At 45.1% G+C, this 57,671-nt stretch carries 46 protein-coding genes, 1 tRNA gene, 6 pseudogenes and 2 CRISPR repeat arrays; of the genes and pseudogenes, 23 read left to right on the top strand and 30 right to left on the bottom strand.

Features of this window, described 5'->3' with window-relative positions; translation table 11 throughout:
* Window positions 1-805: 805 nt before the first annotated feature.
* Window positions 806-1,476, top strand: a pseudogene (locus XZ46_RS32035) (IS1 family transposase); the annotation flags it as partial.
* Window positions 1,477-2,174: 698 nt separating this feature from the next.
* On the opposite strand, the gene XZ46_RS32045 reads toward XZ46_RS32035, so the two are convergent.
* From XZ46_RS32045 to XZ46_RS08135, 3 genes and pseudogenes are all read right to left on the bottom strand, one after another.
* Window positions 2,175-3,049, bottom strand: a protein-coding gene (locus tag XZ46_RS32045; RefSeq protein ID WP_108614981.1) for an IS630-like element ISAtsp1 family transposase whose coding sequence is annotated in 2 segments (ribosomal slippage) — window positions 2,175-2,722 and window positions 2,722-3,049 — 876 coding nt in all. Because the reading frame shifts where the segments join, the coding sequence is not laid out codon by codon here.
* Window positions 3,050-3,114: 65 nt separating this feature from the next.
* Window positions 3,115-3,648 (bottom strand): annotated as a pseudogene (locus XZ46_RS08130) (IS630 transposase-related protein); the annotation flags it as partial.
* Window positions 3,649-4,996: 1,348 nt separating this feature from the next.
* Complete coding sequence (locus XZ46_RS08135; protein ID WP_008053270.1) at window positions 4,997-5,380, bottom strand: hypothetical protein; 384 nt, start codon at window positions 5,378-5,380, stop codon at window positions 4,997-4,999.
* Between the two features lie 31 nt (window positions 5,381-5,411).
* On the opposite strand from XZ46_RS08135, the gene XZ46_RS34080 reads away from it, so the two are divergent.
* Entirely contained in the window at window positions 5,412-5,582 is a 171-nt protein-coding gene (locus tag XZ46_RS34080) for a hypothetical protein (protein WP_157234464.1), read from the top strand.
* 1,853 nt (window positions 5,583-7,435) lie between these two features.
* Here XZ46_RS34080 and XZ46_RS08140 read toward each other — a convergent pair.
* The gene (locus XZ46_RS08140) at window positions 7,436-9,085 is read right to left on the bottom strand and encodes an IS1634-like element ISAtsp2 family transposase (protein WP_048895005.1); all 1,650 of its coding nucleotides are present in this window, start codon (window positions 9,083-9,085) and stop codon (window positions 7,436-7,438) included.
* A gap of 998 nt (window positions 9,086-10,083) precedes the next feature.
* Between XZ46_RS08140 and XZ46_RS37315 the strand changes: the two genes are divergently transcribed.
* From XZ46_RS37315 to cynS, 6 genes are all read left to right on the top strand, one after another.
* A complete protein-coding gene (locus tag XZ46_RS37315; protein WP_251077539.1) occupies window positions 10,084-11,052 on the top strand; it encodes an ABC transporter substrate-binding protein in 969 nt (322 codons plus the stop codon).
* Window positions 11,013-11,693 carry an ABC transporter substrate-binding protein gene (locus XZ46_RS37320; protein WP_251077541.1) on the top strand — a complete coding sequence of 227 codons (681 nt, stop codon included), beginning with the start codon at window positions 11,013-11,015 and terminating at the stop codon, window positions 11,691-11,693. Before XZ46_RS37315 ends, XZ46_RS37320 begins: the two co-directional genes overlap by 40 nt.
* A 144-nt stretch (window positions 11,694-11,837) precedes the next feature.
* Complete coding sequence (ntrB, locus tag XZ46_RS08150; protein WP_006620530.1) at window positions 11,838-12,653, top strand: nitrate ABC transporter permease; 816 nt, start codon at window positions 11,838-11,840, stop codon at window positions 12,651-12,653.
* On the top strand, window positions 12,653-13,522 hold the full coding sequence (locus XZ46_RS08155; protein WP_006616530.1) for an ABC transporter ATP-binding protein: 870 nt from the start codon (window positions 12,653-12,655) through the stop codon (window positions 13,520-13,522). The genes ntrB and XZ46_RS08155 overlap by 1 nt, the downstream gene beginning before the upstream one ends.
* Before the next feature lie 10 nt (window positions 13,523-13,532).
* Window positions 13,533-13,964 (top strand): nuclear transport factor 2 family protein, encoded by a 432-nt coding sequence (locus XZ46_RS08160; protein WP_006620528.1) that lies wholly within the window; start codon window positions 13,533-13,535, stop codon window positions 13,962-13,964.
* Window positions 13,965-14,295: 331 nt separating this feature from the next.
* Window positions 14,296-14,736: a cyanase gene (gene cynS / locus XZ46_RS08170; RefSeq protein ID WP_006620526.1), complete on the top strand. Its 441-nt coding sequence runs from the start codon at window positions 14,296-14,298 to the stop codon at window positions 14,734-14,736.
* Between the two features lie 78 nt (window positions 14,737-14,814).
* Here cynS and XZ46_RS32055 read toward each other — a convergent pair.
* The 8 genes and pseudogenes from XZ46_RS32055 to XZ46_RS08210 all read right to left on the bottom strand — a co-directional run bounded on the left by XZ46_RS32055 (window position 14,815) and on the right by XZ46_RS08210 (window position 22,517).
* A pseudogene (locus XZ46_RS32055) lies at window positions 14,815-15,877 on the bottom strand (ISKra4 family transposase).
* Window positions 15,878-16,090: 213 nt separating this feature from the next.
* A pseudogene (locus tag XZ46_RS36395) lies at window positions 16,091-16,297 on the bottom strand (IS1 family transposase); the annotation flags it as partial.
* Window positions 16,298-17,407: 1,110 nt separating this feature from the next.
* Window positions 17,408-17,481, bottom strand: a tRNA-Met gene (locus XZ46_RS08185).
* A 44-nt stretch (window positions 17,482-17,525) separates the two neighbouring features.
* Window positions 17,526-18,479 carry an asparaginase gene (locus XZ46_RS08190; RefSeq protein ID WP_006669933.1) on the bottom strand — a complete coding sequence of 318 codons (954 nt, stop codon included), beginning with the start codon at window positions 18,477-18,479 and terminating at the stop codon, window positions 17,526-17,528.
* A 22-nt stretch (window positions 18,480-18,501) separates the two neighbouring features.
* The gene (locus XZ46_RS08195) at window positions 18,502-19,002 is read right to left on the bottom strand and encodes a CGLD27 family protein (protein WP_006620520.1); all 501 of its coding nucleotides are present in this window, start codon (window positions 19,000-19,002) and stop codon (window positions 18,502-18,504) included.
* 22 nt (window positions 19,003-19,024) lie between these two features.
* Window positions 19,025-19,465 (bottom strand): ribosome silencing factor, encoded by a 441-nt coding sequence (gene rsfS, locus XZ46_RS08200; protein ID WP_006620519.1) that lies wholly within the window; start codon window positions 19,463-19,465, stop codon window positions 19,025-19,027.
* Between the two features lie 77 nt (window positions 19,466-19,542).
* Entirely contained in the window at window positions 19,543-20,781 is a 1,239-nt protein-coding gene (locus XZ46_RS08205; RefSeq protein ID WP_006669932.1) for a glycosyltransferase family 4 protein, read from the bottom strand.
* A gap of 44 nt (window positions 20,782-20,825) precedes the next feature.
* Window positions 20,826-22,517, bottom strand: coding sequence for a DUF3352 domain-containing protein (locus XZ46_RS08210; protein ID WP_008049568.1), 1,692 nt, complete (start codon window positions 22,515-22,517; stop codon window positions 20,826-20,828).
* A 79-nt stretch (window positions 22,518-22,596) separates the two neighbouring features.
* Here XZ46_RS08210 and thyD point away from each other — a divergent pair, with 79 nt between their 5' ends.
* The 4 genes from thyD (at window position 22,597) to XZ46_RS08230 (ending at window position 25,665) form a co-directional block, all read left to right on the top strand.
* A complete protein-coding gene (gene thyD, locus XZ46_RS08215) occupies window positions 22,597-23,517 on the top strand; it encodes a thylakoid membrane protein ThyD (RefSeq protein ID WP_008049569.1) in 921 nt (306 codons plus the stop codon).
* Complete coding sequence (locus XZ46_RS08220) at window positions 23,517-24,872, top strand: GTP-binding protein (protein WP_006620515.1); 1,356 nt, start codon at window positions 23,517-23,519, stop codon at window positions 24,870-24,872. The genes thyD and XZ46_RS08220 overlap by 1 nt, the downstream gene beginning before the upstream one ends.
* A 1-nt stretch (window position 24,873) precedes the next feature.
* Window positions 24,874-25,176: a hypothetical protein gene (locus XZ46_RS08225; protein ID WP_006620514.1), complete on the top strand. Its 303-nt coding sequence runs from the start codon at window positions 24,874-24,876 to the stop codon at window positions 25,174-25,176.
* 219 nt (window positions 25,177-25,395) lie between these two features.
* The gene (locus XZ46_RS08230) at window positions 25,396-25,665 is read left to right on the top strand and encodes a hypothetical protein (protein ID WP_006620513.1); all 270 of its coding nucleotides are present in this window, start codon (window positions 25,396-25,398) and stop codon (window positions 25,663-25,665) included.
* A gap of 9 nt (window positions 25,666-25,674) precedes the next feature.
* Here the strand turns inward: XZ46_RS08230 and XZ46_RS08235 are convergent, their stop codons facing one another.
* Entirely contained in the window at window positions 25,675-26,634 is a 960-nt protein-coding gene (locus XZ46_RS08235; protein ID WP_006620512.1) for an MDR/zinc-dependent alcohol dehydrogenase-like family protein, read from the bottom strand.
* Window positions 26,635-26,777: 143 nt separating this feature from the next.
* Here XZ46_RS08235 and XZ46_RS08240 point away from each other — a divergent pair, with 143 nt between their 5' ends.
* Window positions 26,778-27,884, top strand: a complete 1,107-nt coding sequence (locus tag XZ46_RS08240; RefSeq protein ID WP_228116511.1) for a sensor histidine kinase — start codon at window positions 26,778-26,780, stop codon at window positions 27,882-27,884.
* A gap of 34 nt (window positions 27,885-27,918) precedes the next feature.
* Here the strand turns inward: XZ46_RS08240 and XZ46_RS08245 are convergent, their stop codons facing one another.
* Complete coding sequence (locus XZ46_RS08245) at window positions 27,919-28,578, bottom strand: SDR family oxidoreductase (protein ID WP_008049575.1); 660 nt, start codon at window positions 28,576-28,578, stop codon at window positions 27,919-27,921.
* Between the two features lie 170 nt (window positions 28,579-28,748).
* Between XZ46_RS08245 and msrA the strand changes: the two genes are divergently transcribed.
* A complete protein-coding gene (gene msrA, locus XZ46_RS08250; protein ID WP_006620508.1) occupies window positions 28,749-29,180 on the top strand; it encodes a peptide-methionine (S)-S-oxide reductase MsrA in 432 nt (143 codons plus the stop codon).
* Between the two features lie 50 nt (window positions 29,181-29,230).
* Here the strand turns inward: msrA and XZ46_RS08255 are convergent, their stop codons facing one another.
* The 5 genes and pseudogenes from XZ46_RS08255 to XZ46_RS08275 all read right to left on the bottom strand — a co-directional run.
* The gene (locus XZ46_RS08255) at window positions 29,231-29,740 is read right to left on the bottom strand and encodes a hypothetical protein (protein WP_006669927.1); all 510 of its coding nucleotides are present in this window, start codon (window positions 29,738-29,740) and stop codon (window positions 29,231-29,233) included.
* A 396-nt stretch (window positions 29,741-30,136) separates the two neighbouring features.
* The gene (locus XZ46_RS08260) at window positions 30,137-30,934 is read right to left on the bottom strand and encodes a CAAD domain-containing protein (RefSeq protein WP_008049578.1); all 798 of its coding nucleotides are present in this window, start codon (window positions 30,932-30,934) and stop codon (window positions 30,137-30,139) included.
* A 21-nt stretch (window positions 30,935-30,955) separates the two neighbouring features.
* Window positions 30,956-32,398, bottom strand: coding sequence for a glutamate--tRNA ligase (gltX, locus tag XZ46_RS08265; RefSeq protein ID WP_008049579.1), 1,443 nt, complete (start codon window positions 32,396-32,398; stop codon window positions 30,956-30,958).
* A gap of 273 nt (window positions 32,399-32,671) precedes the next feature.
* Window positions 32,672-33,091, bottom strand: coding sequence for a DUF4359 domain-containing protein (locus tag XZ46_RS08270; protein ID WP_006620503.1), 420 nt, complete (start codon window positions 33,089-33,091; stop codon window positions 32,672-32,674).
* A gap of 255 nt (window positions 33,092-33,346) precedes the next feature.
* A pseudogene (locus tag XZ46_RS08275) lies at window positions 33,347-33,895 on the bottom strand (HNH endonuclease); the annotation flags it as partial.
* A gap of 610 nt (window positions 33,896-34,505) precedes the next feature.
* Here XZ46_RS08275 and XZ46_RS08285 point away from each other — a divergent pair.
* The 3 genes from XZ46_RS08285 to XZ46_RS08295 all read left to right on the top strand — a co-directional run bounded on the left by XZ46_RS08285 (window position 34,506) and on the right by XZ46_RS08295 (window position 37,300).
* A complete protein-coding gene (locus XZ46_RS08285; RefSeq protein ID WP_008049582.1) occupies window positions 34,506-35,756 on the top strand; it encodes a hypothetical protein in 1,251 nt (416 codons plus the stop codon).
* 80 nt (window positions 35,757-35,836) lie between these two features.
* Complete coding sequence (locus tag XZ46_RS08290; RefSeq protein WP_008049583.1) at window positions 35,837-36,613, top strand: hypothetical protein; 777 nt, start codon at window positions 35,837-35,839, stop codon at window positions 36,611-36,613.
* A gap of 60 nt (window positions 36,614-36,673) precedes the next feature.
* Entirely contained in the window at window positions 36,674-37,300 is a 627-nt protein-coding gene (locus XZ46_RS08295; RefSeq protein ID WP_006620499.1) for a pentapeptide repeat-containing protein, read from the top strand.
* Between the two features lie 267 nt (window positions 37,301-37,567).
* A CRISPR array of direct repeats spans window positions 37,568-38,474; the repeat unit is 35 nt; unit sequence GTTTCCATACGTTTAACTTTCAAAGAAGTTTAAAG.
* Window positions 38,475-38,677: 203 nt separating this feature from the next.
* Here XZ46_RS08295 and cas1 read toward each other — a convergent pair.
* On the bottom strand, window positions 38,678-40,669 hold the full coding sequence (gene cas1, locus XZ46_RS08300; protein ID WP_228116512.1) for a CRISPR-associated endonuclease Cas1: 1,992 nt from the start codon (window positions 40,667-40,669) through the stop codon (window positions 38,678-38,680).
* Between the two features lie 197 nt (window positions 40,670-40,866).
* Between cas1 and XZ46_RS08305 the strand changes: the two genes are divergently transcribed.
* The 3 genes from XZ46_RS08305 (at window position 40,867) to XZ46_RS08315 (ending at window position 42,958) form a co-directional block, all read left to right on the top strand.
* Complete coding sequence (locus XZ46_RS08305; RefSeq protein ID WP_008049586.1) at window positions 40,867-41,763, top strand: CRISPR-associated endonuclease Cas1; 897 nt, start codon at window positions 40,867-40,869, stop codon at window positions 41,761-41,763.
* A complete protein-coding gene (gene cas2, locus XZ46_RS08310) occupies window positions 41,760-42,074 on the top strand; it encodes a CRISPR-associated endonuclease Cas2 (protein WP_008049587.1) in 315 nt (104 codons plus the stop codon). The genes XZ46_RS08305 and cas2 overlap by 4 nt, the downstream gene beginning before the upstream one ends.
* 656 nt (window positions 42,075-42,730) lie before the next feature.
* Window positions 42,731-42,958, top strand: a complete 228-nt coding sequence (locus XZ46_RS08315) for a hypothetical protein (protein WP_006669917.1) — start codon at window positions 42,731-42,733, stop codon at window positions 42,956-42,958.
* A gap of 140 nt (window positions 42,959-43,098) precedes the next feature.
* A CRISPR array of direct repeats spans window positions 43,099-43,432; the repeat unit is 36 nt; unit sequence AGTTTCCATACGTTTAACTTTCAAAGAAGTTTAAAG.
* Window positions 43,433-43,625: 193 nt separating this feature from the next.
* On the opposite strand, the gene XZ46_RS08320 is transcribed toward XZ46_RS08315, so the two are convergent.
* The 10 genes and pseudogenes from XZ46_RS08320 to XZ46_RS08360 all read right to left on the bottom strand — a co-directional run.
* Window positions 43,626-45,455 (bottom strand): hypothetical protein, encoded by a 1,830-nt coding sequence (locus XZ46_RS08320; RefSeq protein ID WP_228116513.1) that lies wholly within the window; start codon window positions 45,453-45,455, stop codon window positions 43,626-43,628.
* 79 nt (window positions 45,456-45,534) lie between these two features.
* Window positions 45,535-45,669 (bottom strand): hypothetical protein, encoded by a 135-nt coding sequence (locus tag XZ46_RS37490; protein ID WP_006620493.1) that lies wholly within the window; start codon window positions 45,667-45,669, stop codon window positions 45,535-45,537.
* 35 nt (window positions 45,670-45,704) lie between these two features.
* Entirely contained in the window at window positions 45,705-46,349 is a 645-nt protein-coding gene (locus tag XZ46_RS08325; protein ID WP_006620492.1) for a hypothetical protein, read from the bottom strand.
* A 61-nt stretch (window positions 46,350-46,410) separates the two neighbouring features.
* Window positions 46,411-48,375: an RAMP superfamily CRISPR-associated protein gene (locus XZ46_RS08330; protein ID WP_008049602.1), complete on the bottom strand. Its 1,965-nt coding sequence runs from the start codon at window positions 48,373-48,375 to the stop codon at window positions 46,411-46,413.
* Between the two features lie 4 nt (window positions 48,376-48,379).
* Window positions 48,380-48,775, bottom strand: coding sequence for a hypothetical protein (locus XZ46_RS08335; protein WP_008049610.1), 396 nt, complete (start codon window positions 48,773-48,775; stop codon window positions 48,380-48,382).
* Window positions 48,776-48,790: 15 nt separating this feature from the next.
* Complete coding sequence (gene cmr4 / locus XZ46_RS08340) at window positions 48,791-49,579, bottom strand: type III-B CRISPR module RAMP protein Cmr4 (protein WP_008049612.1); 789 nt, start codon at window positions 49,577-49,579, stop codon at window positions 48,791-48,793.
* Window positions 49,580-49,688: 109 nt separating this feature from the next.
* Entirely contained in the window at window positions 49,689-49,913 is a 225-nt protein-coding gene (locus XZ46_RS08345; RefSeq protein WP_006617690.1) for an RAMP superfamily CRISPR-associated protein, read from the bottom strand.
* Window positions 49,910-51,073: a type III-B CRISPR module-associated Cmr3 family protein gene (locus XZ46_RS08350; protein WP_008049613.1), complete on the bottom strand. Its 1,164-nt coding sequence runs from the start codon at window positions 51,071-51,073 to the stop codon at window positions 49,910-49,912. Before XZ46_RS08350 ends, XZ46_RS08345 begins: the two co-directional genes overlap by 4 nt.
* A complete protein-coding gene (locus tag XZ46_RS08355; RefSeq protein WP_008049614.1) occupies window positions 51,074-54,403 on the bottom strand; it encodes a type III-B CRISPR-associated protein Cas10/Cmr2 in 3,330 nt (1,109 codons plus the stop codon).
* An 82-nt stretch (window positions 54,404-54,485) separates the two neighbouring features.
* A pseudogene (locus XZ46_RS08360) lies at window positions 54,486-55,059 on the bottom strand (IS1 family transposase); the annotation flags it as partial.
* A 10-nt stretch (window positions 55,060-55,069) separates the two neighbouring features.
* Here XZ46_RS08360 and XZ46_RS08365 point away from each other — a divergent pair.
* The 3 genes from XZ46_RS08365 to XZ46_RS32060 all read left to right on the top strand — a co-directional run bounded on the left by XZ46_RS08365 (window position 55,070) and on the right by XZ46_RS32060 (window position 57,508).
* Entirely contained in the window at window positions 55,070-55,411 is a 342-nt protein-coding gene (locus tag XZ46_RS08365; protein WP_423789578.1) for a relaxase/mobilization nuclease domain-containing protein, read from the top strand.
* 180 nt (window positions 55,412-55,591) lie between these two features.
* Window positions 55,592-56,469 (top strand): IS630 family transposase gene (locus XZ46_RS08370; RefSeq protein ID WP_157883432.1). Its coding sequence is split into 2 segments (ribosomal slippage): window positions 55,592-56,374 and window positions 56,377-56,469, totalling 876 coding nucleotides; the frame shifts between segments, so codons are not numbered across the junction.
* Window positions 56,470-56,631: 162 nt separating this feature from the next.
* Window positions 56,632-57,508, top strand: a protein-coding gene (locus tag XZ46_RS32060; protein ID WP_157883433.1) for an IS630-like element ISAtsp1 family transposase whose coding sequence is annotated in 2 segments (ribosomal slippage) — window positions 56,632-56,961 and window positions 56,963-57,508 — 876 coding nt in all. Because the reading frame shifts where the segments join, the coding sequence is not laid out codon by codon here.
* Window positions 57,509-57,671 lie beyond the last annotated feature (163 nt).

The following is a 57,671-nucleotide window of genomic DNA, read 5'->3' on the forward strand; positions in this document are numbered from 1 at the left end:
TAAGAGTATAATGGCGAGGACGAGTTTAAAGACTACGTGGTGCATATAGCTCTGAACATCGAAGTAGAAAGCAGGTCTCTTGATTCTGCTCCTTTGACAAATAGGGTATCCACACCAGGAGCCGTGTGATGGGAAACTATCAAGCACGGTTCTGAATGGGAGAGGGTGAAGGTGACTTCACTCTCGACCCCTAACCTTAGAGGGTGAAGGATGTGACCAGAAGCTAAAGCCCAATTGTCATGGTTGGGATATGCCCACAGGTCACGGTGGGGATATAGATACTGCGGTCAGTAAGAGTATAATGGCGAGGACGAGTTTAAAGACTACGTGGTGCATATAGCTCTGAACATCGAAGTAGAAAGCAGGTCTCTTGATTCTGCTCCTTTGACAAATAGGGTATCCACACCAGGAGCCGTGTGATGGGAAACTATCAAGCACGGTTCTGAATGGGAGAGGGTGAAGGTGACTTCACTCTCGACCCCTAACCCTTTAAGGGGAAAGGATGTGATTGAAAGCTAATGCCTAACTGTAATAGTTAGGATATGCCCACTAGTCACGGTGTGGATATAGAGACTGCGACAACTAAGAGTGTTTATGACGAGAGCGAGTTAATGACTACGTGGTTGTATATAGCTCCGAAAGTTGAGGTCATAAAGCAGGGGGTTGTAGCCCTGTTCCCAATGACAAAAGGGGTATCCACATCAGGAGCCGTATGAGATGAAAGTCTCAAGTACGGTTTGGAATTGGAGTTGGGGAAGGCGACTTCCCTTTCGACCATAACAAAACCGACTCGGGTTCAATTTCCATACCTGCCTGCCCAACTTGTACATCTACCCACACCGTCAAAAATGGACGGATTCACAACGGCAAACAACGGTTCAAGTGTCGTGATTATGGACGACAGTTTGTTGAACACCCCCACCAAAAAGGTGATTGACCAAGAAACACGGTCTCTGATTGACCGTTTGCGGATGGAGAGAATTCCCCTTGCCGGAATAGCACGGGCCGTCCAAGTGTCTGAGCCCTGGCTGCCAAACTACGTCAATCAGAAATATGCCTCTGTGCCCCGCCAAGTCCAGGTGAGGCGCAAAAAACGGGAGGTTAACGATTCAATGTGATGAATTGTGGTCATTTGTCAACCATAAAGGAAACAAACAGTGGATTTGGTTAGCTCTCGACGTAAAAACCCGTGAGATTGTCGGTGTTGACATTGGTGCACGGGATGAAGCCGCAGCCCGCCAATTGTGGGAGTCATTGCCCCCAGTGTATCGCCAATGTGCGGTGGCTTATACAGATTTCTGGGGAGCCTATGAGGCTGTTCTACCGAGTAAACGTCATCAAGGGGTTGGGAAGGATACAGGTTTGACCAGCTACATCGAAAGGTTTAACAATACCTTGAGACAACCAGTGTCTCGCTTAGTACCCAAGACCTTGTCCTTTTCCAAGTGTTTGCAGAATCACATTGGTGGCATTTGGTATGTTATGGTCGAAAGGGAAGTCGCCTCCCCCAACTCCAATTCCAAACCGTGCTTGATACTTTCACATCACACGGCTCCTGATGTGGACACCCTATTGTCAGTAGGAACAGGGCTACAACCCCCTGCTTTGTGACTTCAACTTTGGGAGCTATATACAACACGTAGTCTTTAAACTCGCTCACGTCATAAGCACTCTTACATCATCGCAGTCTCTATATCCACACCGTGACTAGTGGGCATATCCCAACCATTACAGTTAGGCATTGGCTTTCAGTCACATCCTTTCCCCTTATAGGGTTAGGGGTCGAGAGTGAAGTCACCTTCACCCTCTCCCATTCAGAACCGTGCTTGATAGTTTCCCATCACACGGCTCCTGGTGTGGATACCCTATTTGTCAAAGGAGCAGAATCAAGAGACCTGCTTTCTACTTCGATGTTCAGAGCTATATGCACCACGTAGTCTTTAAACTCGTCCTCGCCATTATACTCTTACTGACCGCAGTATCTATATCCCCACCGTGACCTGTGGGCATATCCCCACCATGACAATTGGGCTTTAGCTTCTGGTCACATCCTTCACCCTCTAAGCATGCGCTTACATTTTTCACTACTGCCTTGTGAATAGCATTACTCACTGGTTTATAGGCAGAGCATTAGAGGGGTTACAACGTTCCGATTATAGCATTAGTCAAGGTGGTTAGGACGCAGCTTTGAGAACGGAATCCATGGCATCATGGAGAGAATCAAACTGCTCAATGCAGTGGCGAATACGGGCTTTCAGCCACGACCAACATTTCTCTATCTTCTTGAGGTCTGGCGAATAAGGTGGTAGATAGAGTAAACGGCATTGAGCTGCCTCCACCAGTTCAGCAATCCGCCCCCCTTTATGAAACGTTGCATTGTCCAATACTAGAGTCTGACCTGGCTTCAATGTTGGAATTAAGATGAACTCCAACCACAACTCAAACACTGTCCGATTACAACAACCCTCAAAGCTAAAGGGAGCTAAGAGTTGTTGATGACACCATGCGGCTATCATACTTACCCTGCCCTGCCTCTTCCCTGATTTGAGTGCATGGAAGCGTTTTCCTTCCTCGCAGTAACCATAAGGGTAATCCGAGTCCTGACTATTCATGCCGGCTTCATCGAGGTAGACCACTTCTTCCGGCTCCATCTGTTCAATCTGAGCCATAAACTCCTCTCGCTGTTGCTCATCACGTTCTTGGTAGCCGTAAGTTTTTTTCTGGTGAAGCCAATTTTCTTCAAGGCTCTGGATATGGTGCGAGGAGAGATGTCGTCATCCCAAAGTTCAGCCATTTGAGCTGCTGTTTTGTCGCCATGCTCTTGGGCAAAAGCCTTGAATTTTTGCCAGTCGGTAATTTTGTGGTTATTGCCAGGTCGGTGATGAGGTTTAGGGAGGAAGTCTCCGGTCTGTGCTTTTCTTTGCAGCCAGAGATTAATGGTGTTCCTGCTGACATGGAAAACTTGACTGGCTTCTGTTTTGGGCATACCGTCTAGTTCAATGGCATCAATAACTTTTTGTCTGAGGTCGTAACTATAGGGGGCTGGCATTTTGGGTCTTCTTAGTCATCTCGTCCTCTCCATTATACGTCCTAAGTGTTCTGTCTTGTGCTATAGCTCACCCTGTCCTGCCTCTTCCCTGATTTGAGGGCATGGAAGCGTTTTCCTTCCTCGCAGTAACCATAAGGGTAATCCGAGTCCTGACTATTCATGCCGGCTTCATCGAGGTAGACCACTTCTTGTGGCTCCATCTGTTCAATCTGAGCCATAAACTCCTCTCGCTGTTGCTTCCAACGTTCTTGGTAGCCGTAAGTTTTTTTTCTGGTGAAGCCAATTTTCTTCAAGGCTCTGGATATGGTGCGAGGAGAGATGTCGTCATCCCAAAGTTCAGCCATTTGAGCGGAGGTTTTGTGGCCATGCTCTTGGGCAAAAGCCTTGAATTTTTGCCAGTCGGTAATTTTGTGGTTATTGCCAGGTGGGTGATTAGGTTTAGGGAGGAAGTCTCCGGTCTGTGCTTTTCTTTGCAGCCAGAGATTAATGGTGTTCCGGCTGACATGGAAAACTGGACTGGCTTCTGTTTTGGGCATACCGTCTAGTTCAATTGCATCAATAACTTTTTGTCTGAGGTCGTAACTATAGGGGGCTGGCATTTTTGGTCTTCTTAGTCATCTCGTCCTCTCCATTATACGTCCTAACTTTCCTGTCTTGTGCTATATATGGGCATTCCATCGTTAGATTTGTCCTCTCCGCCGGGGTACTTTTAAAGGTCTGTGTAGGTAGTCGCACGAACCCCCTACTTTTCCCCTTGCCCTTTTGAGCGCAGCGTGTCAACCTATTTCGCTGCTAGTGTATTACGATGGTTCAAGTCGGACATTCGGTCTTGCTAATCATAGATGGTTGGCAGTGGTCGCGTCTTGGTAGTAGGTTCTACCTCACGCCTTCCGTTCCCCGCTTCAATCCTGGAGTTATGATTTCCAAAACTGGGGGTGGCTATCGCCGTTACTCTCTACTCCCTGATTTCTCAGTTCGTTTATGACCTTGAGTTCCCTGCCTTGCTTAGTTCCCTAAGCGTCGGGACATATAACCAGTTATGAGGATGGTCAGGAGAGGTCTCCTTATATCCAGATTCGGAGCTGGAATCCTCACCGGGTAGTTATTTCGGGCATTTCAGCCCTATTTCATACCCGAACGTCTCGCACCATGCGCTTACACTTTTCACTACTCTACGAGATGTGCTCGCAGAGAGCCTAATAGGGGTTTAAACGTTCCGTCTATATGGGCATTCCATCTTTAGATTTGTCCTATCCACCGGGGTACTTATAAAGGTCTGTACAGGTAACTGTAAAATATCCCTGTTGTTCCCCATGCCCTTTTGAGCGCAGCGTATCAACATATTTCGCTGCCTAGTGATAACGATGGTTCAAGCCAGACATTCGGTTTCCCTAATCTCCTGGATGGTTGGCAGTGGTCGCGTCTAGTAGTATGTTCTACATCACGCCTTCCGTTCCCCGCTTCAATCCTGGGTTTGTGATTCCCAAAACTGGGGGTGGCTATCGCCTTTACTCTTTCCCATAATCGCCCCAAGTGGATTTTACTCCTCCTAAGTTCACCTGGACGGTAAATTTGGCGATTTCTTAAAATGGGATTGACCTTGAGTTTCCTGCCTTGCTCGTTTTAAGCCCGAGTGTCGGAACATATAGACAGTTAAGGGGTAAACTGGGTTGATTCAGTCTATCTCCCTCTAGGAGGTTATTTCAGGCATTGCAGCCTTATTTCACTCCTAAACGTCTCGCACTTTATCCATCACTACAACGCATCATTACCTCTTTAGCACTACCCACCCCGGAGCGGCTCCCCCACCAGTTGCTTTCACTGAACACTAGTAAGCCACTGCCGCCTAGGACCGAGCGGTATTTGGAGCCCGCGCCCGCGATCACCTTTCCTGAACACTAGTAACTTTCGTTTTGGCGCGCGGCGATTACGAGAGGAGCGCCACCACTAAACTTCACTGAACACTAGTAAGCCACTGCGCCCAATAACCTGGCATCCCCATAAGTCAACCCCTCTTGTGCGAAGCACCCAGTAACTAGGCATCCCAACCAAGGCACGCCAAGGACTATCCGCGCCGGCGATCGCACGAGAATCTAAAAAACAGAAAACCTTGCCTCCCCACAAATCAACCGCCTCTAAAAACCAGCCAACCGCACCTCCCCACAAGTTAGCCCAAACCAGCCAACTGTCCGCGCCGGCGATCGCCCTACCTCTCAACTCACCCCGACTAAGGAGCATTCCAAAACCCGCCACCCGAAAAGCGATCGCCTCAAGCTCCCCCCATTGGCGGCGGCGGAACCCACCCACCCACGGTATTAAGGGCTTGGTCACAAAGTTAAATTCGTTCCGCTACGCTCCACTCATGGATTTTACCGCTGCGCCCTTAATCCCTCCCCCAGCGCCGCCAAACCCCCCGCCACCCGAAAAGCGATCGCCCTACCTCCCTACCAGATTAGAAAAACAGTCAACCGTCCGGAAAAGCGATCGCCTAACCTCCCCGGTAATCTCTAAACTGCAAATACTTTCACTTTAGGAAAATCTCCCCGGTGTCTCTAAACTGGTTATGGTCGAAAGAGAAGTCACCTTCCCCAACTCCAATTCCAAACCGTGCTTGATACTTTCACATCACACGGCTCCTGATGTGGACACCCTATTGTCAGTAGGAACAGGGCTACAACCCCCTGCTTTGTGACTTCAACTTTGGGAGCTATATACAACACGTAGTCTTTAAACTCGCTCACGTCATAAGCACTCTTACATCATCGCAGTCTCTATATCCACACCGTGACTAGTGGGCATATCCCAACCATTACAGTTAGGCATTGGCTTTCAGTCACATCCTTTCCCCTTATAGGGTTAGGGGTCGAGAGTGAAGTCACCTTCACCCTCTCCCATTCAGAACCGTGCTTGATAGTTTCCCATCACACGGCTCCTGGTGTGGATACCCTATTTGTCAAAGGAGCAGAATCAAGAGACCTGCTTTCTACTTCGATGTTCAGAGCTATATGCACCACGTAGTCTTTAAACTCGTCCTCGCCATTATACTCTTACTGACCGCAGTATCTATATCCCCACCGTGACCTGTGGGCATATCCCAACCATGACAATTGGGCTTTAGCTTCTGGTCACATCCTTCACCCTCTAAGCATGCGCTTACATTTTTCACTACTGCCTTGTGAATAGCATTACTCACTGGTTTATAGGCAGAGCATTAGAGGGGTTACAACGTTCCGATTATATGGGCATTCCATCGTTAGATTTGTCCTCTCCGCCGGGGTACTTTTAAAGGTCTGTATAGGTAGTCGCACGAACCCCCTACTTTTCCCCTTGCCCTTTTGAGCGCAGCGTGTCAACCTATTTCGCTGCTAGTGTATTACGATGGTTCAAGTCGGACATTCGGTCTTCCTAATCATAGATGGTTGGCAGTGGTCGCGTCTTGGTAGTAGGTTCTACCTCACGCCTTCCGTTCCCCGCTTCAATCCTGGAGTTATGATTTCCAAAACTGGGGGTGGCTATCGCCGTTACTCTCTACTCCCTGATTTCTCAGTTCGTTTATGACCTTGAGTTCCCTGCCTTGCTTAGTTCCCTAAGCGTCGGGACATATAACCAGTTATGAGGATGGTCAGGAGAGGTCTCCTTATATCCAGATTCGGAGCTGGAATCCTCACCGGGTAGTTATTTCGGGCATTTCAGCCCTATTTCATACCCGAACGTCTCGCACCATGCGCTTACATTTTTCACTACTGCCTTGTGAATAGCATTACTCACTGGTTTATAGGCAGAGCATTAGAGGGGTTACAACGTTCCGATTATATGGGCATTCCATCGTTAGATTTGTCCTCTCCGCCGGGGTACTTTTAAAGGTCTGTGTAGGTAGTCGCACGAACCCCCTACTTTTCCCCTTGCCCTTTTGAGCGCAGCGTGTCAACCTATTTCGCTGCTAGTGTATTACGATAGTTCAAGTCGGACATTCGGTCTTCCTAATCATAGATGGTTGGCAGTGGTCGCGTCTTGGTAGTAGGTTCTACCTCACGCCTTCCGTTCCCCGCTTCAATCCTGGAGTTATGATTTCCAAAACTGGGGGTGGCTATCGCCGTTACTCTCTACTCCCTGATTTCTCAGTTCGTTTATGACCTTGAGTTCCCTGCCTTGCTTAGTTCCCTAAGCGTCGGGACATATAACCAGTTATGAGGATGGTCAGGAGAGGTCTCCTTATATCCAGATTCGGAGCTGGAATCCTCACCGGGTAGTTATTTCGGGCATTTCAGCCCTATTTCATACCCGAACGTCTCGCACCATGCGCTTACACTTTTCACTACTCTACGAGATGTACTCGCAGAGAGCCTAATAGGAGTTTAAACCTACATTCCGCAGGTTGATAGGTAATTAACCGGATGCGTAGTAATAGCGCTCAACGGGTGGACCGAAGAGGTGAATAATCAATCGCCGTTCATCATTGAGATTGCTAATCTGCCTTTGCCCATCGAGATTAACCCAGTGGATTCCTTGAAACTTCTGCATAATCCAGCGAAAGGTCGGTTTAGCGGTGGGTTGTTGGCGTTGGTCGCGCACCGTTTGCTTCTGAGCATCTAGCGCCTGTCGCAGTTGGCGTTCGGCGAGGGTATACACCATAAGGGTTAGGGCCATGATGAGAGCTAAGGCCTCGACCCGCTGCGGCTTTTTGACAAAGACGCTACTGGCCAAGAAGAGGGGGTCTTTGAGGAAGCGAAAGCCTCTCTCGACGGTCTGTTGCCCTTTATATTCGCTCAAGCAGGTCTGAGCCGGCCAGAGGGATTGCTCCAGTTGATTGGTGGCTAGAATAAAGCGACTACGCTGACGGCTAAAGCGGTCTTCCGCCGTGGCGGTCTGCTGTAACGTGGCCTGGAGCCGATAGCCCTGAACTGGGGTGGGTTCGGCGGATTTGGCGGGACGACCGGGGGGTCGCTTGGCCCGCACCGTCTCCAGGGAGACCTGAGTGAGCTGATGCACCTCGAGTCCATCTTGAAACTGCATCAAGGCCTCGAGGGCATCGGGTTTGCAAGCAAAGACCCGCTGGGTCAGCTTTTTCAATTGGCGGTTGAGGCGGTGTTCGAGCTTCTCTAATTCGGGTTGCCAGAGGTCGGCATTGGCTTTGCGGGTTTGGCTTTCGACGAGGCGCCAGCGCTGGCGCACTCCGGCATAGGTCTGCTCAATCTCCCACATCCGGTAATCCTTGGAGTTGCAGGGGACTTCAGTCAGTCGGGTGACATCGCTGTGCACCAGCTCTTGAGCCGCTTTTAGGGTCAGCGGCACCCGTGATAGCCACCCCGTGGTCTCCATCTGCTGCAGATTGGCTGCTGTGTAAAAGGCGGCATCCATCACAACGATACCGTCGCTAGTCCATTGGTCACCAAACGCCTTGAGCACCTCTGCAAACTGCTGAGTGTCCTGTTCATTGCCACTGGCCAACTGCAACCATAGCGGCACGCCACCGTCGGCGGCACAGACTAGAGTCATCAAAAACTGTTTCAAATCTGGACGATGGTCTCGGGAATAGCCTCGACACAGCCGAATTGGGCTGGGTTCTGCTGATGTCTCACCGGGGGGAGCTGACTCAAGTCCTACCTCGGATTTCCCCTTCGAGCACCGCTGATACTTCCCTTCTACTGAGATCGAGGTGGCATCGAGATGACGCTGTTGAATATCAATTCCAAATCGTTCCACAGCCTGGAGCGCCACCTGGAGAAAAAATGATGTCGTCCCTTCTGCGTAGAGTTCATCCAACACTCGACCTAAGCGGTCGTCATTCAAGTGACGAGCCTCTACCCCTTCCCCGAGCAGATGAGACACCGCTTTACTCTCAAAAAACTCGCTGAATAAATACAACGGTGCACTGAGAAAGCCTAGGGCGTTCAAAATCATGGCTTTAACCACTTGTCCGGCACTCACATGCTCCAAGCTATGAGGTTCAATCCGCTTATCCGTCAACTCGACCAGGCCAAGTTCGTCAATCACTCCAGCCACTAAACCCAGATGGTCTAAATTTTTAATCTGCATCGCCAGAGCCTACCGCTCGAAGGAACCCTTTCTAGCCTAGACTAGCACCATATCTTTTATTCCCTGTCAACCTGCGGAATGTAGGTTTAAACGTTCCATTTATATGGGCATTCCATCTTTAGATTTGTCCTATCCACCGGGGTTACTTATAAAGGTCTGTGCAGGTAATACTAAAAACTTCCTGCTTTTCCCCTTGCTCTTTTGAGCGCAGCGTGACAACCTATTTCGCTGCCTACTTATGACGATGGTTCAAGCCAGACATTCGGTTTCCCTAATCTCCTGGATGGTTGGCAGTGGTCTCGTTTTTGGTGTTAGGTTAAACCTCAGAGCCTTCCGTTCCCCGCTTCAATCCCGGGTTTGTGATTCCCAAAACTGGGGGTGGCTATCGCCGTTACTCTCAACGCAATTGTTAAGGAATCATTAATATTTCCAGTTGGGCGTTTTGACCTTGAGTTCCCTGCCTTGTTTTGTATATTTCTATACCAAACGTTGGGACATATAAACAGTTATGGGATGGTCAGGGTACGAGTCCCTTATATTTCACCAAGGGGTGAAAGTCCTACTAGGAGGTTATTTCATGCATTGCAGCCTTATTTGACTCCTAAACGTCTCGCACCAAGAGGTTGCACTTTATGGAAACAGAATGGCCGCGGTTATCCTAAATAAGGGGATTGCCTAACCTGTTATCCGCAAAAAAAAAGCGAGCGAGCTAACAAACGCCCGCCCGCAAGCCACTACAGCGCCCAAACAGAGAGCGGCCAGCCCCGCCCGAACTGGCCAGCCGGCAACGAGCCAACAAACACTGGACAACTAACAACAAACCAGCACCCGCACCGCCGAACAGCCAACGCACCAGCGCCAATTTTATATTGGTTAAATAAAATGGTTGAGCGCAAAAAAGGGAAAAAACTTCAGGTAAAAGTATCTATTGATACAGTTCATGTCGGAGAAAAACAGTTTAATGCACATGGTCAGTTTATCTACTCACATGTATAATCATGAAATTCGCAAAGACGGTCTTATCTCAGCGAGATGAATGGAAAGGAGTAGAAAACCTTTGTATTAAATGTGGTAAATTTCATCCAAGTCAATCTCATTGGGAATTCATGGAAACCATGCCCAGTGATCCTTTGCACATGATCAATGACTTGACCAAGATGGGAGTATATAAACCCCAAACATTTGGTATTGCCGATGCTCTGAGTACCGCCGAACTAAGAAAAGAGTTATTTTTGAAAATGGCGGGTAAAGGTAATCCCAAGCGTGAAAAATTGGTCTTGGAATTAGCAAAACAAGCGGGAGGTTTGGATAATGCCTTTTCTGCCGCCTTTGGAGCAAAATCTGGGCAGTTTTTTGGGGATGCCATCCGTAATGGGGAAGTAAGTCGCCGTAAGTTTTTACAAAATATTGCCATCGGTGCAGCCCTTGTTACCCTGGTAAATGCTTGTGGGGATACGGTAATTGATCCTGATGATCCTCCCCCAGATGTATCGGATTTGGAAAAAACAGATTTACGAGTGGGCTTTATTCCCATTACCTGTGCAACTCCCATTATTATGTCTCAGCCTTTGGGCTTTTATCAAAAACATGGTCTAAATACTCAGAACGTCAGAATGCCAAGCTGGGGAGCGATAAGAGATTCCGCCATTGCGGGGGAATTGGATGCTTATCATATGTTAGCCCCCATGCCCATCGCCATGACTTTAGGATTAGGCTCGGCTACCTTTGGAGTGAAACTGGCTAGTATTGAAAATATTAATGGTCAAGCCATTACCATAGCCGACAAGCATCGGGGTAATGTCAATAAGCCAGAAGATTTTAGAGGCTTTGTTTTGGGTGTACCTTTCCCTTATTCAATGCACAATTTACTGCTCAGATATTATCTTATCTCGCCACTGGTGGTATTAATCCCGATACTGATGTTACCATTCGCTCTGTACCTCCCCCAGATAGTATTGCCCAGCTAATTGCTGGAGATATTGATGGTTTCTTGATGCCTGATCCTTTTAACCAAAGAGCCGTTTTTGAAGGGGCAGGGTTTATTTATAAACTTACCAAAGATCTTTGGGATGGTCATCCCTGTTGTGCTTTTGCAGCCAGTGATACTTGGATAAACGATAATCCTAATACTTTCCGAGCTTTGAATAAAGCAATTATTCAGGCAACGGATTACGCTAGTGAGTCAGGAAATAGGGAGGAAATTGCCGAGGCTATTTCTGGTAGATCTTTCCTTAATCAACCTGTGGAGGTGGTTAAAGCCGTATTAACGGGTAATTTTGAAGATGGTTTGGGTAATAGTTTTAATGTACCCGATCGCATCGATTTTGACCCCTATCCTTGGCAGAGTTTTGCTAACTGGATTACGTCTCAGTTAGTCCGTTGGGATATTTCAGGAAATGGTAGGGCAGCCCAATTGATCGCTGATGGTAGTTATGACGAAATCGGGCAGGATGTGTTTTTAACGGATTTAGCGAGGGAATTGGCTCAGGAATTAGGACAGACTCCCCCTGATGATATTTATCGCACGGAAACCCTGGCTTTGGATGAATTTAACCCTCAAGATCCAGAAGGCTATATACAGGCTCAAATTGATGAGTTTGGCTTCTAGGAGTTTATCCTCCCTAGCCCCTTAATAAGGGGGTAATGAATAGTTACTTATCAATTCCACAATTTTTTGTGGATAGGGGGGTAAAACTAATGCAGAGTTTGCCTTGTTGTTTTGGCAAGAAAGAGAACACTAATTGCAGTCAAGATGAATATTACTCAAGACAATAAATTTAAACAATTCTTAGAAAATGAAAACATAAAAGCGCTGGGGATATTCCTTATTTCCCTCGGCATTTTTCTCTCATCGTGGGAAATAGGGGCAAATCTGGAACTATTTTCCCAAGGAGTACCTACCGCTTCTCTGACTATTAAGGAGTTGTGGTGGTGGTTGACTAATCCTTTTTTCAATAATGGCCCTAATGATATGGGTATTGGTTGGAATTTATTGATTAGTTTGCGACGGGTGGCAATCGGTTATATTATGGCTTCGGTGATTGCCGTACCCTTGGGCATTTTAATCGGTATTTCTAAAATTGCTGCGAAAGCGTTTAACCCCTATGTACAGTTACTCAAACCAGTTTCTCCTTTGGCTTGGTTGCCTTTGGGTTTATATTTATTCCGAGATTCCGAAAAAACAGGTATTTTTATTATCTTAATCAGTAGTATTTGGCCTACCCTTGTCAATACAGCTTTTGGGGTTAGTAATGTTAACTCCGATTATCTTGATGTGGCGAGAACTTTGGGTGCTTCCCGTTGGCGCACTATTTTTAAGGTAATTATTCCGGCGGCACTACCTAATATTATTTCGGGATTAAGAATCAGTATGGGTATTTCTTGGTTGGTAATCGTGGCGGCAGAAATGCTTTTGGGCACAGGGTTAGGTTACTTCATCTGGAATGAATGGAATAACCTATATTTACCTAATATTATCGTTGCCATTATCATCATCGGTTTGGTGGGTTTAATACTTGACCAAATTTTTATCTTCCTTGAAAATCTTGTTTCTTTCGGTAAAAAATAATGACTGTATCTAATCAACCAGAATATTTAACTTATCTTGAAGCCCCAGATACTGTTCAGGTATGTTTAAGGGGAGTATCAAAGGTATTTTCTACTAAGCATGGCTTATTTGGCAGTAAGAAAAAAACTTTTGTCGCCCTTGAAAATATCAATCTCAATATTGAATACAATAATTTTGTCAGTATCATTGGCCCTTCGGGTTGTGGTAAATCTACTTTATTGAGTATTATCGCTGGTTTAACCTCGGCAACCACAGGCTCGGTAATGATGAACAAAGAACCCATCACAGGGCCGGGGCCTGATCGTGGTATGGTGTTCCAAAATTATGCCCTCATGCCTTGGATGACGGTGGAGGAAAATATCCGCTTTGCCCTGGAGACGGTTTACCCGAAAATGTCTCCTACCAATTTAAAAAGAATTGTAAAAGAGCATTTACAAATGGTGAACCTGGAAGGGGCGGCAAAAAAACATCCCCATGAGTTATCAGGGGGTATGAGGCAAAGGGTAGGGATAGCCAGAGCTTTGGCTATTAATCCTGATATTTTGCTGATGGATGAGCCTTTTGGGGCGCTAGATGCTCTAACTCGTGGTTTTTTGCAGGAAGAAATCGAGCGAATTTGGGAAGAACATCGCAAAACTGTAATCATGATTACTCACAGTATTGATGAGGCTTTGTTACTGTCTGATAAGATTATTATGATGACCAAAGGTCCGGCGGCCGGTATTGCTCAGGTGTTGGATGTGCCTTTTCCTCGTCCTCGCAATCGTCTTGAGGTGGAAGAACATCCCGCCTATCATGATTTGAAGGTGGCGATGGAGGAACATTTATACCGAGAAACTCGCGCCGTGGAAGAAGCGAGGGTGGCTTAGGAAGGTGATTATGGTAACTGAATCTAAACCCCCTTTTCCTCCTTTTACCCTAGAGACGGCGACTCAAAAGGTCAAGATGGCTGAGGATGCTTGGAATATCAGAGATCCTGAAAAGGTTGTTTTAGCTTATACGGTTGATTCTCAATGGCGCAATCGTGATGAGTTTTTGTCTGGTAGGAAGGAGATTAAGGCTTTTTTGTATCGTAAATGGGCAACGGAGTTGGATTATCGTTTGCGTAAGGAGCTATGGGCTTTTACGGGCGATCGCATTGCGGTGCGGTTTGAGTATGAGTGGCATGATTCATCTAACCAGTGGTATCGTGCCTATGGTAATGAGATGTGGGAATTTGCGGAAAATGGTTTGATGCAATATCGATTTGCGAGTATCAATGATCTGGCTATTGCTGAATCGGATCGTAAGTTCCTTTGGGAAAGGGATTAGATCCTTGTCTGTTCCCCGCAAATTTGGGGCTAGATCCCCCCCCAACCCTCTTAATAAGGGGGGAGTCTCAACAAAACAATTAATTTATTTATGGTAGTCCTTTTGAATTGTAAGATCAGATCTCCCCTTACCTCCCTTAACAAGGGGGCAATGAAGGCTAATGGTTTACAAGTTTGGATAATCAGTTATATCAAAAGTCGGGGTTTTTGCCCCCTAAATCTCCTAATTCTGGGGGTTTCCACTATTGCTATTTATCTGGACTCAATATTACAAGTTATTTAGGACTACCATGTTTACCAATCAAAAAATCAACAAATAAGGAGAATTTTAAATGACTGCACCTATTACTGAAAAATTATTGGCTGCTAAGAAAGCAAGAGGCGTTAGTTTTACTGAGTTGGAGCAACTTTTAGGACGGGATGAGGTTTGGATTGCGTCAGTGATTTATCGTCAGGCGAGTGCGGATGAGGCTGAAGCCAAAAAGTTGGTGGAGGCTTTGGGTTTACCTGCGGAGTTAGCGGATGAGTTGACTGTGCCTCCTCTCAAGGGTTCTTTAGATCCTGTTATTCCTTCTGATCCTCTGATTTATCGTTTTTATGAAATCATGCAGGTGTATGGGATGCCTATAAAAGAGGTAATCCATGAAAAGTTTGGGGATGGTATCATGAGTGCGATCGATTTTACCCTCGATGTGGAAAAGGTTGAAGATCCTAAGGGCGATCGTGTCCAGGTGATTATGTGTGGTAAGTTCTTACCTTATAAGAAGTGGTAGCACTAATTAAATAGATGGGTGCATCTCAATTAGGAGATGAGTATAATTACTCAGGGCAAAAATCTACTCTTACCCTGATTAAGCAGCTAACGCGCCATTTAGGTAGGCACAGGGATGCCTCAACACCTTCGGCACATTCTCCCTTCGCCATTGTGCCCCCGGCAACTTCACCCTCATCCCAATTTGTTTCACCAACGACTCCACCCGACCCCAACCAATCGATTGCCCCGCTTCCTGCCCAGCCTGGTAGTCTATAATCCTAGTCTGGTGATGCTTTAAGTAATTGATAAACCCCGTCGCTCCCCGACATGGCTCTGGGCGTAGATACTCAATTGCCTTCTGGGTCTCTCCTCGCCATAGCAGTGCTCGCATCTGCGACTGTTGAGCCGGTGTTCCTTGCACCTTGTTGGCATTTTCCATTATTAGATACCAATCGAGCACTTCCATCCGTTGCTGTGATGTCCCCATCTCACTGACAATGTTCCACACCCCCTCATGACCATCTCCAAGACAGGTAAACTGCTCCCCTAGGGGTTGGGCATTCACCCCACTCCAGTAGTCCTTGATTATCTTTAAAGAACGCTACACCCCCTTGCTCATGAACATTTAACCCTTTGTATTCTCTCCACTCACAGGGTTGACTCTCCTCAGTGGGCAGGCGAACCATTCCTCCATCTAGGCTCAGTTCCGTGTGGGGGGTCAGTTATCTCCACCTCACACCAGTCCTCTCGCTGTACAAGGCGTTGGAGCGTACTGTGGGAGATGCTCATCCCGGTCAGTATCGTGATATCCTCTTCGGCTCGTTGGTAAGCGTTATTAGCACTAACGAGCAAGCAACACTTCTCAAAGTATGGACTCCAACGAGTCCCTGGCTTCACTTGCAGTTGTTGACCTTGAGCGGTAGTGAGGGTGAGTTTACCGAGGATACTGGTCAGGGTGAGTTGTTTTCCGCTGTGGCGGTCTGTTGCCTGGTCGATAAAAAAACTCCTAGTTGAGGCAAGACGTGTTCTTGAGTAAGAGCACGAACACTCTTCTCAATGGCTTCAAGGGCGGTGAGTTCAGCAGGGTTAGCTTCGCTGTAGAGAATGGCCGCAATCGCGTCAAGGTGTTGCTGGAGTTGAGCTGGTTTCTGAGAATCCATGAGTAGAGGGAGGGTGAGTGGTGCTTCGCTCATTATGTAGGGCTGTGGGTGAAGGTTGCACTAAGTACAATTACTCATTTCTTAACTGAGATGCACCCAACGTGAGACTATTTGAGTAGGGGTCGAGAGAGATGTCGCCATCTCCCCCTCCCATACAAAACCGTGCTTGCGAGTTTCCCAGCACACGGCTCCTAATTTGACGGTACTGGTCACTTAAGGTGGCAAGTCTCGAAAGCTCCTCAGAGAAAGCCTTGGGCCAACACTCACCGCTCGTGAGGCGAAACCGAGCGCCATGGCAGGAGTCTCCCAACTCGACCATCGCGGTCTAACCCAATTATGGATTAAACGCTGTACCGAGAGTGCTCGCTCGAGTCCTGATGGCGTTTTGGCGTAGAGATTTTGTCGGCGTCGAAAGGCACTATAGCATTAGTCAAGGTGGTTAGGACGCAGTTTGATTCTCTCCATGATGCCATGGATTCTGTTCTCAAGGCTGCGTCCTAACCGTATTGACTAGTGCTATAGAAGATAAAAAGCAATCACCCCATCTCCCAATCAACAGAGATGATATTGATGATGATGGTTGGCGTAAGCCCTAACACCTAACAGCCTAACAGCCTAACAGCTAACCACATACCCCAATAACTTAATCACCCCCTATGGTTTCTGACTGTAGGGGGTGTCTATGTATTTTTTGCTAACAGTCTAACTGCAACAGTCTCATTAAATGTCAATTTTTTCATTAGGTCAAGTGCCAACAGTCTAACTGCAACAGTCTAATTACGGGTTTATATGAATGCTTACCCTATCATGTCCAGATAATACCCAGAACTACTTTACCCCTAACAGATAGCTTTACCTACAACCTACGACTAAGATTTTTGGGTAAGGTGATTATGTTGGTATCGGTTTCCGCACGGGGTGATTGCCAACAAAGATTGGAGACTTGCTGATAATTATGTGGGTATCGAGTCCCATCCCGGTAATTGTCACCAGTTGAAAAGTTGTTTGGGGGTATCGGGTTGGAGCCGGTAGATGATAGCCCATAGTTTCCCCTCACCGGAGATTATGAATCAGACCCATAGATAACCGGATAGGCGATCGCCACCATACTTTCATAATCTGATACTGAAAGGCGGTCTGATATCTTTGTACGTTGATTCCCTAGCGGGTTCCCCCCTACGGCTACCTACGGCTATCGTGTTGGCTTTGAAACATACCCTCCCCCCATAACCGGAACAAGCACTATTGGGGAAGTGACCGCCGTGATAGCAGTCAATGGTGACGAACGAACCGATAGGCTTGCCCTTGACGGGTATCACAAGGGAACCACCCTATCAGCGTCCGGTTATGGGAGTGATATGGGTATTTGACAGATTGATTAAGTTGTGCTTGTTGACTGAGTAATCATCCTATTGAGAGAATTATTTTCCTGTGTTAGGACTAGCTTATGAGTAATATCTGAGTAATTAGGTAGGATAACCATTATAGGCAACTCCCGCCACAGTAGATATATCAACGTTTTCGGTTTAATAGCGGGGAGCGGATTTGAACCACTGACCTTCGGGTTATGAGCCCGACGAGCTACCAGACTGCTCTACCCCGCGCTGTATGAATACAGTATAAACCAACAGCGGAGAAATTGCAACCCCTAAATCATAATTAATTCTCCGCTAACCTCTAAGCGCTTAAAATTATTGAGACTCATGAACTTATCAGCGAGGTTTTCAGCCATTGTGGGAGTAATCCAACCCATCTGAGTGAGTAGATGAATAGCGATCGCATATTTAGCACGATTCGCCCCATCCATAACCTTAATCGCCAATCCCATACCTTCACCGACCCGACCCACGCACTGGACTCCCTCAGCCCCAGACTTACTGATGAGTTCCCCTTGTGTTAATCGCATCAATTCGGTATCAAAATGTCCCTCACAGGCGACAAACTCGGGGTGATGGGTCATAGATCGGACAATGCGTTCCATGTCCAAATTATCACCGGAAGCCAACTGAGCATATAAAGTCGCGATCTGAGACAATTCCATCTGATAAGTTGGGGCTCCGCAATCATCCCTAGCGCCGACAAACTCATCTCCGGGAATACCCAAAAGTTCTCCCAGCTTGGAGATAATCAATTGTTGCACGGGGTGTTTACGCTGTAGATAGGTCTCCAAAGGCCAGTGACGTTGACGACAGACGGCCAGCATTCCGGCGTGTTTCCCAGAACAACCATGTTCAAGGGGGCTACGTTTACCTTGAGGAATAGGGCATTGTAGATGAGAAGGGTCAATATCACAGCGCCACAGAATATTAAAGGCTTGTCTAGCCTGTTCAATCTGTCCGTGATGGGAACTACAAACGATCGCCAAATCACGGTCAGTCAAATCATAACGTTCTAAAGTGCCAGTGGTAGTAATTGCCAAAGCCTGAAAGGGCTTCAAAGCCGACCGAACAAAAGTAGAAGTGTCTGGACTACCAGCCAGAAACAGAAGTTTACCCCGGTTATCACAAACGGCGGCTTGAATGCGATGGACGGCTTCTGTAATCCCCTCGCGCAACAATTTAACTTCCAATTCCGCTGTGTGTGTACGTTTTCCCCTTGTCATATTTTCCGAATCAATAATAATTTTAAATGCCGATCCAAATCATCCCTCCCATAGCCACAACCAACCCTAAACCATAGCAGGTTTGTTGAAGTCGGTATAGGAGGGGTTGCACCTGATGGGTAATAATTAACCGGTCTTGGGTGATAAATTCAGGAGTTTTTACCCAAGTTTGACCGTCATACCATCCCGACTCCTCATAAAAAACCGTTGGACTAATTAAACGCGATCGGATATACCACCATCCCAAATACAACCGCAGCAAAACCAAGGCCAGAAACAGAGTGGAACCTGCGCCCGCACTCAAAATAAAATGGACAGGACTCCGTTGGGGGGCAAAACTAGCAGCCGCGACGGGGGCAAAAATTACACTGGACCATAGCCACACAGTTGCTAACTTGCCCAGATATTTCGGCCATGGTAATGTTACCCAACTAAAAAACCAAGATTCTTGGAGTTCCTGATATTCATTGATGGGAAGTTGTTCTGGGGGGACGGGGCAGACTGAAACAGAAACCTTTCTCATAAGTATTTTTAGGGCTTAGGGTTTAAGTCAGTGCAGACCAGCTAATTTTTTCAGCATGACCCCAGAAGGCTTCTAAATTATAGAACTCTCGTTCCTCTGGTAGCAAAATATGGATCATGACATCACCATAGTCTACCACTATCCAAGAACCTTCGCTTTGACCATCAATTCGCAGCGGTTGTCGCTGGTTTTCCTCTTCTACTTTCTGGATAATGGCTTGATGAATGGCCCTAACCTGAGTATTTGAGAACCCGGTGACAATCAGAAAGTAGTCTGCTAAGTAGGAAACTTCAGTAACTTTCAGCAGTGTAATGTTGTCGGCTTTGCGATCATCAGCAGCGATCGCCGCCGCGATCGCTGTAGCTAGGGTGGGGTCATCAACCCGACCCGTAAGGGTAGTAGACCCATCTGGTGCATATTGACTATGGCTATTATTAAACATTAAGCGATAAAATTCCCCCATTAGTGACAGGTTGGACGGATGCGATCATTCTAACAACTCGAATGAAGATCCGGTGTGCAGGTATCCGGTGTTAGCTGTTAACGAGAGTTGCTGACCTCGGTAAATAGGGCTTCATATTTACTCAAAGCTAAATCAAAGCTAAATTCTTCCTCGGCGAACTTACGGCCCTGCTTACCCAAGGCCTCGACTAAGTGGCGATCGCCATATAATTTCAAGACCGCATCAGCCATAGCCTGGGGATCTTCCGGGGGAACCACCACCCCGCCGCCGCTTTTGATGACAGCCACCTTAGCCGTCCCAGTATCTGGAACCGATGCCACGATCGCCCTACCACTAGCCAAAATCACGGGAATTTTTGAAGGTAGATTAAACGCCGTGACATCTCGTTTTTGCACCACCAAACCCACATCAGCCGCCGCCAACATTTCCGGCAATTTTTCCCGGGGTTCAAAGGGTCGTAATAACACATTATCTGCCTGATGAACCTTACATAACTCTTGGAGATTTGCCAAAGCCTTAGACTCCCCTACAATCACAAAAGCAATGTCACTAATATGCTGAAGTTTAGCGGCTGCTTTAATCACAGTATCCATCCCTTGAGTTAGGGCAATATTGCCAGAATAAAGCACCACGAATTTATCGGTTAATCCGTGGGCTTGCCTAAAGGGGTTGTTTTCTTTAGGCAAAGGATGAATAAACTTGGTATCCACCCAATTAGGAATATAGGCAATTTTATCGGCGGGGACACCTTGCCGTAATAAATTATCCCTAAATCCCTCAGCGATTACACTAACTCGACTCACATTTTTATAACTTAATTCTTCGACTTTGCGGGCGGTCTTCAACACGAAGCTATCCCCCTCAACCAACTTAACCCGCATGGCTGCTTCCGAGACCATATCCTGAAGATTTAACACGACCGGGCAGCGTCTAATGTTCGCATATACAGCCACAGGCAAAGATACAAGTAACGGGGGAATTGTGGCAAAAATCACGTCAGGTTTCCAGCCTTTAAATGCTTGTACAATACTGGTAGTAATAAAACTCCCATCTAACATCAACCTAGCTTTTAAGCCTGGTTTAGGTCCTTTAATCCAAATAAAACTCCGCTGAATTTCTACGCCATTTCTCTGTTCAGTCAGATAAAATTTACCCTGATATTCTGGATAAACGCGACGTTCTGGATAATTAGGCATTCCGGTAACTACCCGCACTTGATGACCCCGTTTAACTAAACCTTCAGCCAGTTCAGTCATTAAGGGAGCAATACCAATGGGTTCAGGATAGTAGTTGTAGGAATAAATTAGGATCCGCATAATTTTCAGCTCATTTTGAGGAAATAAATTCAACTATCTTCATCTCAGTATCTTCTAGGTTTTAGGGTCAGAAGTACCTCAATAGCGATATGATCATCGGTTGGTTGAGTGGTACTGATACCAACTCCTTGGACTGAGTTAAGTAGGCTAATGGTTCTCCTTGGTAGGGCGACAGCAGGCGCAGCTAGAAGGTAGCTTGTCGCCCAGGACAGTAGGTTTTCCATATCTAAGTAAACATAACTGTGTAATGGTTCTGGTAAAGATTTGGTAATTTTCTGAAATCGGGTTGTTTCTGTTAGGGATGGATTAGGAACCTGAGTCATGGCTTCAACGACAGGACCACCAAAGGCGACAAATAGGAGATTAGGGGTTAGCCATCCATGTCCGAACAGAGTTCCTTGTTGGGGGTCATTCCATTCGGTTACTTCGATCCCTTCAATGGTTCGCTGTTCGACGTTAACGGGGGGATTACTTTGGGCGATAATCTCATCAAGTTGGTCTAAGGTGTTTTGGGCGATCGCCTGATTACTGGTTTCTAAGACCAATGCGCCGCCTAATCCCAGGGGGGCGAGAATCCCTTTTTCGGAGGCGATCGCCGCCAGGGCGAATTCTCCATCCATCCAACCAAATACTTCCTCATCTGCATCAAGTTCAATAGCGGCCAATCCATACCTTATCTGTTTTACCATGTCTTGAATACTGGGATCAATTTGGCTTTGGTCAACCAATTTTAACCACAGTGCATTAATTCCCTGACTATTCACCATAGCAACAGTTTCTGAGGGAAATCTGGAAAGAATTTGACCTACTTGGGGGGAGGAGTTAACGGGGGTTGGCGATCGCCTCTGCTGCATTATCCCTCTAATCCTAAATCCTGTTGGTTCTACCCCTAAACTCACCATGGCAGATTTAATTGGGGCTAATTTAGATACCCGACTCCAAGATTCCCAAGACGAGTCGGAAAACTCGGATAATTTGTCTAAAAATAGGTTATAGTCTGCCACAAAAATAGTGATTAAGGGCATGGGAACCATGTGGGATTCGGTAGGAAATGGTGCTGCGGACAAGGGATAACTAATATCAGTTGTGGCTTGATTGGCGGTTTCGGCTGCGTTTATACCTTTCCACAATTGGGCTAAGTTAGGTTCTCCAAAACTCGTGTCGATCGCTTTTTGGATGGGTTCGGGACTAGCTGCTACTAACAGGCGATCGCCCACTCTAGCTATATGGTATATTTTACCACTATCCTCCCCATATTCATAAATAGTAATACCCCGGTATTGTGGCGGTTTTCCTGACACACTGACTTCCGCATTTAGCCGACTCATAAACTGGTTAGCCCGCCAATTATTTTTAATAGCTAATATCATGAGTATATCAGCATCTTCCGACTTTTCTGAGGGCAACACACTCACTAAAATTCCCCCTAGCCAAGGTTTAATATCTCGGTCAAAATTTAGGGAAGTTCCGGCTAAACTCTGTTGTTTAATACTTGACAAAAACTGATTTATATGATACCTACTCTGCTGATTACCAAATTGTCTTAAATAATAGAGTGCCGATGGATTAGGGGTAACAAAAACCGCCATGAGTGCATTTTCAGGAACCAATCGAACGCTGTCTTCTGGGCTATAAACCCTTACTCGCAGGGTTCGCAGATAAAGCAACGCCGCCACCGTCCCCGTAAAGGCGATCGCCACAGTAGCCATAATCAGTTTAGACTTTTTTAAGGTCATGTTCAAAGTTGATAGTTGACAGTTGACAGTTGACACTTGGCAGTTAAAAATTATTAATTATTAATTATTAGTTGAGTTCATGAAAGTAGCAATTACAGGAGCCACCGGATTTGTGGGTTCACATCTGGTCCAACAACTCCACTCCCTAGGTTATCAAATTATCGTGCTTACCCGTAACCCGGACAGAGGGCGGCGGGTGTTTCCCGTAGCCAACTACCCCCAACTAGAGATTGTGGGCTATACTCCCACCGAGTCAGGTTCATGGGAAGATGCGATCGCAGGCTGTGATGGTGTAGTCAACCTAGCCGGAGCCCCCATAGCCGATGAACGTTGGACAGAAGCCCGGAAACAGGAACTATACCAAAGTCGAGTTATCCAAACCGAAAAACTTGTCTTGGCTTGCACCAAAGCCACCCCTAAACCTCAAGTTTTAGTCAGTACCTCCGCCATAGGCTACTACGGAACCAGTGAAACAGCCACCTTTGACGAAAGCAGCCCCCCAGGAAACGATTTCCTAGCCAACCTCTGTCAGCAGTGGGAAGCAGCCGCCGCCCCGGTGAAAAACAGTGATATCCGTTTAGTGATCCTACGATTTGGTATTGTACTCGGTATGGGAGGTGCTTTGGGCAAAATGCTCACCCCCTTTAAACTATTTGCCGGGGGACCCCTGGGCAGCGGTAAACAGTGGTTTTCCTGGATTCATATTAGCGATTTAGTTAATCTAATTCGCTTCAGCTTAGAAAATCCCCAAGTTGAGGGGGTTCTTAATGCTACCGCCCCTAACCCGATCCGCATGAACGAACTATGCCAACAAATGGGTCAAATTATGAATCGTCCTTCCTGGTTGCCTGTGCCTAGTTTTGCTCTGGAAATGCTATTAGGAGATGCTGCTATCGTAGTATTAGAAGGCCAACAGGTGTTACCATTACGCCCCCAATCCTACAATTTTCCATATCAATATTCTACGGTGAAACCAGCCCTAGAGGAGATTCTCGCCTAATGTCTCGATCTGACCCATCCACCGCCCATTTCCAACGTGCGCGCAGCAGTTTACAGCAGGCGTTAAAGCGTTATGGTCAAATGCGCCGCCAACCAGACCCACGGGGTAGCCAACTACAAGCTACAGTACAGGAACAGCTTGATACTCTGGCTGCTAATTTGGAAAAACTAGACCAGGGGTTAATTCGGATCGCCGCTTTTGGTTTGGTTAGTCGTGGAAAGTCGGCGGTTTTGAATGCTTTGTTGGGTCAGCGAGTCCTACAAACTGGACCAACTCACGGGGTCACGCAATGGCCGCGGTCTGTGCGCTGGACGGTGAGACCGGAAGAAATACGGGAAGTAGAACCCATTGATGTGGAGTTAATCGATACCCCTGGACTTGATGAAGTCGCGGGCCAGATTCGGGGTGAAATGGCGCGGGAGGTTAGCCGTCAGGCGGATTTGATTCTGTTTGTGGTGTCCGGGGATTTGACCCGCACGGAGTATGAGGCGATCGCAGAGTTAAAACGTACCCAAAAACCTTTGATTATCGTATTTAACAAGATTGACCTTTACCCAGAATCTGAACAGGAGGCGATTTATCGGAATTTGGAAAAGTTGGCCGTGAGGGGTTCGGCTATGGTTCCCTCCTCTATAGAAATTGTCCGGGTCGCTGCTGAACCTACCCCCCTACAGGTGCGGGTAGAATGGCCAAATGGCCGCACTACTCAGGAATGGGAGTCGCCACCGCCTCAAATTCAAGAGTTACAGCGGGCGATCGCTACTATTGTTTATCGGGAAGGGCGATCGCTTTTGGCTTTAAATGCTTTGGTTCAAGCCCGGGAAGCTGACCGGGCGATCGCACGCCAGACTGTTCGTTTACACCGTGCCGAAGCCGAAGATTTAATCTGGAAGTTTACCCAATATAAAGCCATAGCCGTCGCTATCAATCCCGTCGCCTTTTTAGATGTCGCGGGCGCTTTTTTCGCCGATTTGCTGTTAATTCGCGCCTTGGCTAAGTTGTATGGGTTGCCTATTACCAGTTATGAGGCGGGGAAATTATGGCGGCAAATTTTGGCCAGCTCTGGGGCGATTTTATTGGGTGAAATCGGTAGTGGTTTACTCCTAGGAATCGGCAAAACTGGCGCGGTAGGAGTGGCTAATTTTCCCGGCTATGCAGGAGCCGCTATTACTCAAGCTGCGATCGCTGGTTATGGTACTTATGTTGTCGGTCGCGCCGCCCAGGTTTACTTAGAACAGGGTTGCACTTGGGGGGAATATGGTATTGATACCGTCATTCAAGAGATTATTAATCAGTGCGATCGCGAGACGGTAATTTATCGTTTACGACAAGAATTTGATGATTTTATTGGATAGCATGAATATTCTACACTTACAGCCCGAAACTATTGCCACCATTCAACAAATGTCTGAACCGGAAATTAAAGAACTTGAGGCGTTTGTGCAATTCCTCGCCTGGAAAAAATGCCGAGAATCAACAGAACCCTCTTCCCCCCCTGAATATAGCGCCTTAGTGCCTTCGGTTCCGGGGAATATTACCTTAGCTTCAGAATCTCCCCCTACTCTCACTCAAGAAAATTGGCATAAGGCTTTAGAAATGATCACCCAAGAACGTCTCAGTCAACTGCGAACACTACACCATCGCTTGAATTCTCCCTAGAAACCTAGACAATCACTGCGGGCTATGATATAATTCCATGATATGCTATCATATAAACTTCCCATCATACTCCCATGATAGGCTTAGTCAGCTTCGCCTATAAGGGAGTACCAGTGGTTGATTTGAGTTGAGCTAATAACTACTCAAAGCGCGAAACTCTCAGCACTGGTAAACTCACCCTAATTCATTCACAGATTCTTATAGCAGAAGGTATTGACCGTGTTGAGATTTTTACAGTTTCTCATTCAGGCTATTGAACCTTTTTTAGTTCCTATATGCTTTGTCGTCGCTTGGGGGTTGATGTTCCTCACGATTTGGAATGTCGGAGCAGCGATCGCCCAGACCATCAAAAGAGCTAAAATCATGCATCAAATCCCCTGTGCTAACTGTAGCTTTTTTACCGGAGATTATCGCCTTAAATGTCCCGTCCAACCAACTATAGCCCTTTCCGAAAAAGCGATCGACTGTCCCGACTACGAATCCAAATAACGTAGAAGATCAAGACCCTGCTACATCAACCAAAACTTTTAAAGTTCCCCGCTTTTGAGCATGGTTAAAGGCAGCGATCGCATCATCTAAGGAATATTTAGCCTGAATCAAAGGTTCCACATCAACCCGAAATTCTGCCAAGAGTTGCAAAGCCGGAACGAAAGGACCGCAGCGGGAACCTAGCAAAGTAATCTCATCTACCACCAGAGAAGATACATCAATAGTCAAATTTCCCGTATATGTGCTTTTTAAGACCAGAATACCACGCGATCGCAAACTCCGACGGGCGATCGTAAATCCTTCAGGATTGCCAGTACATTCTACCGCCAAATCAAAACTCCTGTCAACTACAGCATCAGCAAATCCCGTTTTAATACCCCTATTTTCTAATAATTGTAACTTGTCGCGATGACGACCTACAGCCAACAAATCACAACCCGTTAAAGCCAAAGTTTGAGCGATTAGTTGTCCTAGTTTGCCATCTCCGACCACTAAAACCCGCCATTCCGGGTGAATAGATAGCTGTTGCTGAATTTCCAGCGCCGCCGCAATGGGTTCCGTGAAAGTCGCCGCGTCCGTAGAAACACTATGGGGAACTAAATGCAAATTTTGCACTGGAAGCGTGAGATAATCAGCGAATGCACCATTACGGTTAACTATACCTAGAACAGTGCGATTTTCGCAGTGGGTGGGTTGTTGAGTCAGGCAAAATCTACATTTCCCACAGGCGGCGTTAATTTCTCCCACCACCCGCCGTCCCAGAAGATTAGGGGGACCTTGTTCCACCACACCGACAAATTCATGGCCCGGAATGCCTTGGTAGGGATAATATCCCCTAAGTAATTCCAGGTCAGTGTTGCAAATCCCGGCTCGCAGGACTCGCACTAATGCCTCTCCTGGACTCGGTGTAGGCGTGGGTATGTCGGTGCGGAGTTCCAGTTGCTGATGTTCCAGCCAAACTGCTTTCATGGTTCTACCTAATCAGTAACGTTTGCTATATTTTAGTCAATCTTTAAATTTACCGACAACCGGGAATTTGTCACCTAGAATAGAAGCACAGTAAATTTTTACTAAAGGGCACCACTCAGGTGGTGAGTTGGTGGGTAGCACTGATGCCGAAAAAGCTCACACAAAATATATTATCAAGGTCTGGTCTGACAATTACTACTCTTGGTCTGATGACAGTTATTTCTTTATTATATGGCTCTGTTTATTTTTTATCGAGTCATAATCTGCTGCCTTTTGTGATTAGCTTTATTTCCGTGTTAGGAGCTGCTGGAATAGCTTGGCATAGTTACCAAAAACAACAAAAGTGGCATCAAGAGAAACAGGATTTAGAGAATCATATTCAAGACCTGCGCGATTCTTGGCATTTACAACAAACTCAGCTAGAAAAAAGTTTGCAGAATTTAACCCAAAAATTCAATAATCTTGAACTGGAAAATATCCGCCTTAACAATACTAATCTCCGCAAAGATGAATTTCTGAGGCAAACATCCCATGAACTGCGAACACCTCTCAATGGCATTATCTGTTCTCTGCAACTGTTACTGGATGAGTTATATGATAACAGTGACGAAGAAACCGAACTGCTGCAACAAGCCTATCAGTCTTCTCTGCATTTAATTAACCTCATTAATCAGGTTTTGGATTTGGCAAAAATTGAAGCGGGGAAAGTCTCAATTGAGTTAAAGCCTATTGATTTGCACGCATCTCTAACCGCTGCTATTTATTTGCAGTTCGGCAATTTTCGCAAGAAAAATCTACAGCTTTACCGACAAGATTTTTTTCAAGGAATTAAAATTAAAGCCGACCCCAACAAATTAAAACAAGTTTTGATTAATGTGATTGGTAATGCCATTAAATTTACAGACCGTGGTAATATTACGATTATTACTCAACTGCGACAGGTGAAATCTAATCCCAGCGACTCCCCAATCACTATGGCAGTTATCACTGTTCAAGATACCGGAATTGGTATTGAGCCGAAAAATCAACACCGACTTTTTGAGGCATTTCAAGTAGAAAATGAGTCTAACACTAATCCTCAAGGAAGTACGGGACTCGGTTTAATGATATCTAAAAATTTGGTGGAAATGATGGGGGGTAGCATTTATTTAAACAGTCCCGGAAGAAACCAAGGAACTACCGTAGAAATTCTGCTACCCCTAGCTGATCAAGAATCGGAAATTGATGATAGTAATATTAAGTATGATTAGCCATTAATATTACCTGATTAAACTACCCTACAGATTACCAGGGAAGTACCTCACCATTAGCGTGCCAAAATGTGCCAGTATTATCTAAGTTGAGTTGAGCAATTCTGGCTAATAGTCCCTGTACTGACTCGGTGGGAGTAATCCCTGTAAAGTTAGTCATGCGGGTTCTGACTAAGCCTGGGTGTAAAATACCTACAGAAATTCCTCGGGGTTTTAAGTCATGGGAGAGAGATTTTCCCGCCATACTTACGGCTACTTTAGACATTCGATAACCATAGGAACTCCCAGAGGTATTGTCACCAATAGAACCCATGCGACTGGTGATTATAGCAATTTTTGAGCCAGACTGGAGGTGAGGGAGTAAAGCCTGAGTGACTCTCAAGGGTCCCAAGGCGTTGACTTCAAACTGTTGGCGGATACTATCAAAATCCAGGTTTTCCAGGGTGTTACGCTTTAAAATACCCGCGTTGTTAATCAGTACATCAATAGTGGTACCTTTTAAATTGGAGGCTAACTTACTGACGGCTTCTGGGGAGGTGAGATCACACCCCGACTCGACTCGCACCCCTAATTGTTCTAATTCGGCGCTAGAATGGCGACAGACTGCAATCACAGTTTCTTGGCGATCGCATAATTGACGACAAAATTCTAAGCCAATTCCTCCGGTAGCACCCGTAACTAAATAAGTTGTCATTAGGATTCAAATTATTAAACTCTCTTATCTTGTTGTAGCGGGTTGGGCGATGTTTTGAGTAGGCGATCGCCAAAATTTTTCAAATTTAGCTACCTGAACACTTATATAATCAGATATATAATCAGATATATAATCAAAATACATAATTCCCATAAACCCTGATCATCAATATGATAGAAACCGCAACCTTTGCAGCCGGATGCTTTTGGGGAGTCGCCGACAAATTTAGTCAGATCAACGGCGTGATAGAAACCGTCACCGGATATATGGGGGGACATTTTCCCCACCCATCTTATTTAGACGTAGCCGCTAGAATTACGGGTCATGCAGAAGTCGTACAGCTTCAATATAATCCTGATGTAGTTTCCTACGAACAACTATTAGAAGTCTTTTGGCAAATTCATGACCCCACCTCCCTAAACCGCCAAGGTCCTGACCGAGGTGAACAATACCGATCAGCAATTTTTTATCATAATTCCCAACAGGAACAAATCGCCAGAAAATCCAAACATCAACTGCAAATATCAGGAACCTATCCGCGACCTATTGTTACCGAAATTAAACCCGCATCCGAATTTTACCCCGGTTCCGGTGGTCCCTAAAATTAGATACTATATCGCCAATCAATCCACTGCGTCAATGGTCATCATGATCAATTCTCAGAAGACCTCCTAGCAGTAATTTCAATTATATATGGGTGATAGCTATTAGGTTCATAGGAACCCACCCAAATTTCATACCTACCAGATAACCACTGACCGATAATTCCTGGGTTCATACCAATTAAGTCATCATTACACCAACTCCCCCCCGGTCCCCTAACCACAATTACCGTGTCTTCATTGCTTTGAACCGTCAGACTCAGATGGTTAAAAAACTCAGTTAAAACCAGGGTATGGTCTGGCTTTTGATCCACATAACCGATACAGGGACCCGTTGGCGTTTCCTCTCTACCCGCAATATCTTGACTCCTCACCGGACCCCCACTCAGTCCCCTAAGAATCATTGGATCTGGTTCAAAATTCGGTGATAGCGTCACGTTTTCAAACATTACGGTTGGGTTAGAACCCTGAGAATAAGCCACCCCTGAACTATTGACAAATAACCCAACAACTGCCACGATTGAGCTAAATATTATGCTTTTGGTTGGCTCAATTTCCATCAGTCTGTCTCCTTATATCACACAATTTGAGATAACTATATTATAGTTATAATTAGCTTTTAATTATCCGGCTATCATCCCCATGGCCCTGGGGAAGGTCTGGTAGCGCTATTTGAGACTTACAGAATCATGAATAATAGCTGATTAATAGCTATCCCGATTACAACAATCCCCTGTCTTATGTTGAAGACAGGGGAATCATAATATACGGAAGTTACCTAACTTCTAGTTGTATCAAGTCCGTTTTAGCTAGGTGTTATTGACTGATTAAACGGACTTGATATTTACCATGTTTGACGTTGTGTAATTAGAGCGGCAATTAACATTTTTACCAGTAAATAAATGCCAATATTTTTTAGCAATAATTATCCTGATAAATAGTCACTCTAAACAGTATTAATTTTCCCCAAACACATCTTTCTTAAACTCGCGCCACTTATTAACCAGTTCTTCCCGAGTTTCGCTCCGCAGTAAATAGCGATAGACAAACCATCCAGAGAATCCAATTCCCACGATTTCTAAACTGGGTTTAACTAGGGGGATTTGATTAATAATATCAATCACCCCAACTAACACCCGCAGGGTTACAAACAACACAATAATCAGAATTACAGTTGTTAGCGGACGGTAGTATTCACTGAAAAACTTACTAAAGTTTTCTGGTAAATTCGAGAAAAAGTCCAGGACTTTTTCTTTAATCGCTGTTACATCTACTTCCGGCATATCTACACCCCCCTCAAGTGTGGGTTCGGTAGTTATAGCAGCAGGTTGAGCAGCGGCTACAGGTTCCGGTTTTGGTTCCGGTTTTGGTTCCGGTTTTGGTTCCGGTTTCGGTTCTGGGGGTTTAGCAGCCACAGGTTCTGGTTTCGGTTCGGCTTTGGGTTCTGGTTTTGGTTCTGGGGGTTTAGCAGCCACAGGTTCTGGTTTCGGTTCGGCTTTGGGTTCTGGTTTTGGTTCTGGTTTTGGTTCTGGGGGTTTAGCAGCCACAGGTTCTGGTTTGGGTTCTGGTTTGGGTTCTGGTTTGGGTTCTGGTTTGGGTTCTGGGGTTTTAGCAGCAGGTTTAGCCTCAACCACAGGTTCGTGATCTTTGGGAGTAGAGGATTTAGCTGGAGTAGTATCTGCTTTAGTAGCAGACTTTTTATCCTCAATGGGAGTTTTATCGTCTTGTGGTTTGGATTTAGAGCTATCCGCCATAGCATTCAGCCTCAATAACAATTAACGATCTAATATGTTTTGCAAGCGAGTTAGATCAGTTCCTCGCTGATGAAGAAGCAGCCAGGACTCAACTAAATCCGGGCCATGAACAGCCCCAGTGAGAGCTGCTCTGAGCGATCGCATGATCAGCCCTTTTTTAAGTTTCGTCTCTTTGGTAACAGCTTTGATCATATCCTTGACGGTATCTGCTGTCAGTGTAGGCTCAGATTCGAGTTTATCCTTGATAGCTGCCAAGACGGTTTGGGCTCCCTCTTGTTGCAACTGCTGCTGGGCTTCTTCATCTAAACTGACACTGGAGGGAAAGAACATCGCGGCCATATCTACTGCATCTTTGAGACGGGTAAGACTAGGACCAATGAGGGTTGTTAACTGTTCCAACCAAAGGCGATCGCTCTGTGGGTCGAAGTCATAACCCGCCTCTTTCCAATAGGGAATCAACATATCTGTTAATTCCGACACTGGCAGATTATGGATATACTGACCATTCAACCAATCGAGCTTATCCCAGTCAAATTTTGCCCCCGCCTTATTGACCCTATCAAAACCAAAGTTTTTCGCCGCCTGTTCTAGGGTAAAGATTTCCTGAGTAGAATCAGTGGGAGTCCAACCCAATAGTGTCATATAATTAGCCAAAGCGGGGGCTGTGTAACCCAAATTTTGGAAATCTGAGATAGAAGTCACCCCGTCCCGCTTAGATAGTTTACGGCCATCAGGATTCAAAATCAAAGGAGTGTGGGCGAATTCTGGAACCGTTCCCCCCAAGGCTTCGTAGAGTAGTATCTGTTTGGCAGTATTAGCGATATGGTCTTCACCGCGAATTACATGGGTGATCTGCATATCAATATCATCGACCACCACCGCCAAATTATAGAGAGGCTGACCGATCGCATTGCTACTCGAAGCCCTAGCAATGACCATATCTCCCCCCAAGTCGGAGCCTTTCCAGACTACCGAACCCCTGACCAAATCATTCCATCTAATTTCTCGGTTGTCGTCTATTTTAAAGCGAATCACGGCACTGCGGCCTTCAGCTTCCAAAGCCGCCCTTTGTGCTGCGGTTAGGTCGCGGTGGCGGTTATCATAGCGAGGAGCTTGATTTTTAGCTTTTTGAGCCGATCGCATTTCCTCAAGTTCTTCCGGAGTACAATAGCAACGGTAAGCCAAACCCGCATCTAGGAGTTTACAGATAGCTTCCCGGTACAAGTCCAGGCGCTCCGACTGAAAAAACGGCCCTTTATCCCAATTTAGACCCAACCAGGTTAGTCCATCTAAAATATTTTGGGTAAATTCAGGACGCGATCGCTCTTGATCTGTATCTTCAATGCGTAGTATAAACTCACCGCCCTGATTTCGGGCGAAAAGCCAGTTAAATACAGCGGTTCTGGCTGTACCAATGTGTAGATTACCTGTAGGGCTAGGAGCCAAACGAACTCTGACAGTCATAATTTCTGGGTTGCCTTTGTATCTTGATCGCGCCAACGGCTGGCTAATTGTCAATGTTGGCTTTTGTCCACTCAACAAACCACAATCGCCATCTCAACATTGTATCTTTTTTTGTAACTGTCCATACCACCGAAAGCGATCGCAAACCCATTCTACCCTCAACCAACATTGGCTGAGGGTCCAGCAGTCTTGTCCTGTTTCCGGGGGCTGACCTAGCACCCGGCCTTATGGGAGGGCGCTTTTTCGCTCAGAATACAATTGGGCTGCTTCCGATTATTCTACGGAATTTTCCGGCAGTTTTTCCGCTGAAAATGTGATAAAATTACCAAACAGAGCCAGAGTTCTATAGCGATTATTCAACAATTCCGAGGTATAAATGCTAAAAATCATCGCATTTTTTCGGTGAGTAGAATTGTCAATAAAAGCCCTAATTGTACCACGTTGAGAAGTTACCAAAGTATTGCAGGTGTCTACAATAATATTAGAAAAACCTCGGAGAATAGCCGGAACTTCCGCCTCATTACATAGGTTGTTTTTCGCTTCTTGGGATAACTTCACCGAGGCATATTCGAGATAGTCTTGGCGACTGGGGTTAGTTAAAGCCATTGTTCCCGCCAAAATGGCCAGAAAGATAGCCATTTTACTGATATGCCCACCAGCATGGCTTGATTCCATCCGATTAACTTTCATCATTTTAAATAATCACCTCTAACAGCATTTTATCGAGAAAAATAGATCATCATACTAGGTTAAGTTCCATTAACCCGGACTAGGGCTGATCAGAGTTAAAATTGTTAGACAAACAAGTAGGGATCGAGAGAGATGTTACCATCTCCCCCTCCCATTCAAAACCGTACTTGAGACTTTCACCTCATACGGCTCTAGTGGTGCTTCCACATCCAGATAATTGGCATAGACACGAAAAACTTCCTGATGTGACGCACGCGCAGACTGCTCCATTGTTAAGAATGCAGCGTTGACGTTGTCAAGTGCCGTCTTATCATCGCGGGTGTGGCGGTGCAATAGTTGAAGATTCTTGTATTCATCCTTTCCGCCGTGGCTTCGAGGTACAATGTGGTCTACTTCAACTAAATCTGATGGGGTAAAGTATTGCCCACACCAGGCGCATAGGCATTTTTGCTTTTTGAGTAGTTTTGCTACCCTGTTTGGCATATCAATTGCTTGACTTTTTCTGGTTGCCCAGTAAGTCCAGTTTCCGTCATAAAGTGTTGCTTCAGGGCGTATCAGGGTATGTCTGACAATCGGAGTGTAGCTATGCTTCCATAGTCTATGTCCATCCTTGGTACAGAATAACCAAGTTTCATGCCTTTCTCTACCATCGCTGAGTTTAACCGTTTCCGGTCTACAATAGTTACTCAGTTCTTTACGATTTGCCTTTCCGCATCTTGAGACTGTCCATGCCCGTAACATTTGCCAGATTATATGGTCTAACTTATTGAAGGTCTCAGATGAGACGACCCCTGAATAGTAATTTGAGTTATGGTCGAACAGGAAGTCACCTTCCCGAACTCCACTTCAAAACCGTGCTTGCGAGTTTCCCAGCACACGGCTCCTGATATGGACACCCTTTTTCGTAGGAACAGAGTTACTACCCCCTGCTTTCGTACTTCGACTTTTGGAGCTGTATACAACCACGTAGTCTTTAAACTCGCTCTCGTCATAATACTCTTAATCGCCGCAGTATCTATGTCCATACCGTGACTAGTGGGCATATCCTAACCATTACAGTTAGGCATTGGCTTTCAGTCATATCCTACTCCCTCCAAGGGGTAGGGGTCGAAAGGGAAGTCACCCTCCCCAACTCCCATTCAAAACCGTACTTGAGACTTTCACCTCATACGGCTCCTGATGTGGACACCCCTTTGTCATGGGAACAGGGTTACGCCCCCCTGCTTTGTATATAACCTTGAGAAAAAAATAGAATAGACCTGTTGACAAAGCCCCAAATTGTGTTAAAGTGAAGATAAGTTCATAAGGACAACCGAATAACTGGTTAAACCTGTAAGTTTTGGCACTTTCTTTTTAGCCCGGACTTGAGTTCAAACCGAACTCAGCCCGGGGCTGCAAAAGCCAACAGGAAAAACCAATGAACTACCGCAATTCTGACCTTCCGAAAGCAAATCGGCAGACTTCCAGCCCCAAAAAACCAACAGTAGAAGACTTGATCCTGTACATTCAGGAAAGCGGCAAGTATGCTGAGTTAGTAGAGAAGGCGAAAAACCCTAGCCCAAGCCAGAAGAAGCCTAAAAAACTCCGAAAGCTGATTAAGCCACTCCAGGGATTAGTCATTGCTAACCCCAAAGACTTTCGGGGTCGGGCTATTGTCTCCAATAACTTAGAAAAAGATAGCGAACGCACGGCTTGTTTAGTGACCATTAGCGGTGGGATTAATGGGGCAACTAGCTTTCCACTGCTGTACTATGCTTTCAGAGACTTAGGTGTTCTAGGAGTTCCGGTCACGCTACTGGTCAATGGTTTGCTTCTCAAATACACGAACGGTGCAGCTACCGCCGTTTCTGCTCGAAAACCCTATGGTCGTTCTTGGTCAAATTGGGCGATCGCAGGCATGATATCCATTAATACAATTCTATCACTAATCGCCGCAGTGGGAACCGAACTCTTACTCAACCCATCCGGTTTAACTCAACTCAAAGCCCAAGAATTATCCGCAGAAACAATCAACCAGAAAATCAACCAGGTAGAAAGCCTCAAACAACTAGACAGCCCTCAATACAAAGACGCTTTAACCCGATGCGAACAAGGGGACAAAGAACTCAACCAAATGCTTAAAGACCACCCCCGCAGACAATCCCTATTCGTGCAACTGCACGGAACCTGGGAACAACAGAACACCAACTGGGCAACAGTACCCCTGGAAGAATTACCCCTCTGTCCGAAAGCTTCTCGACTCGGTCAACAAGCTCACCAAAACTATGAAACCGCCAAACAGGAACTGGAAGAAAGCCTCGCTCTCCGGGTGAAGATGGGGAACGACTTGGCATTCCTCCAACAACACAAGCCCCAAGTCTACCAGGAACATTTTACCCCCGACGGTGAACTCCGCTCCGGTATCGAAGCCACTCGGCTGGCTATCATCAACTTTCGCAGCAAATTAATTCAGGGAGATTGGTCTAGCTTAGGCTTTCACCTGTTCTCCCTGTTAGTCTCCATCATCACCAGTGGGCCCGCTTGCGGGATGACTATCGCCCTCAGTCTTCGCAAAGATACTCGCCAATCCTTTAGTGAAACGGTTGAACTGCAACGAAACATCTGGCTAGAAAGCCGACGCCAAGAACTACGAGAACTGATGAACTCAGAAGCAGAATTCAACGATTAAACCCCTGGCATTCAAGGCGTTTTTCCCTAACCTCTGTCCCTCAATTCACCTCACTTCAAAAAATAGCTGGAGATTTAACCATGAACAGACAAGACTCCATTTCCTCCAACGGTTCCTCGCAGTTCAACACCAATAAAGTATCCCCCTTACATTCCGTTTCAGTTCTGGCCGAAAATCCTCAAAATTCCTCCTATAAAATGCGGCTACTCAGCTTATGGATAGATGAAATGAAAAAAACCGGAAGAATTGATTACCCAGAATTAGTTCAATACCTCAATCAAGTCTACGAGGTCGAAAATACACCAGATGGACAGTTATTAATGCCCCAACATTGTGAGGGTTTAGTCGAGAATTTAAAAGCAGCACAAGCTGATATTCGCCAATCCGCTCAAATCATTCAGTTAACGCTCAATCAGTTGAATGATGGGATGAATCATGAGAGTTTAACCCCAGACAAACAACAAGAATTAAGAGGGCAGATTCGGGAAAAAACCCAGCAATTTCTACAAGGAGTAGAATACCTAATCGATATTACTCAATACTATGTCTATGAACCTTCATCGTTTTGGCTGAAATGGATACGCCGCACAGAAGATAGTCAAGCAGAAACCCTTCGCAAATGGATAAATGATCTTAATTATATCCGCCAGTACATCGCTCAACAACTCCAAATCGGACGACTGGAATTTCCAGACCATCATCTCAACAGCCCAAATCTCCGAAGACTCCACAAATACTTGGAAAATGCACCAGGTTTAGGGGATTTGTTAGGGAACTTTGTTCAACAGGCTTTGCAGCATAAAATCGCCGGGGGAACTCGGTTTCAAATGCCTAAGCCCTTTCACAAAGACTCGTAAATAATCAGACAATTTCAGTAAAAATCAATTCTAAACAGACTCAAAAAGGAGGATAAAACCATGACTCAATCGCCAAAATTCGTAAATAACGGTGAAGCCATTTCCACTCAAAAGTTTAAAGCAGAATATGCGGAAGGGCGGCGAGATTTCAGTTATACCAACTTGACCCAAATTAACTTGCAGGGGATGAGTTTGTGTGAAATAGACTTGCATTGTGCTGTACTTTACAAAGCTAACTTAGAGGGAGTTAACCTTTTTAAAGCTAATTTGACGGGAGCGAATTGTGCGAATGCTAACTTGAGTTGCGCCAATTTAAGTTTAACCTGTCTTGAAAATGCGAACTTTGCGGGGGGGCGGCTGTCTCAGGCAGATTTGCACGGAGCCAGCGCTTTGGGATGCAATTTCTACAAGGCAGATTTGCTGGGTGCGAACTTGAGTCAAGCTGATTTAGAACGGGCGAATTTAAGTTATGCTAATCTCAGGGATGCGGATTTGAGTTGGGCGAATCTCAGTGGTACAAATTTAGCACAGACGAACTTACAAAATACCAATTTGAGTTGGGCAGATTTGGATATTGCTAACCCGGAACACGCTCAGTTCAAGTTCACGACTCTAACAGGAGTTCGTCTGCCCTGGGGAGTCTATATTGTTAGTCATAAAAAGGCGAGAAAGGAAGAACATTATTAACTTTTCAATCGGTAAAAGCTCAAATTGAAAAACATGACTTTTTACAAAAGCTGGTTCCTCAAGCTGAATATTAAGTGGTTTACAACCCATTTTAAAATAGCAGCACTTTGACTTCTAAGCCGGTATCAAGTATGGAAAGAAACTGAATTTATTTTAATAATATACCCTCTACTTGGGGGGTATTTTTTTTAGTTATTTGCTCTATAGGTTGAATTTTCAAATCAGCAAAAAAATTAGGCCTCATCCTTTTAGGGGGAGGTTGGTGGGGGTTCCATAGGTTGAACTTTCAAAGAAGTTGAAAATATATTTCTCCCCAAAGTTGGGGGGCTAGGGGGGCAGCTAATTTAAGTTTCCATACGTTTAACTTTCAAAGAAGTTTAAAGACGGAACTCTGCTTCCGTTAGAGGTCTATATAGTACCGTCCAAACTCGTTTCCATACGTTTAACTTTCAAAGAAGTTTAAAGGGGGTTGAGGACATCTGCCGGCAAGAATCGGAAACGTTTCCATACGTTTAACTTTCAAAGAAGTTTAAAGCCGTTAGAGGTCTATATAGTACCAGTACCGTCCAAACTGTTTCCATACGTTTAACTTTCAAAGAAGTTTAAAGTGGACATGGCACACCTGGCGCTGGCACACCAAGGTCTGTTTCCATACGTTTAACTTTCAAAGAAGTTTAAAGACTGGAACAATTGGGTAACACACAAGAATGTAAAAAGTTTCCATACGTTTAACTTTCAAAGAAGTTTAAAGCTTATCCTCAACCAGGGGATAATAGAAGAAAAGCATTCCATACGTTTAACTTTCAAAGAAGTTTAAAGAGCTTCGCTTGGATGCCAACCAAATACCTCTTCTGTTTCCATACGTTTAACTTTCAAAGAAGTTTAAAGCAAAATGGTAATCCCACACATCTGTTGGGACCTTCTTGTTTCCATACGTTTAACTTTCAAAGAAGTTTAAAGTTGAACCATATAGCATGGAATCTAATGTTGTTAGTTGTCGTTTCCATACGTTTAACTTTCAAAGAAGTTTAAAGAAGGCCAGACCCTGAGCCTGGGCCGTTACCTCCAAGTTTCCATACGTTTAACTTTCAAAGAAGTTTAAAGGGTTAACTCCGATCAGGATCCTACATCAATTGATCGTTTCCATACGTTTAACTTTCAAAGAAGTTTAAAGAGTGCCGAGTTGAAACCCTTGCTATTACTGGAGTGTAACATTCCATTTCCGGGGGGGTCAAGCAAGCACCAAAATAATTGAGACATATTTGCAATAAAATACTCTCCAGAATCCCTCAAACTCAGAGAGAGAAGGCTTTCCGGGGGGGGTTAACGAAACAATGCAGGTTTGAGCAGTTGTCGAACCCCTCCGGAAACTCTAGTTTACCACTTTTCCAGTTTCATAGGCCGATAAACTTCCCGCTCTCCTATCAAGCAAGAAATATACTCCCAAACCTGCAACTCCAAACACCGATAGTAGCTAACCTTGTAACCCGTATGAGGATGAGTCGTTTTCAAGGAAAGCTTATCCTGCCAATGCTTCAGATATTTTTTGAGAGCATCGGAATAAAGATAAACCCCACCTCGTTCGTCACTTGGGGTAAAATCTTCCGGGGTAAAAATTCCCGAATTTACCAGATAGATAACGAGCGAATCCACCACCGGGGCGCGAAACTCCTCAATCAAATCTGACACCAACGCCGGATGGTTGCTACGAGGAACATGAAGATTGCCGTAATGGGGATGTAAACCCACCGCCAGAATTAACGAGTGAATATTTTGATGGAGTAAAGTATAACCCAGACTCAACAAACTATTCACTGGATCAGTTGGAGGGCGACGAGTACGGTGTTCAAAGGTGAACGGAGGTTGTACCAATGCCCCCAAAGCCTGAAAATAGATGCGAGTTCCGAAGCCTTCGTAACCCAATAGAGATTCGAGCAACTCCACCTCAGCAATTTTCTCTTGCCAGACTCCCAATTCTTCAATCGCCTCAATCACTTGAGAAATTTGGCGATCGCGGTTGAGACGACGCAGTAAAATCCGACAGTTGTGCAGTTTTCCGGCAACAATCACTTTAGCCTGACGCAGCACAAAGGTTTCATCTTCAGCACAATGGACTTGTCGGCTGAGGTAGTCTACCCGTGTCATCCCATCGGTTTGCAAGCGACCAAAGTAACGACCCTGATAAGACAAGAACAAAATGGGAATGCGACGACGCAAAGCCAAACCAATCGCACCGTGCGACAAATTACAACAGCCAAAGAGGATAATATAGTCTACGACATTGACGGGAATAGACACTTTCAGATCATTGCCGAGCAAGACCTGAAATTGCTGATGTTTCACCTTGACATAAGCACCCTGATCCGTGACATAAAGTGTTGTCATACCTTCCCTCCAAGAATCCAGAAAATTTCGAGTTGATAAAGACTTGCGGGTTGGGGTAACAATCGAGCAACCAATGGGAGGACGAGACGCTACAGAAACCGCTTTCTTGTTGTGATTTCGTCGGGGTTGCTTGTACTCTGGGGTAATAATTTCTCCAGCTTGAAAGCCATAACCAAGAAAGACAAACTCCTCACCCGGGGCAAAAATGTGAGTTTTCTCTGGTTGCAGGGTTAGATAAATATCTGATAGCCAATCTTCGATTAAATTCAAAAAGCGTGTTGCTTCTAATAGGCTTCTCGCGACCATGACAAAATCATCTCCATAACGGGTAAGAGAGGCACCCGCATTTAAACAGCGTCGGTCAAATTCACTCAAATACAAATTCGCCAAAGCGCCCGACAAAATGCCACCTTGTAAAACCCCACGACCTGACAGGATAGGCATTCCCCCGACAACAATACCCGCCTCCAACTGCCCTTTGATATAACGCACCACCGTTTGATCGACTGACAGTTCCTCCAACTGAGACAGCAGCAATGTTCGACAAAGGCTATCAAAAAACTGTGAAATATCCGCTTTGACTGTCCATGTTTGGGAGGAATACACCTCGGCAACCCGTTCGATCGCGTGTTTCACTCCGACTCCTGGACGGTAAGCAAAAGAGCAGTCTTGAAACGTTTCTTCTAAGGCTGGATAAAGCGATCGCAACAGCAAGCGTTGGACAATGCGATCGCGTACAGTTGGAATTCCAATAAGCCGATGACCACCACTTTTTTTCGCCCGATAAAACCCCAAAGCGGGTAAAGGATGATAGATATCTTGCTGAAGCTGGTGGGCGAGTCGTTTGAGTTCTTCGTCTAGAAAATGAGCAAATAATTCGACAGAGATCCCATCAATCCCGGCTGTTTTGCTGCGAGTGCGGACTTGATACCATGCAGCCAACAAAGCATCTCCCATTGGAAGTTGAGAATCGAAAAAAACCACATTCTTTGAGTTGAACAACAACAGTATCCAGTTAATCAAACGGATTTTTGTGTTCGCACTTGAGTTGTTTTTTTACAACTTCTATCGGAACGCCTATCCCAACACAGAAAAATCTTCTGAATTTTTGTTAAATCTCAGGTTCGATCGCCAAATCGGTTTCGGTTCAATACAGTCATGGAACTTCGGAGAAAGCCAACATGACTGCGATTTACCTCACCGAACCGCAATCCTATTTGGAAGCGGATCTGCGAGACTTTGCGATCGTTTACAATGATCGGATTCAATCTCGCCACTCCATCGACACCACCCAACAGATCATCGCTTTTGAAGGCTGTACGCTGGGGCGGAGTGCGATCGCGGCGATCTATCGTTACCGCATCCGGCTCAGTTTTATCGGCGATAACGGTCATATCACCGCTCAAATTACCCCCCAGGAAACACCGTTCTATACAGCCTTGCAACAAGAGCGCAATAGCGATCGCAACTTCCGCATCGCTTTCATTCATTCACTTTTACGGGGACGGTGGTACAACGCCACTAAAGTTCTACAAAGCTTAGGATACTCTGGCATTCGAGAATGTCTCGAACAGCAACTTGAGGTTCTGCCCGGTTTGAATAGTTGGCTTGCCTTACAAACCTGGCAAGTTCAAGTGTTCCAGGGTTATCAAAAAGCCCTTCGCTCTGTTCTGGTTTCTGTCAAAGATTTTGAGCCAACTTTAGAACTGGCTTATGCTTTGCTGTCCCGTGAACTGTATGTTTTACTGCTATCGTCGGGCTGTTGTGCGGAAGTTGGAACACTGCACCTTCACTGTCAGAACCATTTGCCTTTACCCTGTGACTTGATGGAACCGTTTCGCCCGGTTGTGGAAGCGTGGGTTTTTGAAAAAGCGCCCAAGTTTAGCGATCGCGGAGGGTTGAGTCAGTCCCATCGTGCCACCTTTGTTCAAAACTGGGAATCTTTGATGGCAACCCAGATTTTTCATGCTTATGCAGGTCAAGTGAGTTTGCGGAGTGCGTTAGCGTGGCAAGTCGAGGAATATGTTCGCGCTATTACTGAAACTCTTGAATACCGTCCTTTCTTGTTAAAATCGTGACTTTTTACCTCATTTGCTACGACATCGTTGAGGATCGCCGCCGGACTAAAGTCTCGTCTCTGTTGGAGGCTTACGGCATCAGGGTTCAAAAATCAGTTTTTGAGGCTGTTCTTACCCCTCCACAATTCAAAAAGTTGGAGCAACGGTTAAAAAAACTCATCAACTCTGACTGCGATCAATTGCGCTTTTATCCTCTTTCGGCCAAGTGTCGGACTCAGGTGATTATTCTGGGTATTCAACCTAACTTTGCTGTTGACGATGCAGCTATCTTTAATGTCGTGATCCGACTCCCGTCACAATCAAAGATTTGACGGAGAGATGAATCACGACCAAGACAAAACCGACCAAAAGGAGACATTAAAGAGAGCCTCAAGGTGGTAAAATCATGGTGGCAATGCGCCCAGATGCGCCTAGTGAGCCAGGATTGGTTCTTCTCGCCAGATAACTCGTATCACCAAAAAAAAATACCTGATAGCAGGGGGGTCGAATGTTGTGAGCCAGCGCGTTGGGAGGGTTTCCCGACTTGAAGCGACTGGCGAACCCGTAAGGGTGAATGAGATGACGATAAATATAAATGAGTATTTTGTAGCCTGCTGCCGGGCAGTCAGTGGGTGTAAAACAGATGCTTGTGGAGGGGAATCTGGACGGGGTTTTAGGACTTATATGACCTAGAACTAGACAAACCCGATGAAGCAAGAATCTCCCACTACAACGCAAAGCCTTTAGTGGTGAGAGTGTCAATGTTAAGCGATGGTTTGCACGGGGTAAACGTTACCGTCGTCCAACTCCCACTGACCTGCGACATTTGGCGCTGATGGATTTGCTTTGGGAACGATGGGACGAGCTACCGACCGAATTCAAGGAGCGGTTCAACTGCACAAACAGTTAACTTTGTCAAGGGTAGCCTGCCCTGTTTTGTGCAAATTCTTGGGCTTATCGTGGGGTCAAAGCGTAAGGAGAACGAGCAATGACAGCTTTTGAGAGATTGCATCCCTGGTGTTTGGTGCGATCGCCAAACGCCTCAGAACGAGAATCTGTTACTAATAATCAGTGTTTGGTTGTGGGTCGTTTTCGTTCACAAAATGATGCAGTTAATCATCAGCGCATTTTACAAAAGCTTGTTCCTCAAGCTGAATATCAAGTGGTTTACCACCCATTTGAGAACAGCAACGCTTTGACTTCTAAGCAAGTCTAACGTATGGAAAGAAACTGAATTTAGTTCTAACAATATACCCTCAAATTTGGGGGTATTTTTTTAAAGTTATTTGCTCTATAGGTTGAACTTTCAAATTAGCAAAAAAATTAGGCTTCCTCCTTTTAGGGGGAGGTTGGTGGGGGTTCCATAGGTTGAACTTTCAAAGAAGTTTAAAGAAAGTAACCCCCCAAATTACCCCCAACCAGGAGACGGCAGAAGGTTAATGTTTCCATACGTTTAACTTTCAGAGAAGTTTAAAGATCGCCCCTTTACTATGTTAGATGGGACTCTACTGTTTCCATACGTTTAACTTTCAGAGAAGTTTAAAGGGTGATGGGAGGCGCGATAAGAGGGAGGAAGGAAAAAACTAGTTTCCATACGTTTAACTTTCAAAGAAGTTTAAAGTGCCTCTGCTGTGCCATCGAGTGCATCCTAAAAAGTTTCCATACGTTTAACTTTCAAAGAAGTTTAAAGAGTGTCGAGTTGAAACCCTTGCCCTGACTGTACTCTAGCACTCAAATTTGTGGGGGTCAAGCAAGCACCCAAATTATTGAGACATATTTGCAATAATAGGGTATAAATAATCGCTCAAACTCCGACAGAGAAAGCTTTCCGGGGGGGTCAACGAAAGAATCAGGGTTTCAGCGATTCTTCAACCCCCACAAGATTATTGATCGTGATCCAAAATTTGCCCAACCCATTCCTTAATTTCCGAGTAAAGATAATAGGGTTCAATCGGATCGCGCGTTTTCTGATTCACCTCTAGATAATCTTGTACATTTGGAAAGCCAGAAAGTGAAACCAACTCAACGAAACAGCAATAAATTTGACTCATTTGTGCTATAATCTCTGTGGGTAAACAGGAAACACGAACCGTATTTTTAATCTTCTGATTCTTGGGATTTTTTAAATCTTCTGAGCGCACATCTTCCATCCGTTGTTTAGAGATTCCCTTTGCTCCATGAATCAAGAAATTGCGCTGTTCTGCCCAATAGTCAAGACTTTTTAGAGATGCGATCAGCCCCTCCAAAGTCTCCGAACTCCCCTTTTTAATTAGAATTAATGCCTTAACAAAATTGCGTTTGCTCAAGCGTCCTTGTAGTTTATAATTGCTTTGCTTTTGATTTTGATAAATTTTGGGAAAGGAAGTGTTCGTTTTCTTCTCAATCTTCAGAAAAGTTTCCCCTAGTTGAGTTCCTCGAATCTCATCCAACTTTAAAAACCAATCATTTTCATTTTTAGTCTTATCAAAATAAGAGATTGCGTCTAATTTTTCAAAAGCTTGATGTAAAATCTCCTCATAAAAAGCACTCATACTTCCTAAAAAATCAGCAATTCGCTCCAGTTTCCAAAAGAGACAACATTGAGTATAAAGATTCAGAACAGGTTCATAATTTTTACACAATCGAAAGGGATTTTGTTCACTATTCAAAATGAACCCTTGCTCATTTTTACACAAAACCTCCAATATATCTAATCCGCTATCAGCTTGATTATCAGCCTCGTAACTATCTAAATTCAGATAAGCAATAGACATTTTTAAAGCTTTTACCGCCACCGTCAAACGATGACGACTCTCAGAGATTTCTGTAATCCCAGACCGCTCCAAAGTTTCTAACGTTTCTAACCATTTAGTTAAAATTTCTCGCGCCCCGTCAAAATCCCAACGCGCCAATAGTTTCTTAACTGTTTGATATTTTTGAACCCGTTGATAGCGCCAGTAAGATACCCGACGACAACTCGATGCTTCTCCCTGCAAAAGCTTTTGAATCGAAAGTTGAGGTTCGAGGTAAATTTGATTGGCAATATCAGAAGAAATCGCTTGAACCCGCAGGGCTGTTTGCATTTGGGGCGTACCCCCCTTAACACTAATCAAGATCCCCTCACTCGGATCTAAACCTTTAAAAAAGTTGTAATATTCTCCTAATAAACCATCTTGGTCAATCGGAGAAATCATTTTAGGAATTACCACTTTATGCAGATTAATTTGATTGTTCAATTCACGGTCAAACCAAAGCTGTAAAATCTCAAAAAGATAAACCGTATCGGAATCAGCCCCTTTATTTTTCTCACCGTTCTCCTCTAAAAATTGGTCGGTCACAAAAATATAAATATCTCGAACAGAAGCTTCAACAGCCTCTTTAACCACGCCCCAAAGACGACCCGGACGAATGCAGTCGTGCAACTCCTGGGGAGTCTCTATATATTTTCCCAGTAAGCACTGTGTCAACTCTCGAAAAGTGTTAACTTTCCACGTCTGGTAATACTGTTCTTTAAGCAATTGATAGCGGTTTTGCCAAATCAATAATTCTCCTGTACTCAATTGGCTTTCAGCTTCCTTCAGATTAGGTTCATTGCGATCAAAACCGACGGGAAGGAAATAATTTTGTTCTAAATCTTCATCACTTACAGAGGTTTCTCGTTGAATCTTTTTCAGGGGTTGATAGAACTTCAAAGCCAGGTCAGAAGTACCAATATTAGCAATCAGAATCGTCATCCTTTCCATCCTCCGTTATTATTAACAGTTTAACCACCGATACCAATTTGCACAAGCATTTCATGGGATTGACGAAAAATTAAACCAGTCCGCGATCGCCATCAGCACCCAAACAGGGAACCATTCCATCCTCACACTTCCACCCAACCTGACGGGTTCCCAGGGTAATAATAAGGGTATCGAGGCGATTAAATTCAACTAAAGTTGTTTTCATAAATGACAAAAATTGAGAATATCAAGATAAAAAAGTTAAGTGTCAGAAACTAGAGAAATTTGAATCAATTTCTTTAAGACTTTGAGAACATCTGACAAATTATTCTGACGATTGTTGATGCCAAACAAATCAGACGTTGCGTATTGCGGGTGTTCAGTTTGAATTAATTTCAGAAATAGAAAACTTCCCCCATTTGTGATTAATCCAAAACTGGGTTGATGAGAATTGGGATTAGCCAGCATATATGCTAAGATTTGAGCAAGTCCGGCTTCGACTGAGAGTTTAGCTTGTTTAGATTCAATAACCATCACCCAAACTTGATTTTTTAAGACTAAAGTATCTATATTTCCCTTGACAATTAATTCAGAATCCTCTGATATTGCGGATATTTCAACACTTTTTTCGGCTCTAATGTTAAATGGAGATTGATAGAAACGACCAATAAATAGTAAGGGAGAAACCACAGTTAAGTTAATCGGTTTTTCTAGTAATGGCGGTTGTTTGATTAAATTTGAATAACCTGCTTTAATTTCTTCTAGGAGTTGAACTTCCCAGTCATTGAGTTCAGGTAAATCAATTCTCCACTCCCAAAAGAAGTTATCATCCTCAATACATTCAAGCTGAAAATGAGTTTCCAACTGTTCTAAAGTAATATCCTTCGGCGCTAAAACTTGAACCATAAGATGTTCTCCCAATTATTTATACTCATTCTATCTTTGGTAGATACTGCAGAAGATTAAACTATTCTTGGAGAGGCCATATTTGCCAATAGCTATTTCTGTTTGTATTGCTTCGGAGGCGGTTTAAATATTCACGGCGGGGGTTTTCTGTTGCTCCAAAAACCGTTACAACTTGATAATCTCCTAAATCGGCAATCCAAACGGGAGAGGGCTTAACATGACCCGAAACTTGACCGCAGAGATTCCCGTCATAGTTAATATTTCCGCGTCTATCTTCTACTTTTAAATCTTGGCTATGCAAAACAGCCAAAGCATAAGGTTTTTCAAAATCTTCTTTCCCTGAACAGACGATAATTCTACAATTGCTATCAACTGCTTCCGTCCACTGTTCCCGGCGTACTTGACCAATATTTCGAGGTTGACGGTAATTCATTTGATTTCTGGTAAGCTGAGATAAAGTCTGATAAAATTGCTCTAGCTTTTGCTGAAATTTTCGTTGAAAATCCCGAATATTATCAGGAAGTTCCCAAAGTTGTTCATCACTATCAATATAAAATGTTGAACCTCGATACCAGGGAGCGCGATCGCGATTGTGCCTGGAATAACACGGACGTCTGGCACCCTGACCAATTCCTCCTAAATGAAACATCATCCAAGTGAGAGATTCAAAGAGTTTGTGAATTGGTATATTTTGGTTTGTGGGCGCTTCGGGAGAATAAGATAATATTAACGTTCCGACTTGTTCGCCGCAATCATCATCTTTTCCGTTAAAGTTTGGTCGGGGTTCCCGTTGAGTAACCTTGCCATCTTGAATATCAACTCTAACCCAACCAAATGTTTTAGGATTAATCCCTCCGAATAATTGGGCTTCCCATATTTGAACGGTATCAACATCCAAAACACCTAATGAAAAAGCTCGAAACCAATAACGCAACATTGATTTAAACGCAATTGGGCGCACTTCTGCATCGGCTTGCCCTCTCATTTGCCAATCGTTTCGGCGTTCATTCCAATTCCACTGAGTAAATTTTTGTCGTCCGTGAATGAGTTGACCTTCCAAAGAAAACTCGACTCGCAAAAATTCATTGGAGGAACGACTAGAACCCGCCCGAATTAATTCCCCATAACCCGAATTAACCTGAGAACCTATTCCCGCTTGTAGCCCTGCTGTTAACCACCCTTTTACTTTCTGCAAAATCGTCCGGTCGTCACAGTGGCTTGCCAACTTTAACCCGATTAAAAAGGTGGGTTCTCTCAGAGATAAAAACGGGTTGGGATTGGGATTATATTCGAGTTCGTTATTGTTGTCCCATTTCCAAATATTGTTTGCCATATCCATCTGTAAACCCATTTGATTGGGTAATGGATAAGCATCTAGAAAGATAACTTTTCCACTGCGATGGGGTTTCTCAGCTTCCAAAGAACCAAAGTAAGGTGCTATTTTCTTCTCGGCTTCTTGCCACTCAATCTTATCCCGCTTCATTATTTCTCGAATGGCTTGAGTTCTCGCAACACCTCGCAGGGTTGAAGATGGAATATAGGGCATTCCCAAAGCATCAAAAGCGGGTAACAAAATACTTTCTGGCCCTCGATGTCCACCAACCCGAATTCGCCAGGAACACCTAACCTGAAAACAATTATCTTTTCCTGCTATTAATTTAGTTCTTTCTGTAAGTAGACCGAGACGTTTATTGTAGTTAGCTGAGTCTTCAGCCTTATGCAAAATTTGAGTTTTGGTTCCATCTTTTTGAGGATGATCCGGCGATCGCATCCACCGCAGATATTCAACAAAACTAGCATTATCATCAGGTTCGGGTTCATTCTCTGAGTCTAGCCAGGGAGAGGGCTGCGGAGGGCGATTATCCCCATTACCGCCACCATTTCTCCCCCGGTTTCCGCCACCATTTCCAGGTCTGCGAGGGGCGTTTCCGCCTCTATTGGGTCGGTTTTGTTGAGGATTCGGTCTTGGGGTCGGATTCGGTCTTGAATTTGCTTTATTGGGAGGTTTAGGACGTTCAAATACCATTAGATTATTCCTCTACTTTAATATCGTGATAAATTGCGTTAGCCCAGAATGCAAATTCTTGAGATAATGCCAAACCTAAACCAGTCAAGCCCAGATATTCTTCTGTTCCGAGATTTTTTAGGGTTTCTAAACCCTGATCACCGATTAAATTTTGAACATCAGACAGAGTTTGCAAGCATTGGAAATACTGACGAACAACATCCTTTTTTCCATCTTGACTCAAAGCTTTTTCTTCAGCTTTTAACCGCATCATACCCCAAGTGGAAAGATAGGTATAAAGTTCTACAGCTTGACTTTTTTGTTCTTTGAGACGAGTATCATTTCCATTATATTGCGATCGCAATCCAGACAAAGCATCATAAACGGGTGTTGCAATTGTGCGGGGGTCGAAAACTATCATAATTATTACTCCTGATTATGAATCTAACCACTGTTGAACAAAACCACGACCTAAACTTTCCTGACCTCCAATTTGCAAGAGTTCGTGACTCTCAATTAACTGTTTAAAATCGGATTCAGACTGTTCTGCTGTTCCGTTAGCTTTTGCCGTCAAACCCCAAGGAAAATACATCAGTGTATCGGGAGGAATAGCTTCTTCATAGCGGAAACCACCATCAACAGATTTATGTTGATCGAGTTTAATTTTAACCTGTCGCCACAGACTCATTTGAATCAAAGTTGAACAGTGTTGGTCGGGCAAAATCAAAACCCTTTCAATCATTTGAGTTTGTGTATGTTCGGGCATAAAATGCTCCCAATCACTCCAAGCCCGCAAATGATTCGGTTTGATAATGGCATCTTTTAAATAAATAGGTTTATCAGTGTCTAAATTGGTGCTGTAAGCTTCGGGAATCTCTGGTAAACTTTCCTGAAAACGTCCCCAACGCCGCAATAACATCGGAGAACTAATCCAAACAATACCGTGACTCAGAGATGGGACGGGTAGCCAAAGAAGCGAACCATCGCCGATCCAAATATCCCCCTGTTCGAGTGTAGAAGATTCTTCCAAAGTTGTCCCAAAAAGTCGATTTCTTTTGGTTGTGTCTCCCTCACTAGCGCGTATCCGACCCCGAATGCTACTGGATGGAAGATAGGGTAAATTGGTATGAGACTCACGAGCAATTCCGAGTAAGTTTCCCTCTTGAGTAGTGCCGCCCGTATGCAAGGGAGACAGTAAATAAAGGTAAGCGTAATTGTAAGTCATTAGTTTTTATCTTGATAAGAAATCCACAATAATTCTGAATAGCCAAATTGTCGCCAATGATGAACTTTGCCGCTAGTTTCTTGGTCTTTAAACAGGGTTTGCGGTTGGTTCAAGTAATACAAACTTCCGGTTTTTCCTCGTTTAACGTCTGCCAACCAATATAATCTTTCAGCCCGACACTGGCTCGCCACCCTCCGCGTATGGTACTAGAAGGCAAATAGGGCAAATCTGTATGAGTTTCCCGATCAATACCGACAACATTTCCTTCCTGGGAAGTTCCTCCAGTATGCAAAGGTGATAAAAGGTACAAATAAACAAGATAGCTGTTATTCATCGTCGTCCCCAAAGTAATTTTCCATAATTGAGTTTGCGAAAGGTTTCCCACCAAGGTTTATCTTGAGTGATTGGGAGCAAATGACGGAAAGTTGATTGTAAACGGGTCAATTGAATAGATTTAGAATTGAATAAATACACTGTTCCAGGCGGAGCAAAAGCATATTGGGGTTGCAAGGCAAAGGATTTTTCTTCTAATTCTTCTAACCCGTTTTTTGTGCGAACCTTGCGGCGATTTTTTTTGGCAACTCCGCCCCACCACAATTGGCGATCGCCCACACACCCCAATAAGCAGTCCCGCCAAGCCTGGGGATAAAGACCATAGACCTGTTCTGCCGTTTCTGCAAGTCCAGGGGTGAGGAGGTAGGCAAACAGTCCCGGTTCGAGAACATCCGGTAATGCTTGCTTCCACAGTAAATTCAGGCAGTCTAACCCGTCAGTATCATTTTTAGTAGCTTTCAGCTTGGAAACAATAGCGCGATGTCCTTCCCCACCCAAGCGTACCACAAAAGGTTCATCCGGCAACCCTAGCAACTGCACCCTCGCAACCAAACTCCACCCCGGTTTGAGGCGTGTTGCGACTTCAGTAAAAAAGCCCTCCTCATCCTGAACCTGTCGGGTGCCGTCTTCGATGTGAGTATGGGGGAGAACCTGAATATCCCAGGGGTTATCGGTAAAATTATCAGCAGCAAAATGCGAATTTCCACACAAGTAGGCAGATAAAGCAGAAGCTTTCATCCAGGGTTTGGGTGAACCCGAAACATATTCCTCACCGTTGAGTTCAGGCGGAACCATTGGCGGTAAACTCTCTTGGGAATAACAGACTGACTCCCACGACTCCAGAGTTTCACAAGGCACCAACCGCGTGAGTCGCCGCCAACTTTCTGTTCTTTCGTTGGGCAAATCATCTTTTGTTCGCCGCTTCACCCCGATCAAATCTTTGGGAGTTGGCAACCAAAGGGTATTGTCTCCATCTAATAAAAATACCCCCAAAAATTCGGGATGGGGTTGGGCGGTAGGGGTTGCCGTTCGCAAAGCCTGAAAGACTACACTGGGCATAGGCGGAAACTGTCCTTTAGCCCGTGCGCCTTCCCCTGGACTGAAGGGCTTGGCTTCCCGAAATAGTAGAACATCTAGGGGGTCAATCTTATACCAATCCATCTAAGCCTCCTGATCCTGTCTGTGCCATTGTTGGCGTTGCTGCATTTTATCGAGCCAAAACGCCGAAAAACGCAGAATATTACTTAAGTCCTTAAGGTCAATTCCAATTGGTTTGGGAGTATCGGGGTTTTTCTCCCGGTCGATTAACCATTGAACATGGACTGATCGCGCCCAATCTTCCCAATATCTGAGCCAGAGCAACAGTTTGTCGATATTTTCTTGAACCAAGTCTTTGTCGTCTCGGCGTAAGGCGATCGCTCTGGCGGCTTGAGCAATTAAGTAAGAAGATGGGGTCAAATCCGCATGGCGGGGGAGTTCTTCGGCGAGGCGATAGAGTAGAGAACTCAAGGCTTGATGATGTTCAGTGGTGATCCAATCTCGCCAACCGGCGTATAATTCTCCTTTGATCAGAGCTTCTAGGGTGTTTCCTGAACTGTAGAGAACTCGAAAACATAGGCCGTTTTTGTTGGGAACACTCGATAAACGGAAAATTTCAGACAGGACAAATCGCATCAAAGATAGCGATCGCCATTCCGTCAGTCCCCGCAACAGATCGATGGACATCAGTAGACCACCGGATAATTCTTTAGCCCGGTCGGATTCTGCTTCCCAAAGGGCTTCCAGGGCGACTGGGAGGGGAACACTTTTATCGACGATCACGATACCCAGACTCATCGTTGCCCCGAATCCCATCGTAAACAGCGATCGGTCTGGTAAGCCTTGAAAATCATTTGTATCCGAAGTGGGTCGCCAGTAGCCGCCTTGGGATTGAAATTTCAAGTCTGGATCGCCCGCTTGGGGTTGATAGGGGTCGTCGCCCCCACACCAAGCGGCTCTCAGAGAGAGCAGATAATCGGGTAAATCTTCTAAAGGGAGTACCGTCATCACATCATCTCCGCCACTGTAGACCACGCGACCACAAAACCGCTTTTCGGTAATAAAGGGAACTAAACGGTTAGAGAAGTCTAGCAGGGCGCGGTTTAGACCAACATGAGTGGCGGGTCCCATGCGCTTACGGGTTTTCAGCAGGGAATGTTTATCATCTCTAAAGGCTTTAATGAACTGCCGTTTTTTCTGCTCATACTGGTTTTCATCTAGGTCGGGATAGCGATCGCGATCGATGAAGATTTCGGGGTGAGTTTCTGTTAAATATTGTTGGTAAGAATGGAGTTTTTTACCGGAAACATATTGTCCCATACCGTCCCCATCCCCCAAGACGATTACCCACCAATCCGCCGGGCTACTGTCGCCAAAGCCACATTCGGAGTGAGTTAGGTCTACAATCTTTCGCAACTCGGGTCTCTGTTCTTTTTCTAATCCCATATCTTCGGCAAGCCATTTGCTAGAAAACATCACGCCGTTATAGTATCGCCCCGGTAAATTTTGGCGATTAATACAAATATCGGTTTTAGGGATGTGGAAAGGACGACCCCGAGTTTGAGCCAGAAAATCCTGATATTCTTGACTGGTTTTCCCAAATTGTTGTTTGATATTAATTTGTAATTTCTGCCAATATTGACTGAGTTTACCGTGATTTTGATCTTGTTGCAAATCTTGGTAAGCAAATCGGGCTGAAGCAATAGAACTGAGATTGGGAAAGCGAATTAATTGGCTATAGTCTATTTTTTCATTTTCTAAATTGCTAAAATCAATTCCTAAAGACTCACCCACACCACCATAAACCCAAGCCATGCGCTTCGTTAATTCTAGAGCGTTCAGCATTTCCGAGCCGTCAAATAATCCTGGATAAACTTCTGCTATTAATCGCCAAAATAATCGCATTGATTCAATAGGTAAACCGTATCCTTCCCGGAAGTTTCCAGAATATCGAAATTGAGGATGTAGGGCGCTCAGTTGTCCCGATAATGTAGAACGAACACCCGGAGAAATGGGAATTGCCCAAGTTCTAGTATTTTTAATGGCTTGAATGGCTTGACCGCATCGAGATTGAATTGACCCCCACCAAGTCCCATTATTGAGGGTTGTGTAGAGCATTTTTTCCGCCGTTGTGGGAGGGGGATTGATCACGCGAGTTTGAGCCACTTTTTCTTGTTTTTTGATCCAGTCTTCGCTCAATTGATCGTCATCATTTTTCTCAATCATTAGAGAAGTATTCGGATCACCCAACGGAACAGCCGTCCAGTAGGGTTGCCAAGTTTGGTCAATTTGAGCATTCCATAATCCCCGCCATTCCCAGCAGCTTTTCCGCTTCCAGTTTTCGAGATCATGTCGGTTTTGTTCGTCGTGACCTCCCGACTGGGAAAATTCTTCTAAGATCTTCTCAATCCGCTTATGATTTTGGGGGTTTTGCAGAAATGCGATGGTGCGATCGCGAATTCCTTGTCTAAGTTCGGGTATGGGATGATCGGGGATTCCTTCTCTAATATTTTGGGCGATCGCACTCCATTCAGACCGCAATTTTTCACACAAAGTTTCTCCGAGTTGTTGTGCGGTTTCGGAGCTTCCAACTAAGATGGTTATCGTATTGGGAAAGCCTGCGGTTGCTAGGGTGGTACTCAAACGCTCATTAAAACGAGTCAGGGGGTCTGTTCCATCGGGGCTGAGTTCTTGAAAGCTTTCTCTAAAAATTGGATAGGTTTTGAGTAAGAGTGCGTCGATGATTTCTTGTCCCCAAAGCGAGGGGGTAATCACCGCATCTACACCGTAGGTTTCAGCCACGAACCAACAGAGTTGAGCGCTTAGATAGTGTAGCAAGTATGACCCTGCCCAAAAGTCTAGAAATTTGCGGGAAGCTTTGATAAAGTCCTGAATCGGGGAAAAGGTAAACAGCAGCAAGTAAGGGTATTGAGTGACAATCCCCCGTTCATCAAAGTCTACCGCTCCGGCGATCGCTGAGACTGTGGCACGATAGCTATGAATCGGACAGTCGGGTAAAATGTAGTGTTGAGGGTCGAGTAGAGCGTCAGAATCCTGTTGTCGTCTTAGTTCCGGCATCATACGCCACAACCAATTAAATACGTTTTGGGGGTTTTGTTCCTGTTGAACCCATTGGGGAAAGGCGATTTCTCTGTTGTCTGGAGTTTGAATGGTTTGCTGTTGAGCGCTGATGGGATGTTTAATGATCCGTTCTTTAGTTTGTCGTTCTGTTGAGCTTCCTGGTTTCAAATTGACCCGATCTGAGGAACTGGCGATCGCTTCAAGCTGATGTTGATTTTGTTCCCACCAAAACAGCGCCGCTTGTCCCTCCGAGGTTTTCAAACAATCCAGGCTGTTACAGAGATGGCGATCACCAACTAAAGCACAAAGTTTGCGAAGGAAGACGGTATTGCACAGTGAGGAATGATTAAGAGAACCGAGAAAGTTGTCCATGCTTCAAATAATAGATAAGTAAGCGAATTGATTTGTACAACATCTCAGTGGACTTGGAATCACACAAAGTTTTGCGATGTAGCCTGGCTAAATAGTGCCTCAGACGGCAGTTTTCTCCTTCTACTCTTGTCATAGCCGTTTTGCTGACTAGATGATTGCAATCCTCAATTAAGCAAGGATAAACTTTGTATCGGTCCGTAATATATAGAAAACCAGCCCAGCCCTGAATCATTTGCCATAATGTGGTAAAAGTCAGCAATGAGCTGTCGCCTATGACAAACTTCAGAATTCCAGGCAGTTTGGTATTCACAACTGTCCAGACCCAGATGGTTTTTTTTTGAACCCACAAAAGTCTGAGGCTCATCAATTTGAGCTATTTCAGGAATTTCATAGTTTTCCTCATCAATGTGGGTTTCTGCAACTCTAACCCAGTTAAGTATTGTGTTGTGAGAAATACCAGTGACTCTCTCAATGGCTCGAAATCCCATGCCATTGAGGGACATTTTCACACAAAGCTCTTTGACATCAGAACTGTAACCTCCAGGACAGGGATTTTCTCGAAATTGGCGACCACATTCACGGCACAGGTAACTCTGTTTTCCCTGACGATGACCATTTTTGACTACTTTATGGCTTTGGCAATAAGGACAATCCATCTTGATTTATTTGAGAATATCATTTTCTATTATGCAACACCATAACTTGAGTCGAAGTCAATGGTCGCTCCTGTGCAATCGGGTTCTTGACGAGTTGGGTTTGGGCGACCATCAGGCGTTGGTGGGGCTGCACCACGATGTCAAATATCCCGGTTCAGACAAAACTCGCACCCACGCCCATCTGCTGATTAACTTGGTTAACGATGCGGGGAAGTGCTTCGAGTCCAGTTGTCTCCATATTATCAAGTTGTGTCCATATATGGAAACCCCTTATCCTGTGTTGCATTGCGATCGCAGTGCGGATAAGGGTTTGATGATAGTGGGGGCGGTGGGACTTGAACCTGATACATAGCTTATAACCCCTATTCTACCGTTACTTAGGTGTTACTCAAAACCGTAGCAGAGTAACAAGTGAGTAAAAAATGAGTAACGCTACTAATACCCCTACTGTAGGGGGGAAGGGCAACTATAGCACCAGACAGGAAAGTTAGGACGTATAATGGAGAGGACGAGATGACTAAGAAGACCCAAAATGCCAGCCCCCTATAGTTACGACCTCAGACAAAAAGTTATTGATGCAATTGAACTAGACGGTATGCCCAAAACAGAAGCCAGTCAAGTTTTCCATGTCAGCCGGAACACCATTAATCTCTGGCTGCCAAAAAAAGCACAGACCGGAGACTTCCTCCCTAAACCTAATCACCCACCTGGCAATAACCACAAAATTACCGACTGGCATAAATTCAAAGCTTTTGCCCAAGAGCATAGCGATCAAACCTCCGCTCAAATGGCTGAACTTTGGGATGACGACATCTCTCCTCGCACCATATCCAGAGCCTTGAAGAAAATTGGCTTCACCAGAAAAAAAACTTACGGCTACCAAGAACGTGATGAGCAACAGCGAGAGGAGTTTATTGCTCAGATTGAACAGATGGAGCCGGAAGGGTTGGTTTACCTCGATGAAACTGGCATCAATAGTCCAGACTCCGAATATCCTTATGGTTACTGTGAGCAAGGGCAACGCTTCCATGTCCTCAAATCCGGGAAGAGGCAGGGCAGGGTGAGCATGATTGCGGCATGGTGTCATCAACAACTCTTAGCCCCCTTTAGCTTTGAGGGTTGTTGTAATCGGACAGTGTTTGAGTTGTGGTTGGAGTTCATCTTAATTCCAACACTGAAGCCAGGTCAGACTCTAGTGCTAGACAATGCAACGTTTCATAAAGGGGGACGGATTCCTGAGCTAGTGGAGGCGGCTCAATGCCGTTTACTCTATCTACCACCTTATTCGCCAGACCTCAACAAGATAGAGAAAAATGTTGGTCGTGGTTGAAAGCCCGCATTCGCCATTGTATTGAGCAGTTTGATTCTCTCCATGATGCCATGGATTCCGTTCTCAAAGCTGCGTCCTAACCACCTTGACTAATGCTATACGATGAGAGTTACGCTAGATTCTTGAAAGCCTATCAAGACTTTAAAGGGGAATGTCCCAAAGGAGTGACTCTCCAGTTATAGCACAAGACAGAAAACTTAGGACGTATAATGGAGAGGACGAGATGACTAAGAAGACCAAAAATGCCAGCCTCCTATAGTTACGACCTCAGACAAAAAGTTATTGATGCCATTGAACTAGACGGTATGCCCAAAACAGAAGCCAGTCAAGTTTTCCATGTCAGCAGGAACACCATTAATCTCTGGCTGCAAAGAAAAGCACAGACCGGAGACTTCCTCCCTAAACCTCATCACCGACCTGGCAATAACCACAAAATTACCGACTGGCAAAAATTCAAGGCTTTTGCCCAAGAGCATGGCGACAAAACAGCAGCTCAAATGGCTGAACTTTGGGATGACGACATCTCTCCTCGCACCATATCCAGAGCCTTGAAGAAAATTGGCTTCACCAGAAAAAAAAACTTACGGCTACCAAGAACGTTGGAAGCAACAGCGAGAGGAGTTTATGGCTCAGATTGAACAGATGGAGCCGGAAGAAGTGGTCTACCTCGATGAAGCCGGCATGAATAGTCAGGACTCGGATTACCCTTATGGTTACTGCGAGGAAGGAAAACGCTTCCATGCACTCAAATCAGGGAAGAGGCAGGGCAGGGTAAGTATGATAGCCGCATGGTGTCATCAACAACTCTTAGCTCCCTTTAGCTTTGAGGGTTGTTGTAATCGGACAGTGTTTGAGTTGTGGTTGGAGTTCATCTTAATTCCAACATTGAAGCCAGGTCAGACTCTAGTATTGGACAATGCAACGTTTCATAAAGGGGGGCGGATTGCTGAACTGGTGGAGGCAGCTCAATGCCGTTTACTCTATCTACCACCTTATTCGCCAGACCTCAACAAGATAGAGAAATGTTGGTCGTGGCTGAAAGCCCGCATTCGCCACTGCATTGAGCAGTTTGATTCTCTCCATGATGCCATGGATTCCGTTCTCAAAGCTGCGTCCTAACCACCTTGACTAATGCTATAATTCCCCAAGCTATCAATGTACAAAGATATCAGACCGCCTTTCCGTGGACTAGACCTATAGGTAAGCCTATGTGCGATCGCCTATCCGGTTATCTATGGGTCTGATTCATAATCCTCGGTGAGGGGAAACTATGGGCTATCAT

It is taken from the genome of Limnospira indica PCC 8005, assembly GCF_000973065.1.
GTDB lineage: Bacteria > Cyanobacteriota > Cyanobacteriia > Cyanobacteriales > Microcoleaceae > Limnospira > Limnospira fusiformis.

Excerpts from the sequence above, each read along its gene's own strand:
- XZ46_RS34080 (WP_157234464.1), top strand. The coding sequence starts at position 5,412 with ATGGATTTTACCGCTGCGCCCTTAATCCCTCCCCCAGCGCCGCCAAAC.
- XZ46_RS08140 (WP_048895005.1), bottom strand. The coding sequence starts at position 9,085 with ATGCAGATTAAAAATTTAGACCATCTGGGTTTAGTGGCTGGAGTGATT.
- XZ46_RS37315 (WP_251077539.1), top strand. The coding sequence starts at position 10,084 with ATGAAATTCGCAAAGACGGTCTTATCTCAGCGAGATGAATGGAAAGGA.
- ntrB (WP_006620530.1), top strand. The coding sequence starts at position 11,838 with ATGAATATTACTCAAGACAATAAATTTAAACAATTCTTAGAAAATGAA.
- XZ46_RS08155 (WP_006616530.1), top strand. The coding sequence starts at position 12,653 with ATGACTGTATCTAATCAACCAGAATATTTAACTTATCTTGAAGCCCCA.
- XZ46_RS08160 (WP_006620528.1), top strand. The coding sequence starts at position 13,533 with ATGGTAACTGAATCTAAACCCCCTTTTCCTCCTTTTACCCTAGAGACG.
- cynS (WP_006620526.1), top strand. The coding sequence starts at position 14,296 with ATGACTGCACCTATTACTGAAAAATTATTGGCTGCTAAGAAAGCAAGA.
- XZ46_RS08190 (WP_006669933.1), bottom strand. The coding sequence starts at position 18,479 with ATGACAAGGGGAAAACGTACACACACAGCGGAATTGGAAGTTAAATTG.
- XZ46_RS08195 (WP_006620520.1), bottom strand. The coding sequence starts at position 19,002 with ATGAGAAAGGTTTCTGTTTCAGTCTGCCCCGTCCCCCCAGAACAACTT.
- rsfS (WP_006620519.1), bottom strand. The coding sequence starts at position 19,465 with ATGGGGGAATTTTATCGCTTAATGTTTAATAATAGCCATAGTCAATAT.
- XZ46_RS08205 (WP_006669932.1), bottom strand. The coding sequence starts at position 20,781 with ATGCGGATCCTAATTTATTCCTACAACTACTATCCTGAACCCATTGGT.
- XZ46_RS08210 (WP_008049568.1), bottom strand. The coding sequence starts at position 22,517 with ATGACCTTAAAAAAGTCTAAACTGATTATGGCTACTGTGGCGATCGCC.
- thyD (WP_008049569.1), top strand. The coding sequence starts at position 22,597 with ATGAAAGTAGCAATTACAGGAGCCACCGGATTTGTGGGTTCACATCTG.
- XZ46_RS08220 (WP_006620515.1), top strand. The coding sequence starts at position 23,517 with ATGTCTCGATCTGACCCATCCACCGCCCATTTCCAACGTGCGCGCAGC.
- XZ46_RS08225 (WP_006620514.1), top strand. The coding sequence starts at position 24,874 with ATGAATATTCTACACTTACAGCCCGAAACTATTGCCACCATTCAACAA.
- XZ46_RS08235 (WP_006620512.1), bottom strand. The coding sequence starts at position 26,634 with ATGAAAGCAGTTTGGCTGGAACATCAGCAACTGGAACTCCGCACCGAC.
- XZ46_RS08240 (WP_228116511.1), top strand. The coding sequence starts at position 26,778 with ATGCCGAAAAAGCTCACACAAAATATATTATCAAGGTCTGGTCTGACA.
- XZ46_RS08245 (WP_008049575.1), bottom strand. The coding sequence starts at position 28,578 with ATGACAACTTATTTAGTTACGGGTGCTACCGGAGGAATTGGCTTAGAA.
- msrA (WP_006620508.1), top strand. The coding sequence starts at position 28,749 with ATGATAGAAACCGCAACCTTTGCAGCCGGATGCTTTTGGGGAGTCGCC.
- XZ46_RS08255 (WP_006669927.1), bottom strand. The coding sequence starts at position 29,740 with ATGGAAATTGAGCCAACCAAAAGCATAATATTTAGCTCAATCGTGGCA.
- XZ46_RS08260 (WP_008049578.1), bottom strand. The coding sequence starts at position 30,934 with ATGGCGGATAGCTCTAAATCCAAACCACAAGACGATAAAACTCCCATT.
- gltX (WP_008049579.1), bottom strand. The coding sequence starts at position 32,398 with ATGACTGTCAGAGTTCGTTTGGCTCCTAGCCCTACAGGTAATCTACAC.
- XZ46_RS08270 (WP_006620503.1), bottom strand. The coding sequence starts at position 33,091 with ATGATGAAAGTTAATCGGATGGAATCAAGCCATGCTGGTGGGCATATC.
- XZ46_RS08285 (WP_008049582.1), top strand. The coding sequence starts at position 34,506 with ATGAACTACCGCAATTCTGACCTTCCGAAAGCAAATCGGCAGACTTCC.
- XZ46_RS08290 (WP_008049583.1), top strand. The coding sequence starts at position 35,837 with ATGAACAGACAAGACTCCATTTCCTCCAACGGTTCCTCGCAGTTCAAC.
- XZ46_RS08295 (WP_006620499.1), top strand. The coding sequence starts at position 36,674 with ATGACTCAATCGCCAAAATTCGTAAATAACGGTGAAGCCATTTCCACT.
- XZ46_RS08305 (WP_008049586.1), top strand. The coding sequence starts at position 40,867 with ATGACTGCGATTTACCTCACCGAACCGCAATCCTATTTGGAAGCGGAT.
- XZ46_RS08315 (WP_006669917.1), top strand. The coding sequence starts at position 42,731 with ATGACAGCTTTTGAGAGATTGCATCCCTGGTGTTTGGTGCGATCGCCA.
- XZ46_RS08320 (WP_228116513.1), bottom strand. The coding sequence starts at position 45,455 with ATGACGATTCTGATTGCTAATATTGGTACTTCTGACCTGGCTTTGAAG.
- XZ46_RS37490 (WP_006620493.1), bottom strand. The coding sequence starts at position 45,669 with ATGAAAACAACTTTAGTTGAATTTAATCGCCTCGATACCCTTATTATT.
- XZ46_RS08325 (WP_006620492.1), bottom strand. The coding sequence starts at position 46,349 with ATGGTTCAAGTTTTAGCGCCGAAGGATATTACTTTAGAACAGTTGGAA.
- XZ46_RS08330 (WP_008049602.1), bottom strand. The coding sequence starts at position 48,375 with ATGGTATTTGAACGTCCTAAACCTCCCAATAAAGCAAATTCAAGACCG.
- XZ46_RS08335 (WP_008049610.1), bottom strand. The coding sequence starts at position 48,775 with ATGATAGTTTTCGACCCCCGCACAATTGCAACACCCGTTTATGATGCT.
- cmr4 (WP_008049612.1), bottom strand. The coding sequence starts at position 49,579 with ATGACTTACAATTACGCTTACCTTTATTTACTGTCTCCCTTGCATACG.
- XZ46_RS08345 (WP_006617690.1), bottom strand. The coding sequence starts at position 49,913 with ATGAATAACAGCTATCTTGTTTATTTGTACCTTTTATCACCTTTGCAT.
- XZ46_RS08350 (WP_008049613.1), bottom strand. The coding sequence starts at position 51,073 with ATGGATTGGTATAAGATTGACCCCCTAGATGTTCTACTATTTCGGGAA.
- XZ46_RS08355 (WP_008049614.1), bottom strand. The coding sequence starts at position 54,403 with ATGGACAACTTTCTCGGTTCTCTTAATCATTCCTCACTGTGCAATACC.